At 65.0% G+C, this 56,351-nt stretch carries 51 protein-coding genes and 1 riboswitch (2 of these 52 cut by a window edge); of the genes, 14 read left to right on the top strand and 37 right to left on the bottom strand.

The window, feature by feature from the left end; translation table 11 throughout:
- Positions 1-374: the beginning of a TlyA family RNA methyltransferase gene (locus ACTG4K_RS04900; protein ID WP_439113068.1), read on the bottom strand. It extends 388 nt beyond the left edge of the window; the window shows 374 of its 762 coding nt (coding positions 1-374); the start codon lies at positions 372-374; its stop codon lies off the left edge, out of view.
- Positions 375-479: 105 nt separating this feature from the next.
- A complete protein-coding gene (ahcY, locus tag ACTG4K_RS04905; RefSeq protein ID WP_439113069.1) occupies positions 480-1,913 on the bottom strand; it encodes an adenosylhomocysteinase in 1,434 nt (477 codons plus the stop codon).
- Positions 1,914-1,987: 74 nt separating this feature from the next.
- A riboswitch (S-adenosyl-L-homocysteine riboswitch) is annotated at positions 1,988-2,075 on the bottom strand.
- A 54-nt stretch (positions 2,076-2,129) separates the two neighbouring features.
- Here ahcY and ACTG4K_RS04910 point away from each other — a divergent pair.
- A complete protein-coding gene (locus ACTG4K_RS04910; RefSeq protein ID WP_439113070.1) occupies positions 2,130-2,939 on the top strand; it encodes an HAD-IIB family hydrolase in 810 nt (269 codons plus the stop codon).
- Between the two features lie 86 nt (positions 2,940-3,025).
- Here the strand turns inward: ACTG4K_RS04910 and ACTG4K_RS04915 are convergent, their stop codons facing one another.
- Positions 3,026-4,123 carry a YeeE/YedE family protein gene (locus ACTG4K_RS04915; protein WP_439113071.1) on the bottom strand — a complete coding sequence of 366 codons (1,098 nt, stop codon included), beginning with the start codon at positions 4,121-4,123 and terminating at the stop codon, positions 3,026-3,028.
- Positions 4,124-4,268: 145 nt separating this feature from the next.
- On the opposite strand from ACTG4K_RS04915, the gene ACTG4K_RS04920 reads away from it, so the two are divergent.
- Complete coding sequence (locus tag ACTG4K_RS04920) at positions 4,269-4,655, top strand: hypothetical protein (RefSeq protein ID WP_439113072.1); 387 nt, start codon at positions 4,269-4,271, stop codon at positions 4,653-4,655.
- A gap of 406 nt (positions 4,656-5,061) precedes the next feature.
- On the opposite strand, the gene uvrA is transcribed toward ACTG4K_RS04920, so the two are convergent.
- Entirely contained in the window at positions 5,062-11,142 is a 6,081-nt protein-coding gene (gene uvrA, locus ACTG4K_RS04925; protein ID WP_439113073.1) for an excinuclease ABC subunit UvrA, read from the bottom strand.
- Positions 11,143-11,252: 110 nt separating this feature from the next.
- Between uvrA and ACTG4K_RS04930 the strand changes: the two genes are divergently transcribed.
- Positions 11,253-11,765, top strand: coding sequence for a hypothetical protein (locus ACTG4K_RS04930; RefSeq protein ID WP_439113074.1), 513 nt, complete (start codon positions 11,253-11,255; stop codon positions 11,763-11,765).
- A 102-nt stretch (positions 11,766-11,867) separates the two neighbouring features.
- Here ACTG4K_RS04930 and ACTG4K_RS04935 read toward each other — a convergent pair whose 3' ends face one another.
- The 3 genes from ACTG4K_RS04935 to ACTG4K_RS04945 form a co-directional block, all read right to left on the bottom strand.
- The gene (locus ACTG4K_RS04935; RefSeq protein WP_439113075.1) at positions 11,868-12,305 is read right to left on the bottom strand and encodes a universal stress protein; all 438 of its coding nucleotides are present in this window, start codon (positions 12,303-12,305) and stop codon (positions 11,868-11,870) included.
- A 135-nt stretch (positions 12,306-12,440) separates the two neighbouring features.
- Positions 12,441-15,251: a formate dehydrogenase subunit alpha gene (gene fdhF, locus ACTG4K_RS04940; protein WP_439113076.1), complete on the bottom strand. Its 2,811-nt coding sequence runs from the start codon at positions 15,249-15,251 to the stop codon at positions 12,441-12,443.
- Entirely contained in the window at positions 15,248-17,029 is a 1,782-nt protein-coding gene (locus ACTG4K_RS04945; protein ID WP_439113077.1) for an NADH-ubiquinone oxidoreductase-F iron-sulfur binding region domain-containing protein, read from the bottom strand. Before ACTG4K_RS04945 ends, fdhF begins: the two co-directional genes overlap by 4 nt.
- 75 nt (positions 17,030-17,104) lie before the next feature.
- Between ACTG4K_RS04945 and ACTG4K_RS04950 the strand changes: the two genes are divergently transcribed.
- The 5 genes from ACTG4K_RS04950 (at position 17,105) to thpD (ending at position 21,964) form a co-directional block, all read left to right on the top strand.
- Positions 17,105-18,184 carry a substrate-binding domain-containing protein gene (locus ACTG4K_RS04950; protein WP_439113078.1) on the top strand — a complete coding sequence of 360 codons (1,080 nt, stop codon included), beginning with the start codon at positions 17,105-17,107 and terminating at the stop codon, positions 18,182-18,184.
- Positions 18,185-18,649: 465 nt separating this feature from the next.
- Positions 18,650-19,186, top strand: a complete 537-nt coding sequence (ectA, locus tag ACTG4K_RS04955) for a diaminobutyrate acetyltransferase (RefSeq protein WP_439113079.1) — start codon at positions 18,650-18,652, stop codon at positions 19,184-19,186.
- Between the two features lie 93 nt (positions 19,187-19,279).
- Positions 19,280-20,545, top strand: a complete 1,266-nt coding sequence (gene ectB, locus ACTG4K_RS04960) for a diaminobutyrate--2-oxoglutarate transaminase (RefSeq protein ID WP_439113080.1) — start codon at positions 19,280-19,282, stop codon at positions 20,543-20,545.
- A 59-nt stretch (positions 20,546-20,604) separates the two neighbouring features.
- A complete protein-coding gene (locus ACTG4K_RS04965) occupies positions 20,605-20,994 on the top strand; it encodes an ectoine synthase (protein WP_439113081.1) in 390 nt (129 codons plus the stop codon).
- Positions 20,995-21,016: 22 nt separating this feature from the next.
- Positions 21,017-21,964 carry an ectoine hydroxylase gene (gene thpD, locus ACTG4K_RS04970; protein ID WP_439113144.1) on the top strand — a complete coding sequence of 316 codons (948 nt, stop codon included), beginning with the start codon at positions 21,017-21,019 and terminating at the stop codon, positions 21,962-21,964.
- Positions 21,965-22,002: 38 nt separating this feature from the next.
- On the opposite strand, the gene ACTG4K_RS04975 is transcribed toward thpD, so the two are convergent.
- From ACTG4K_RS04975 to ACTG4K_RS05040, 14 genes are all read right to left on the bottom strand, one after another.
- Positions 22,003-22,674 (bottom strand): 2-hydroxychromene-2-carboxylate isomerase, encoded by a 672-nt coding sequence (locus tag ACTG4K_RS04975; protein ID WP_439113145.1) that lies wholly within the window; start codon positions 22,672-22,674, stop codon positions 22,003-22,005.
- Between the two features lie 28 nt (positions 22,675-22,702).
- Positions 22,703-22,918: a DUF1289 domain-containing protein gene (locus ACTG4K_RS04980; protein ID WP_439113082.1), complete on the bottom strand. Its 216-nt coding sequence runs from the start codon at positions 22,916-22,918 to the stop codon at positions 22,703-22,705.
- Positions 22,915-23,463, bottom strand: coding sequence for a YbaK/EbsC family protein (locus ACTG4K_RS04985; protein WP_439113083.1), 549 nt, complete (start codon positions 23,461-23,463; stop codon positions 22,915-22,917). The genes ACTG4K_RS04980 and ACTG4K_RS04985 overlap by 4 nt, the downstream gene beginning before the upstream one ends.
- Positions 23,464-23,508: 45 nt before the next feature.
- Complete coding sequence (locus ACTG4K_RS04990; protein ID WP_439113084.1) at positions 23,509-24,156, bottom strand: LysE family transporter; 648 nt, start codon at positions 24,154-24,156, stop codon at positions 23,509-23,511.
- 5 nt (positions 24,157-24,161) lie between these two features.
- Positions 24,162-25,073 carry a hydroxymethylglutaryl-CoA lyase gene (locus tag ACTG4K_RS04995; protein ID WP_439113085.1) on the bottom strand — a complete coding sequence of 304 codons (912 nt, stop codon included), beginning with the start codon at positions 25,071-25,073 and terminating at the stop codon, positions 24,162-24,164.
- Positions 25,074-25,189: 116 nt separating this feature from the next.
- The gene (locus ACTG4K_RS05000) at positions 25,190-26,110 is read right to left on the bottom strand and encodes a 2-hydroxyacid dehydrogenase (RefSeq protein ID WP_439113086.1); all 921 of its coding nucleotides are present in this window, start codon (positions 26,108-26,110) and stop codon (positions 25,190-25,192) included.
- 39 nt (positions 26,111-26,149) lie between these two features.
- Positions 26,150-28,156 (bottom strand): acetyl/propionyl/methylcrotonyl-CoA carboxylase subunit alpha, encoded by a 2,007-nt coding sequence (locus ACTG4K_RS05005; protein WP_439113087.1) that lies wholly within the window; start codon positions 28,154-28,156, stop codon positions 26,150-26,152.
- Positions 28,157-28,164: 8 nt separating this feature from the next.
- Positions 28,165-28,878, bottom strand: a complete 714-nt coding sequence (locus ACTG4K_RS05010) for a DUF4126 domain-containing protein (protein ID WP_439113088.1) — start codon at positions 28,876-28,878, stop codon at positions 28,165-28,167.
- A gap of 22 nt (positions 28,879-28,900) precedes the next feature.
- Positions 28,901-29,689, bottom strand: coding sequence for an enoyl-CoA hydratase/isomerase family protein (locus ACTG4K_RS05015; RefSeq protein WP_439113089.1), 789 nt, complete (start codon positions 29,687-29,689; stop codon positions 28,901-28,903).
- Positions 29,686-30,231: a DinB family protein gene (locus ACTG4K_RS05020; protein ID WP_439113090.1), complete on the bottom strand. Its 546-nt coding sequence runs from the start codon at positions 30,229-30,231 to the stop codon at positions 29,686-29,688. The genes ACTG4K_RS05015 and ACTG4K_RS05020 overlap by 4 nt, the downstream gene beginning before the upstream one ends.
- Positions 30,219-30,620 (bottom strand): type II toxin-antitoxin system VapC family toxin, encoded by a 402-nt coding sequence (gene vapC, locus ACTG4K_RS05025; protein WP_439113091.1) that lies wholly within the window; start codon positions 30,618-30,620, stop codon positions 30,219-30,221. The genes ACTG4K_RS05020 and vapC overlap by 13 nt, the downstream gene beginning before the upstream one ends.
- The gene (locus tag ACTG4K_RS05030) at positions 30,617-30,898 is read right to left on the bottom strand and encodes a type II toxin-antitoxin system VapB family antitoxin (RefSeq protein WP_439113092.1); all 282 of its coding nucleotides are present in this window, start codon (positions 30,896-30,898) and stop codon (positions 30,617-30,619) included. Before ACTG4K_RS05030 ends, vapC begins: the two co-directional genes overlap by 4 nt.
- Positions 30,899-30,941: 43 nt before the next feature.
- Complete coding sequence (locus tag ACTG4K_RS05035) at positions 30,942-32,564, bottom strand: carboxyl transferase domain-containing protein (RefSeq protein ID WP_439113093.1); 1,623 nt, start codon at positions 32,562-32,564, stop codon at positions 30,942-30,944.
- A 14-nt stretch (positions 32,565-32,578) separates the two neighbouring features.
- Positions 32,579-34,306 carry an AMP-binding protein gene (locus ACTG4K_RS05040; RefSeq protein ID WP_439113094.1) on the bottom strand — a complete coding sequence of 576 codons (1,728 nt, stop codon included), beginning with the start codon at positions 34,304-34,306 and terminating at the stop codon, positions 32,579-32,581.
- A 128-nt stretch (positions 34,307-34,434) separates the two neighbouring features.
- On the opposite strand from ACTG4K_RS05040, the gene ACTG4K_RS05045 reads away from it, so the two are divergent.
- From ACTG4K_RS05045 to ACTG4K_RS05060, 4 genes are all read left to right on the top strand, one after another.
- A complete protein-coding gene (locus ACTG4K_RS05045; protein ID WP_439113095.1) occupies positions 34,435-35,568 on the top strand; it encodes an AraC family transcriptional regulator in 1,134 nt (377 codons plus the stop codon).
- 367 nt (positions 35,569-35,935) lie between these two features.
- Positions 35,936-36,988 (top strand): TRAP transporter substrate-binding protein, encoded by a 1,053-nt coding sequence (locus ACTG4K_RS05050; protein ID WP_439113096.1) that lies wholly within the window; start codon positions 35,936-35,938, stop codon positions 36,986-36,988.
- A 55-nt stretch (positions 36,989-37,043) separates the two neighbouring features.
- Complete coding sequence (locus tag ACTG4K_RS05055) at positions 37,044-37,601, top strand: TRAP transporter small permease subunit (RefSeq protein ID WP_439113097.1); 558 nt, start codon at positions 37,044-37,046, stop codon at positions 37,599-37,601.
- 14 nt (positions 37,602-37,615) lie between these two features.
- The gene (locus tag ACTG4K_RS05060; RefSeq protein WP_439113098.1) at positions 37,616-38,986 is read left to right on the top strand and encodes a TRAP transporter large permease; all 1,371 of its coding nucleotides are present in this window, start codon (positions 37,616-37,618) and stop codon (positions 38,984-38,986) included.
- Between the two features lie 67 nt (positions 38,987-39,053).
- Here the strand turns inward: ACTG4K_RS05060 and ACTG4K_RS05065 are convergent, their stop codons facing one another.
- From ACTG4K_RS05065 to ACTG4K_RS05115, 11 genes are all read right to left on the bottom strand, one after another.
- Positions 39,054-39,713 carry an HAD family hydrolase gene (locus tag ACTG4K_RS05065; protein ID WP_439113099.1) on the bottom strand — a complete coding sequence of 220 codons (660 nt, stop codon included), beginning with the start codon at positions 39,711-39,713 and terminating at the stop codon, positions 39,054-39,056.
- Positions 39,710-40,102, bottom strand: coding sequence for a YchJ family protein (locus ACTG4K_RS05070; RefSeq protein ID WP_439113100.1), 393 nt, complete (start codon positions 40,100-40,102; stop codon positions 39,710-39,712). The genes ACTG4K_RS05065 and ACTG4K_RS05070 overlap by 4 nt, the downstream gene beginning before the upstream one ends.
- Entirely contained in the window at positions 40,099-40,530 is a 432-nt protein-coding gene (locus ACTG4K_RS05075) for a rhodanese-like domain-containing protein (RefSeq protein ID WP_439113101.1), read from the bottom strand. The genes ACTG4K_RS05070 and ACTG4K_RS05075 overlap by 4 nt, the downstream gene beginning before the upstream one ends.
- Positions 40,531-40,679: 149 nt before the next feature.
- Positions 40,680-42,140 (bottom strand): TrkH family potassium uptake protein, encoded by a 1,461-nt coding sequence (locus ACTG4K_RS05080; protein WP_439113102.1) that lies wholly within the window; start codon positions 42,138-42,140, stop codon positions 40,680-40,682.
- Between the two features lie 8 nt (positions 42,141-42,148).
- Positions 42,149-43,621, bottom strand: a complete 1,473-nt coding sequence (locus tag ACTG4K_RS05085; protein WP_439113103.1) for a TrkH family potassium uptake protein — start codon at positions 43,619-43,621, stop codon at positions 42,149-42,151.
- Between the two features lie 5 nt (positions 43,622-43,626).
- Positions 43,627-45,018 carry a Trk system potassium transporter TrkA gene (gene trkA / locus ACTG4K_RS05090; protein WP_439113104.1) on the bottom strand — a complete coding sequence of 464 codons (1,392 nt, stop codon included), beginning with the start codon at positions 45,016-45,018 and terminating at the stop codon, positions 43,627-43,629.
- A 149-nt stretch (positions 45,019-45,167) separates the two neighbouring features.
- The gene (locus tag ACTG4K_RS05095; protein ID WP_439113105.1) at positions 45,168-46,295 is read right to left on the bottom strand and encodes an acyl-CoA dehydrogenase family protein; all 1,128 of its coding nucleotides are present in this window, start codon (positions 46,293-46,295) and stop codon (positions 45,168-45,170) included.
- A 10-nt stretch (positions 46,296-46,305) separates the two neighbouring features.
- Positions 46,306-47,496 (bottom strand): acetyl-CoA C-acyltransferase, encoded by a 1,191-nt coding sequence (locus ACTG4K_RS05100; protein ID WP_439113106.1) that lies wholly within the window; start codon positions 47,494-47,496, stop codon positions 46,306-46,308.
- Positions 47,497-47,586: 90 nt separating this feature from the next.
- On the bottom strand, positions 47,587-48,255 hold the full coding sequence (gene can, locus ACTG4K_RS05105; RefSeq protein ID WP_439113107.1) for a carbonate dehydratase: 669 nt from the start codon (positions 48,253-48,255) through the stop codon (positions 47,587-47,589).
- Between the two features lie 62 nt (positions 48,256-48,317).
- Entirely contained in the window at positions 48,318-49,499 is a 1,182-nt protein-coding gene (locus tag ACTG4K_RS05110; protein WP_439113108.1) for an isovaleryl-CoA dehydrogenase, read from the bottom strand.
- Positions 49,500-49,560: 61 nt separating this feature from the next.
- A complete protein-coding gene (locus ACTG4K_RS05115) occupies positions 49,561-50,025 on the bottom strand; it encodes a PaaI family thioesterase (protein ID WP_439113109.1) in 465 nt (154 codons plus the stop codon).
- Between the two features lie 175 nt (positions 50,026-50,200).
- On the opposite strand from ACTG4K_RS05115, the gene ACTG4K_RS05120 reads away from it, so the two are divergent.
- The gene (locus ACTG4K_RS05120; RefSeq protein ID WP_439113110.1) at positions 50,201-50,806 is read left to right on the top strand and encodes an IMPACT family protein; all 606 of its coding nucleotides are present in this window, start codon (positions 50,201-50,203) and stop codon (positions 50,804-50,806) included.
- An 18-nt stretch (positions 50,807-50,824) separates the two neighbouring features.
- Here ACTG4K_RS05120 and ACTG4K_RS05125 read toward each other — a convergent pair whose 3' ends face one another.
- Positions 50,825-51,235 carry a MerR family transcriptional regulator gene (locus tag ACTG4K_RS05125; RefSeq protein WP_439113111.1) on the bottom strand — a complete coding sequence of 137 codons (411 nt, stop codon included), beginning with the start codon at positions 51,233-51,235 and terminating at the stop codon, positions 50,825-50,827.
- 130 nt (positions 51,236-51,365) lie between these two features.
- On the opposite strand from ACTG4K_RS05125, the gene ACTG4K_RS05130 reads away from it, so the two are divergent.
- Entirely contained in the window at positions 51,366-52,457 is a 1,092-nt protein-coding gene (locus tag ACTG4K_RS05130; RefSeq protein WP_439113112.1) for an MBL fold metallo-hydrolase, read from the top strand.
- A gap of 57 nt (positions 52,458-52,514) precedes the next feature.
- Here ACTG4K_RS05130 and ACTG4K_RS05135 read toward each other — a convergent pair whose 3' ends face one another.
- The 4 genes in view from ACTG4K_RS05135 to glyS are tightly spaced (at most 40 nt apart) and all read right to left on the bottom strand, a layout consistent with a single transcriptional unit that may run on beyond the window.
- Positions 52,515-53,441 (bottom strand): M48 family metallopeptidase, encoded by a 927-nt coding sequence (locus ACTG4K_RS05135; RefSeq protein WP_439113113.1) that lies wholly within the window; start codon positions 53,439-53,441, stop codon positions 52,515-52,517.
- 23 nt (positions 53,442-53,464) lie between these two features.
- On the bottom strand, positions 53,465-54,226 hold the full coding sequence (locus ACTG4K_RS05140; RefSeq protein WP_439113146.1) for a lysophospholipid acyltransferase family protein: 762 nt from the start codon (positions 54,224-54,226) through the stop codon (positions 53,465-53,467).
- Between the two features lie 32 nt (positions 54,227-54,258).
- The gene (gene gmhB / locus ACTG4K_RS05145; protein ID WP_439113114.1) at positions 54,259-54,843 is read right to left on the bottom strand and encodes a D-glycero-beta-D-manno-heptose 1,7-bisphosphate 7-phosphatase; all 585 of its coding nucleotides are present in this window, start codon (positions 54,841-54,843) and stop codon (positions 54,259-54,261) included.
- A gap of 40 nt (positions 54,844-54,883) precedes the next feature.
- Positions 54,884-56,351: the 3' portion of a glycine--tRNA ligase subunit beta gene (gene glyS, locus ACTG4K_RS05150; RefSeq protein ID WP_439113115.1), read on the bottom strand. Its footprint extends 677 nt past the window's final position; only the last 1,468 of its 2,145 coding nucleotides appear in the window; its start codon lies off the right edge, out of view; the stop codon is at positions 54,884-54,886.

Consider the following 56,351-nt stretch of genomic DNA (forward strand, 5'->3'; position numbering starts at 1 on the left):
TCGGCACGCAGCCGGGGGTGCAACTGGCCTTGGCCCACGTCCACACCCACCACCTGGGCGGCACCGCGGTGCAGCAAGCAGTCGGTGAAGCCGCCGCTGCTCTGGCCCACGTCCAGGCAGCGCATGCCCGTCACCGGCAGAGCCACCCGGCTCAGGGCGCCGTCCAGCTTCAGGCCGCCGCGTGAAACAAAGCGCGACTCGGCGCCGTCCAGCAACTCAAGCTCCACCGTCTCGCGCAACTCGTCGCCATTTTTAGCGACCACTTTCCAGTCGCCGCCCGACACGCGCCAACGCACGCCCGAAGCGATGAGCCGCTGGGACTGAGAACGTGACGCGGCCAGGCCGCGTTCCACGAGAAGCTGGTCAGCACGCATGAAGAACCGCAATCAAAACGAAACCCATGCCAGTCCGGCACGAAAAAGAGCGGCCCGCAGGCCGCTCACACCCAGGGCGCCGCAGGCGGCACACAGGTGAAACCATCAGTACCTGTAGGTGTTGGCCTTGTAAGGGCCTTGCTTGGGAACGCCGATGTAAGCGGCTTGCTCGTCGCTCAGCTCGGTCAGCTGGGCACCCACCTTCTTCAGGTGCAGGCGCGCCACTTTTTCGTCCAGGTGCTTGGGCAGCGTGTAGACCTTGCCCACGTCGTAACCGTCGGCATGGCAGAACAGTTCAATCTGCGCAATGGTCTGGTTGGCAAAGCTCGACGACATGACAAAGCTGGGGTGGCCGGTGGCGCAACCCAGGTTCACCAGGCGGCCTTTGGCCAACAAGATGATTTTCTTGCCGTCCGGGAACACCACATGGTCCACCTGCGGCTTGATCTCGTCCCAGGTCAGCTTTTCCAGCGAAGCCACGTCGATTTCGTTGTCAAAGTGGCCGATGTTGCAGACGATCGCCTGGTCTTTCATGGCCGCCATGTGCTCGTAGCGGATCACGTTCTTGTTGCCGGTGGCGGACACAAAAATGTCGCACTTGTCGGCGGCGTATTCCATGGTCACGACCTTGTAGCCTTCCATCGCGGCCTGCAGGGCGTTGATGGGGTCGATCTCGGTCACCCACACTTGGGCGCTCAGGGCGCGCAGGGCCTGGGCCGAGCCTTTGCCCACGTCGCCATAACCCGCCACCACGGCCACTTTGCCGGCGATCATCACGTCGGTCGCGCGCTTGATGGAGTCCACCAGCGATTCGCGGCAACCGTACAGGTTGTCGAACTTGCTCTTGGTGACCGAGTCGTTCACGTTGATGGCGCGGAACATGAGCGAGCCCTTGGCCGACATCTCGTTCAGGCGCAGCACGCCGGTGGTGGTTTCTTCGGTCACGCCAATGATCTGGGCGCTCTTGCGGCTGTACCAGGTGGCGTCCTGGGCCAGCTTCGCCTTGATGGCTGCGTACAGGCAGGTCTCTTCTTCGCTGGTGGGGTTGTCCAGCAGCGAGGCGTCTTTTTCAGCGCGCTTGCCCAGGTGCATGAGCAAGGTGGCGTCGCCGCCGTCGTCCAGGATCATGTTGGGGCCTTCGCCTTCGGTGCCGGCGGCGCCAAAGTCAAAGATGCGGTGGGTGTAGTCCCAGTAATCGGCCAGGGTTTCGCCCTTGATGGCGAACACCGGCGTGCCGGCGGCAGCAATGGCGGCAGCGGCGTGGTCTTGCGTCGAGAAGATGTTGCAGGAAGCCCAACGCACTTGTGCGCCCAGGGCTTGCAAGGTCTCGATCAGCACCGCCGTTTGAATGGTCATGTGCAGCGAGCCGGTGATGCGGGCGCCCTTCAGGGGCTGCTTGGCCGCGAACTCTTCGCGGATGGCCATCAGGCCCGGCATTTCGGTCTCGGCGATCTTGATTTCTTTGCGGCCCCAGTCGGCCAGGCCGATGTCGGCAATGACGCAGTCGGCGTTGACGGTGGAAGGTATGCGTGCGTTCATGGTTCGCTCCAAGGATGGTTGAATGAACCACCTCTGGTGCGGCAAACGGGCAAAAAAAAGCCCATCGCACCACAGGTGGATGAGCGTCGTTGCAGATGTTTCCGAGCCTCACGCCCCGCGCTGGCCGGTGGCCAGGGGTGCGCTGCAACGCTCCTCGGATCACTTCATTCTAGCGCAGTCCGGCTTTTTGCGTGTGTGAGAAACTGGCGCGCTTTCATGCCCCAGTTTGCCCATTCACCCCTTTCCAGCTGGCCTCTGGAGGCCCGCGCGCTCATTCAAGGCGTGCTGACCGACATTGACGACACCCTGACCACCGAAGGCGCCATCACGTCCGACGCGCTGGATGCCTTGCACCGTCTGCGGGCTGCTGGCCTGCCGGTGTTTGCCATCACCGGGCGCCCGGCGGGCTGGAGCGAGGCATTTGCCCTGGCCTGGCCGGTAAGCGCCATCGTGGCCGAAAACGGGGCGGTGGCCTTGTGGCGCGGCCCTGGTGGGGCGTTGTGCCGAGACTACCTGCAAGACGCGCCCACCCGCCAAAGCCACTTCAAGCGGTTGCAAGCCGTGGCTGCTCAAATCCAGGCCGAACTGCCCCAAGCCCGTCTGGCGCAAGACAGTGCGGGGCGGGAAACCGACATCGCCATTGACCACAGCGAGCACCACCACCTGCCCGAAGCCGACGTCCAGCGGGTGGTGCGCCTGATGCAAGCCCAGGGCCTCAACGCCACGGTGAGTTCCATCCACATCAACGGCTGGATCGGAGAGCACGACAAGCTGGCAGGCGCACGCTGGATCGTGCGCACGCAGCTGGGCCGCGAGCTGGACCACGAAACGGAGCGCTGGGTGTATGTGGGCGACTCCACCAACGATGCGCGCATGTTTGGCCACTTTCCGCACAGCGTGGGCGTGGCCAATGTGGCGCGGTTCTGGTACCAGCTTTCACACCGCCCCCGCTATGTGACGCAAGGCGAACGCGGCGCCGGGTTCACCGAAGTGGCGAACGCGGTGCTTGCCGCCCTAGAACGCTGAGCCGTGCCGTGAGCCTGCCAGCCTTGGCGTACCGAAACCGAAACCGAAACCGAAACCGAAACTGAGAGGAGCGAAGCAGACTCGGCTCAAGGGGCGGGACTGGCCACCGCCGCACCGCTGTGCGTCTCGGCTTGGTGCCTGGGGCGGTCCAGCACCCGGTCGGCCAGGCCACCGCCCACCCACATGCCCAGCAAGGTCAGCCAGGCCGTCACGGCAAAAATGGCGCCGCCGGTCATGCCGGCGCCCACGGCACAGCCCCCGGCCAGCATGGAACCAAAGCCCATGAGCACCGCGCCGATGATGTAACGCGGCATGGTGTAGCCCCCGCCAAAGCCTTCCAGCTTCAAGTCGCCACCCACCATCGCGCCCACCAGCGAGCCCAGAAACACGCCCGGCATGAGCCCCAGGCCAAAGGTCCATGGTTCGCCGGGTTCGCTCAGCACCCGCATCAGCCATTCGGCCGAAGGGCCGCTGAAGGTGAGACCTTGAATTTGCACCGGTTCAAAGGAGTTCGCCATCACCTGATAGGTGCCGGCCCAAGCCAGGGCCACCATGAGCCCGGTGCCAATGCCGCCGGCCCACTTCCAGAAGCCCCAACCGCTGTGGTGCGCAAAAAACAGCGCCGTGATCAGCCACACCGCCGCAAACACCAGCCCGTCCCAAGGGCCAGCGCCCACCAGTGACAACACGCTGCGCGCCGGGCCGCCGTCCACCACCCACCAGCTGGCCATGGCCTCGCGCAGCGGTGCCAACACGCCGCCCAGCGAAGCCTGGGCCACCACGGCAAAGATCAGCCCGGACAGCAAGGCGCGCAAGTTGCCATTGGCCGACAGCACCAGCAAGCGGCTGGCGCATCCGCGCGTCATGACCATGCCCACGCCAAAAATCAGGCCGCCCAGCAAGGCGCCCGACAAACTGCCCCGCGCCGACAGCTGGCGTGCCGTGCTCACGTCCAACCCGCCCGACACCACCAGCAGCTGCACACCCACCACCGCCGTGGCAAAGGCCAGCAACCACACCGCCAGCTTGTCGCCAAACTTGCCGTGCCAGAACTCAATGACCGCCGCGCGCAGGCAAAAGCGCGAGCGCTGGGCAAAAAAGCCGAAGCCCAGCCCCACCAGCAAGCCGCAAAGCGCCAACACCGCGGGTTCGCCCCGGCTTTCAATCCAGCCTGTCCAGTCCATTGCAGCTCCAATTATTTGTATATGCGTATTGGCGAATATTACGCCGAGGCCTGCGCGCCAGGTTGATCTTCAGCAAACTCCGTGCAACGTTTTCAACGGGTTAAGCTCAAACCTCGGTATTTTCTGAACCCGAAAGGACCCTTCAATGGCCATTCCCTGGCTGCTGGCCCTCAAAGTCATCCCCTGGGGCGACGTGATTGAACACGCGCCCAAGGTGCTCAACGCAGCGCGCAAGCTGATGGACCGTCAGCGCACCGAACCCGCGCCCGCGGTGACCACAACCGCCACCGCCGATCTGGTGGGCGACGCCCAACCCAGCCTGGGCGAGCTGAAAAACCGGCTGATTGCCGCCCAGGTGCAGCTGGACCGGCACGCCGAGATGCAAGCACAGCTCACCCAGACGCTGACCGAACTCGCCGAACAAAACGCGCGGCTGGTCAGCGCGGTGGAACTCCTGCGGGTGCGTACCCGCATGCTGCTGTGGGGTGCTGCGGCGCTGGTGTTGGCGGTGGTGTGGCTGGCTTTGCGCTGAACGACGCCAGCCGTTTTCAAACCACCCTCAACCACCCTCCCCGCGCTGCACGCTCAGCGAAGCGTCGCAGCCCACACCCGCCGCAATCCAGCGGCGGCCCAGACGGCGCAGCAGCGGCGCAGCCCAGCGCCAGCGCGTGCCCAAAACACCCTCGGCATCGCTGATCGCCCCGCAGCGATAGAGGCGTTGAGCAGCATCCCAACGCAGCGCATCACATGCCCCCACCCGCTTGCGTGAAATGAGTTGCCCCAACGGACAAGGCTCGGCCAGGCAACACAAGCCACAGCCGTTGCATGGCAAGCCCAACGCCGGTTTGGACGGGGCCGCGGGGTGGATGTGGATGACTTGATGGGATTCCAAGGACGACCTCACGACGGCTTCGACAAGCTCAGCCCGCTCCCCCGCATCAGGCCCTGGCCAACACCGGCCCCAGCACCTTGCCGGTGTGTGTGCCCAGCTGCACCACATCCTCCGGAGGTGCCGCCGCCACGATGAGACCGCCACCGCCGCCGCCCTCCGGCCCCAGGTCGATGATCCAGTCGGCTTCGGCCATCACGTCCAGATCGTGTTCGATCACGACCACGCTGTGCCCGCCGTCCACCAGGCGGTGCAGCACGCGAATCAGCTTTTCCACATCGGCCATGTGCAGCCCCACCGTGGGTTCGTCCAACACATAGAGCGTGTGCGGCGCCTTCTGGCCACGCCGGCCCACGTCGTCGCGCACCTTGCTGAGTTCGCTCACCAGCTTGATGCGCTGGGCCTCGCCGCCGCTGAGCGTGGGGCTGGGCTGGCCGAGCGTGAGGTAGCCCAGGCCCACGTCTTTCAGCAGCTGCAGCGGGTGGCTGATGTTGGGCATGGCGGCGAAGAATTCCACCGCTTCGTCCACTTCCATCTGCAGCACGTCGCCGATGCTTTTGCCTTTCCAGCTGACGGCAAGGGTCTCGGGGTTGAAGCGCGCACCGTGGCACACCTCGCAGGGCACTTTCACGTCGGGCAGAAAGCTCATTTCGATGGTGCGCATACCTTGGCCTTCGCAGCCCGGGCAGCGGCCTTCGCCGGTGTTGAAGCTGAAGCGGCCCGGCCCGTAGCCGCGCGCTTTGGCTTCCAGCGTGTCGGCAAACAGCTTGCGCACCGTGTCCCAGAAGCCGATGTAAGTGGCGGGGCAGCTGCGCGGGGTTTTGCCAATGGGGGTCTGGTCGACTTCGAGCACGCGGTCGACCACTTCGGCGCCCAGCAGTTTGTCGCAGCCGACCCAGGTGGGGCGTTCGCCTTTTTCGTCCCAGGCGGTGCGGCCTGCAAAGGTGCTGCGTTGGCTGACGGCGGCGGCCACGTTGGTGAGCAGCACGTCGCGGGCAAAGGTGGACTTGCCGGAACCGCTGACGCCGGTGATGACCACCAGGCGCTGCAGCGGGACGGTGGCGGTGAGGTTCTGCAGGTTGTGCAGGCGGGCGCCGCGGACTTCGAGCCAGTGGTTATCGAGCTGGATGGGCGCGAGAGGTGTGGGCGTTGACACCGCTGAAATGGGGTCAGAGCCCGATTTCGTTCGGCGCTTAGCACTCCGCTCAGGCGGCTGTCCTGCATCGGGATCTGACCCCTTTTCAGCTGTCGCCACCTCTCCAGCCGCAGTCGACACAAGCCGCCTGGGTTGCAGCGGATGCTTCATGGCGTGCAGCAGGTAGCGGCCGGTCACCGACTCGGCGCTGGCCGAGAGATCGGCCACCGTGCCCTGCGCCACCACGCGACCACCACGTTTGCCGGCGCTGGGGCCGATGTCGATGATGTGGTCGGCGCGGCGGATGGTGTCTTCGTCGTGCTCCACCACCACCAGCGTGTTGCCCATGTCGCCGAGCTTGTGCAGGGCGTTGAGAAGGATGGCGTTGTCGCGCGCGTGCAGCCCAATGGTGGGCTCGTCCAGCACGTAACACACGCCCTGCAGGTTGCTGCCCAGCTGCGCCGCCAGGCGAATGCGCTGCGCTTCGCCGCCGCTCAGTGTGGGGGCGCCACGGTCGAGCGTGAGGTAGTTCAGGCCCACTTCTTCCAGGAAGGCGAGGCGGCTCTCAATTTCGGGCAACAGGTCGCGGGCAATGTCGGCCTCGCGGGGGCTGAGTACGGCCTCTTTCAGCAAACCCTGCACCCAGCTGCGGACCTCGTTCACCGACAAACGCGCCACGTCGGTGATGCCCAGACCGGCCTGACCCGTCTTCGCCTGTGCGCCAAACTTCACCGCCCTCGCCTGCGCATTCAGCCGCGTGCCTTCGCAAGCCGGGCAAGGCCGGTCCACCAGATCTTCCACCTCGGGCTCGGCAAAGCTCTGCTCGCGGCCGCGCTCCTTGTCGTCGCGCACCGAGTCGTCCAACGCCTTGCGCTGCTCGCGCGAGAGCGCCAGACCGGTGCCCACGCAGTCAGGGCACCAGCCGTGTTTGCTGTTGTACGAAAACAGGCGCGGGTCCAGCTCGGGGTAGCTGGTGGCGCAGACCGGGCAGGCGCGGGTGGTGGAAAACACTTCCAGCTTGCCCAGCCCCACGGTGGAGGTGCCGTCGGCCAGCGCCTGGGACAGGCCGTCCAGCGGGTGCAACACATGTACCTGCCCTTTACCGATTTCCAGCGCCTTGGTCAGCTGCGTGCGCAGCCAGGCTTCGTCAGCGGGGTTCACCACGCCGTCGGCCACGGGCAGTTCAATGGTGTGTTCTTTGAAACGATCGATGCGCGGAAAACCGGTGGTGGGTAAAAATTCGCCGTCCACCCGCAGGTGGGTGTGGCCGCGCGGGCGCGCCCAGTCGGCCAGCTCGGTGTAGACACCCTTGCGGTTCACGACCAGCGGCGCGAGCAGGCCAATGTGCTGGCCCTTGTAGCGCTGAAGAATGGCGGCAGCGATGCTGTCGGGGCTCTGCGGCATCACGGCTGCGCCATCGTGTACGCAGTGCTGCGTGCCCAGCTTCACATAGAGCAGGCGCAGAAAGTGCCACACCTCGGTGGTGGTGCCCACCGTGCTTTTGCGACCGCCGCGGCTGAGCCTCTGCTCAATCGCCACCGTGGGCGGAATGCCGTAGACCGCGTCCACCTCGGGCCTCCCGGCCGGTTGCACGATGCTGCGCGCGTAGGCGTTGAGCGATTCGAGGTAACGCCGCTGGCCTTCGTTGAACAAAATGTCAAACGCCAGCGTGGACTTGCCCGAGCCGCTCACGCCCGAGATCACGTTGAACTGGCCGCGAGGGATGTCCACGCTCAGGTTTTTGAGGTTGTGCTCCTTGGCGTTGACGATGCGGATGGCATTGCTGTGACCTTCCTGGCGCGCCGCCGCCGCATGCTGGCGCTGGGGCTGCTGCAGGTAGTCCGTCAACCGGCCTTCGTGCACCGCGTGCACTTCGCCCATGGACGCCGCGTAATCGCGCAGCGCCTTGGCGGTGTGACTGGTGGGGTGCAGCCGCACCTCTTCCGGCGTGCCTTCGGTCACGATCAGGCCACCGGCCACGCCACCTTCGGGACCGAGGTCAACCAGCCAGTCGGCGGCGCGAATCACGTCCAGGTTGTGCTCGATCACGATCAGCGAATGACCCGCGTCGAGCAGCTTGCGCAGGCTGCGCATGAGTTTGGCGATGTCGTCAAAGTGCAGGCCGGTGGTGGGCTCGTCGAACAGAAACAGCGTGCCTTTGCGCGACAACGGCTGGCGGCTGGCGCTGGCCGTTTTCGCGGCTTCAGCCAGAAAGCCTGCGAGCTTCAAGCGCTGCGCTTCGCCGCCCGACAGCGTGGGCACCGGCTGGCCCAGTTTCACGTATTCCAGACCCACGTCCACGATGGGCTGCAGCGCGCGAATAACGTCGCGGTCGGCCGCAAACAGCGCAGCGGCTTCGCTCACTGTGAGGTCCAGCACGTCGGCCACGTTGAGCAAACGCCCGCCGCGCTCGATGCGCACTTCGAGAATTTCGGGCCGGTAGCGTTTGCCATCGCAGTCGGGGCAACGCAAATACACGTCGCTCAAAAACTGCATTTCCACATGCTCGAAACCCGAACCGCCGCAGGTAGGGCAGCGCCCATCGCCACTGTTGAAGCTGAACTTGCTCGCCGTGTAGCTGCGCTGGCGCGACAGCGGTGCGTCTGCAAACAGGGCGCGCACGGCGTCCCACGCGCCCACGTAGCTCACCGGGTTGGAACGCGCGGTCTTGCCAATCGGCGACTGGTCCACGAACACCACTTCACTCAGGTGGTCGGCCCCCAGCAGGCGGTCGTGTGCGCCCGGTGCGTCGGTGGACTTGCCGAAGTGGCGCAGCAGGGCGGGTGCAAGCACGTCCTGGATCAGGCTCGACTTGCCCGAGCCCGAGACACCGGTGACCACCACCAGGCGCTGCAACGGGAACTCCACACTCACGTTTTGCAGGTTGTGCTCGCGTGCGCCTTCCAAAATCAGGCGGTGCGTGCTGTCGGTCACCATGCGCTTGAAACCCATGCCCACGGTCTTGCGCGCGCCCAGATAAGCGCCGGTCAGTGTGTCGGCGCTGCGAATGGCTTCGGGCGTGCCGTCGAACACGATTCTGCCGCCCCGCTCGCCCGGGCCGGGGCCCATGTCGATCAGCCGGTCGGCGGCGAGCATGACGGCTGGGTCGTGCTCCACCACCACCAGCGTGTTGCCCGCATCGCGCAGGCGCAGCATGGCCTCGTTGATGCGCGCCATGTCGCGCGGGTGCAGGCCGATGCTGGGTTCGTCCAACACAAACAGCGTGTTCACCAGCGAGGTGCCGAGCGCCGTGGTGAGGTTGATGCGCTGCACCTCGCCGCCGCTGAGCGTGCGGCTCTGGCGGTCCAGCGTGAGGTAGCCAATGCCCACCTCACACAGGTAACGGATGCGGGTGTTGATTTCTTCAAACAGCAGACGCACCGCCTGCGCCTGGCCGGCACCGGCCAGGTCGGAACCCGCCGGGACCAGCGTCTTGTCCAGCGCGGCAAAGAACACCCGCAGTTTGTCCAGCGGCAGCAGCATCAGGTCGTGCAGGCACAGGCCGGGCAAGGCTTCCAGCTGCGCGCGCGACCACTTCACACCCTTGGGCAAATAGCGTTTTTCGGGCGGCAGCACCGCGTCGGCCTGGGCTTTGGTGCCGATGCGCCACAACAGGCTGTCGGTTTTCAGGCGCGCGCCGCCGCAGCTGGGGCATTCGGTGTAACTGCGGTACTTGGACAAGAGCACCCGGATGTGCATCTTGTACGCCTTGCTCTCCAGGTATTCAAAGAAACGGTCCACACCAAACCAGTGCTGGCTCCATTTGCCGTTCCAGTTGGGCGAGCCCGTTTTCACCCAATGCTGCTGCTCGGGCGTGAGCTTGTTCCAGGGCGTGTCGCGCGGTATGCCCGCCGCCTCGGCGTGGCGCATCAGGTCGTCTTGCGCCTCTTTCCAGGCTGGCGTTTGAAACACCTTGATGGCACCACCACGCAACGTGAGCTTGTCGTTCGGAATAACCAGGCCGTAGTCCACCCCGATGACGCGCCCAAACCCCCGGCAGGCGTCACAGGCGCCCACGGCGGAGTTGAACGAAAACATCGACGGCGCGGGGTCGGTGTAGCGGATGTCGCTTTCCGGGCAGTGCAGGCCGGTTGAGAACCGCCAGATCTGTTCAGCGCCCTCTTCGGGCAAGACATAAACCATCAACTTGCCACTGCCGCGCTTGAGGCCAGCCTCTATCGCTTCCAACACCCGGGCCTGCTCGGCGGTGCCCATGCGGAAACGGTCGGCCACCACGTCAAGCACTTTGAGCGACTCACTGGCAGCGGGCCCTTTGGGCGCCTTGGCTTTGGTGGTCTTGGCAGCCTTTGCATCGGGCGCGGGTGCCGCGCGCTGCACGGTGCGCTCGGCCTGTACCCGCGTGTAACCGCTGGCCGAGAGCCATTGCTCGATCTCTTCCGGCGTGGTGCTGGCGGGCAATTCCACCGGAAACGTCACCACCAGCCTCGGGTCATTGAGCGCTAAACAGCGCTTCTGCAACTCCGCATAGATCGACTCCGGCGAATCGTGTCGCACCGGCAGCGCGGTCTCGCGGTCGAACAGATCAGCCCCGCGCGCAAACAAGAGCTTGAGGTGGTCGTTCAGCTCGGTCATCGTGCCCACGGTGGAGCGCGAGCTGCGCACCGGGTTGGTCTGGTCGATGGCGATGGCGGGCGGCACGCCGTCCACCCGGTCCACGGCCGGCTTGTCCATGCGGTCGAGGAACTGGCGCGCGTAGGCGCTGAAGGTTTCCACGTAGCGGCGCTGGCCTTCGGCAAACAGCGTGTCAAATACCAGGCTGGACTTGCCCGAACCGCTCGGCCCCGTCACCACCGTGAGCTCGCCCGTGCGGATGTCGAGGTCGATGTTCTTCAGGTTGTGCTGGCGCGCACCGCGGATGCGAATCAACCCGGTGCCGCCTTCGGCAGATCGGTTGCCATTGGTGTTGCCAAGCGCAACAGACGAAGACGGGGTGGCAGCGACTTCAGGGTCGGCGGGCGGGAAAGCGTCGGACATGCAGCGGCTCCAGTGGGGGAGCCAAACATTCTACGGAGGCGCAGCCAACCCGGCGCTTTGGTGCGTCATATCCCCAATGCAAAGGCTTCACTCGGGCGGGCCTGGCACCGGTGAAGCAAGAAAAGCTTGCGCGCGACAAACCCGACTTTTCTGCGCTCACGGGCCGGGTCTTTCAGGCCGACGCGGTGAAAGCGGTGCGTGCTGCGGGCGCACCGGTGGTCACGCTGTCCAACAACGCGTCCGACGGTTTCATCCAACCGCTGGGCGATCACGCGCGCGGCGTGATCGTGACCCAAGTGTTGCCCAACGAACGCTCCGTGGCGTTTCCATTGATCAAGGAAGCACAGGATCTGGCCAAAGCGAAGGGGCTCGACGGTGTGTTGCCCGCCATGATGGAAGGCTTTGACGCCGCCAAGGTGCTCCGCCAAGGTGCTGTTAGAAGGTCTGCGGCGCGCGGGGCCCAACCCGACCCCGGCGGCACTGCGCGACGCGCTGGAAAGCATGCGCAACTTCAACATTGGGGGCCTGTCGATCAGCGACAGCCCCACCAACCACACCGGTCTGGATTTCGCCGACCGGTCTATCGTTGGCGCCTCGGGGCGGTTTCGGCGCTGAAGAGATAGCCCCACGCTCCACCGCTGCGCGGATCGCCGCCCCCCCGAGGGGGCTGGGCCTGCCTTGGGGCGGCCCGGCGGCTGGCCCCTGTGCTGCGCAGGCTCAGCCGCTCAGGACTTGACGATCAGCACCGGCACTTTGGCATGCGTGAGCACCTTTTGCGCCACGCTGCCCAAGATGAGCGCCTTGATGCCCTGGCGGCCGTGGGAGCCCATGACCACCAGATCGCAGCCCTCAGCGTCGGCGGTTTCCAGAATGCCTTCGTAGACCACATTGCGTTCAATGGTGTCGCCGGCAAAGGTCACGCCTTCGGCGGCACACACTTTGCCCACCGCGTCGAGCGCCTGGCTGGCAGCGGCCTTGGCTTCCGTCAGGTAGGCCTGCAAACCCACAGCCGACGCATCGCCAATGCCGATGTAGGGAAACGGATCGATCACGTACACACCAATCATCTGGGCGCCCTGGCTTTTGGCCAGTTGGGCGGCGGTGTTGGCCGCGATGGCCGCTTGCGAGGAGCCGTCGGTGGGCACGAGAATTTTTTTGAACATGGCGAGTCTCCGGGTGGGTGAAGGCATGACAGGTAACCGAGCGGGGTTGAACACCCGGCCACCACGAAAAGCTATCTTACCGGCCCATGGCGGCGCAGCGCTTGAGACGTATCAAGAAACGGGCTGCCGGGTAGCTCAGGCGCTGGCCGCACACACGTTGACCGCGCAGTATTTCAGTTCCGCGATCTTGCCCACCGGGTCGAGCGCCGGGTTGGTGAGCAGGTTGGCGGCGGCTTCGGCGTAGGCAAACGGGATGAACACGGTGTCGCGTGGCATGCCCTGGTCCAGCCGCACCGCCAGCACCACGCTGCCGCGGCGCGATTGCACCAGGGCGTTGTCTCCTGCGGCCAGGCCGTTGCGGGCGGCGGTGTCGGGGTGCAGGCTCACCACCGGGCCTGGTTCCACCGCGTCCAGCACCTGGCTGCGCCGCGTCATGCTGCCGGTGTGCCAGTGCTCCAGTTGGCGTCCGGTGATGAGCACCAGCGGGTAGTCGGCGTCGGGCGTCTCGGCCGGTGGCGTGAGCGCGGCGGGCACCAGCCGGGCCTTGCCGGTGGGCGTGGGAAAGTGGTCGGTGAACACCACCGGCTGGCCGGGGTCGGCCTCGTTGTTGACGGGATAGGTGACGGCGCCCTCGCGCTGCAAGCGCGCCCACGACAAGCCGCTGATGCTGGGCATCAGCGCGCGCATTTCTTCAAATACGGCGCCAATGCCTTCGCTGGCTTGCGCGCTGGCGGTGCCGTCGGGCGCCACACCGTAGGCCCAGGCCAGGCCGAGGCGGCGCGCCAGTTGTTCGGTGATCCAGGCGTCGGCCCGCGCCTCGCCGGGCGCCGCCACGGCCTTGCGGCCCAGTTGCACACAGCGATCGGTATTGGTGACGCTGCCGGTTTTCTCAGGCCAGGCGGTGGCGGGCAGCACCACGTCGGCCAGGCTGGCCGTTTCGGTCAGAAAAATGTCTTGCACCACCAGGTGCTGCAGCCGGGCCAGCGCTTCGCGGGCATGGGTGGCGTCGGGGTCGCTCATGGCGGGGTTTTCGCCCTGAACGAGTATGGCGCGGATCTGTCCGTCAAACGCAGCGTTGACGATTTCCACCACCGTCAGGCCGGGCTCGCTGCCCAGCGTGCCGGGCGGCACACCCCAGAGCTGCTCGGCTTGGGCGCGCACCGCGGGTTCGCTCACGCGCTGGTAGTCGGGCAGCACCATGGGGATCAGGCCGGCGTCGCTCGCGCCCTGCACGTTGTTTTGCCCGCGCAAGGGGTGCAAGCCGGTGCCGGGGCGGCCAATCTGGCCGGTAATGAGCGACAGGGCGATGAGGCAACGCGCGTTGTCCGTGCCGTGGGTGTGCTGGCTCACCCCCATGCCCCACAGGATCATGCTGTTGCCCGCCGTGGCGTAGGCGCGGGCCACCTCGCGCAGGGTGGCGGCGTCGATGCCGCACACCGGCGCCATGGCTTCGGGCGAAAAGTCGGCCACATGGGCCTTGAGCTGCGCAAAGTCCAGCGTGTGCTGCTCGATGTAAGCGGTGTTGGCCAGCCCTTCAAAAATGATGGTGTGCAGCAGCGCGTTGAGCAAGGCCACGTCGGTGCCGGGCTGAAAGCCCAGGTGTTTCCAGGCGTGGCGGGCGAGCTCGGTGCGACGCGGGTCGGCCATCACCAGACGGGTGCCGCGTTTCACCGCGTTCTTGATCCAGGTGGCGCCCACTGGGTGGTTTTGCGCCGGGTTGGCGCCGATGATGAGCACGAAGTCGGCGTATTGCACATCGCGCAGCGGGTTGGTGACAACGGCCGAGCCCAGGCCTTCCATGAGCGCGGCCACGCTGGAAGCGTGGCACAGCCGGGTGCAGTGGTCCACGTTGTGCGTGCCAAACGCGGTGCGGATGAGCTTCTGAAACAGGTAGGCTTCTTCGTTGGTGCCCTTGGCCGAGCCGAAGCCGGCCACCGGCCCCAGGCGCCCACGCTCAGAGGTGCTGGCCATGGCGCGCTGAAAGCCGGCGACGGCAGCGTCCAGGGCTTCGTCCCAGGTGGCTTCGCGAAACAGCTCGCTCCAGTGGCGGTGCATCACGTTGGTGGGATCTTTGGGCGCATCGACACGGCGCACCAGCGGCTTCGTCAAGCGTTCGGGGCTGTGGGCGTAGTCGAAACCAAAGCGGCCTTTCACGCACAAACGCTCTTCGTTGGCCGGGCCGCCTGCGCCCTCGACGTGTGCAATTTTTCCGTCGCTGACGTGGTAGGTGAGCTGGCAGCCCACACCGCAGAACGGGCACACCGAGTCCACCTGCTGCTGCGAGGCATGGGCGTAGGCGCCGTTGGCCGGTGCAATGGCGCCGGTAGGGCAGGCCTGCACGCATTCGCCGCAGGCCACACAGGTGCTGGCGCCCATGGGGTCGTTCTGGTCAAACACGATCTGCGCATGGCCACCGCGAAACGCCAGGCCCAGCACGTCGTTGCCCTGCGTCTCGCGGCAAGCGCGGATGCAGCGGGTGCACTGAATGCAGGCATCCAGGTTGACGGCCATGGCAGGGTGGCTGGTGTCTGGCAACACCGGCGCCCGCGCTGGAAAACGCCCCGGCGCAGCGCCCGCCACCTGCGCCCAGTGGGCCAGTTCACTGTCGTGTTTCAGCGCCTGGGTGTCGGGCGCATCGGACAGCAACAGCTCCAGCACGGTTTTTTGCGCGGCGCTGGCGCGCGGGCTGTCGGTGGTCACCGCCATGCCCGGCTGCGGTGCACGGCAGCACGATGGCGCCAACACGCGTTCGCCCGCCACCTCGACCACGCAGGCGCGGCAATTGCCGGGGCTGCGCAGGCCATCGGTGTGGCACAGGTGGGGAATGGCCACGCCCACGCGCTGCGCCACTTTCAAAATGCTTTCGCCTGGCGCGGCTTCCACCGGCTGGCCGTTGAGCGTGAAGGCCACGGGGGCCTGATCCTGGGGCAGGTCTGCGGCGTTCATGCGGTCACCTTGGTGGCTGTGGAATCTGTGGCAACAGCGGTGGCGCTTGTGCAGGTCACCTCGTGCGCAAAGTAGCGCAACACCGAGTCCATCGGATTGGGTGCGGCCTGGCCCAGTCCGCAGATGGAGGCATCGCGCATGACCTGCGAGAGCTCGCCGAGCAGCGGCGCGTCCCACACCGGGGATTGCATCAGCTGCACGGCCTTGGTGGTGCCGGCGCGGCACGGCGTGCATTGGCCGCACGACTCGTGTTCAAAAAACCGCATCAGATTGAGCGCGGCGCTGCGTGCGCTGTCGTGCTGGCCCATCACCACCACCGCCATGGAACCCAGAAACGCGCCGTGCTCGGCCAGGGTGTCAAAGTCCAGTGGCACGTCGGCCAGCGCCGCTGGCAAGATGCCGCCCGAGGCGCCACCGGGCAGGTAGGCGTAGAGCGTGTGGCCTTCGGCCATGCCGCCCGCGTATTGGTCCACCAACTCGCGCAGCGTGATGCCCGCCGGTGCCAGGTAAACGCCCGGCTGGCGCACCCGGCCCGACACCGAGAAACGCCGCAAGCCGCTGCGCCCGCGCAGGCCGTGTGCCGCCAGCCAGGCGCCGCCTTTGCCCAGAATGTCGGGCAGCCACCACAGCGTTTCCAGGTTGTGCGCCAGCGTGGGCCGGCCAAACACGCCGTGGGTGGCCACGATGGGCGGGCGCAGGCGCGGCAGGCCGCGCTTGCCTTCCACCGACTCGATAAGGGCCGACTCCTCACCGCAGATGTAGGCACCCGCGCCGCGCCGCAGCTCGATCTGCGGCGGGGTGTAGCCGGGGTATTGCAGCGCCAGGCCCTGCAGCCGGGCGTGCAAACTGGTGAGCTCGCGTTCCAGCAGGCCGCGTGCGTCGTGGTATTCGTCGCGCAAATACAGCCAGATGCGCTCAGCACCCACCACCTGCGCGGCAATCAGCATGCCTTCCAACACCTGGGGCGCGCCACCCTGCGGGCTGGTGAGCACATGGCCGTCTTTGAAGGTGCCCACCTCGCCCTCGTCGATGTTGACCACCATGTAACGCGGCCCGGGCTGGGCGCGCACGGTTTCCCATTTGCGCCAGGCCGGAAAGCCCGCGCCACCCAGGCCGCGCAGGTTCGAGGTTTTCAGTTCGGCCAGCACCTGTTCCGGGCTCAGTTCGCCAGACAGCAGGCGCTGCAATTGCGGCAATTCGGACTGCACCGGTTCGGGCAGCTGGCGCGGCACCGTTTCCCCGCGCGCCAGCAAGTCGTTGACCGCGTCCACGCTGGCGTGTGGCAGCTGGCGCTGACCCACGCAGGCCGCCGGCGCGCTGTGGCACTGGCCAATGCACGGCGCCGCCTGCACCCGCACAGCCCGGTTGCCCGATAGCTCCGCCTGCAGATCACGCAACAAGCCGTCGCCACCGGCCATCGCACACGACAGACTGGTGCAGACCCGCACCACCGTTTCAGGCACGGGCGCATCGTCGCTCACCACCTCGAAGTGGTGGTAAAAGCTGGCCACCTCAAACACCTCCACCTGGCTCAAGCGCAAGCGCTCGGCCAGCGCGACCAGCTGGCCGTGGCGCAGCGCGCCTTCGGCATCTTGCAGGCGGTGCAGGTGCTCAATCAGCAGGTCGGCTCGTGGCGCCAGCCCTTCGCACAGCGCGGCCACACGCTCGCGCGCGGCGGGCGCCACCTGCCGGCCCTTGGGCGTGTAGCGCGGGCGGGCACGGACGGTCTCGGCCGGGCGAATGGGAATGACCAACGGGGTTCGGGTGGTGCTTGACATCGTTTCAGCGTAGCACCGGGGCGCCGTTCAAATATGTTCATAATTTCATAAAGTCAAACCGGAACGCCCCACACCATGCTGCGCATCACCTTGCAACCCCAATGGCACATCGGCCGCGACGGTGACGAGGGCGCCGCGGCTCTGGACGCCAACGCCCTGCTGCAGCTGCTGGCGGCGGTGCAGTCGTCGGGCAGCATCGCGCAGGCAGGGCGCGAAGTGGGTTTGTCTTACCGGCACGCCTGGGGGCTGCTGCAACAGGCCGAGGCGCTGCTGGGCGAACCGCTGCTGACGCGGGGGCGGGGCCGCGGCTCGGCGCTCACGCCGCTGGCGCAGCAGCTCATCTGGGCCGACACCCGCATTGGCGCGCGGCTGCAGCCGCTGCTGGCGTCGCTGGCGTCTGAACTGGAAGGCGAGCTGGGCCGTGTGCAGCGCCGCGAGCAGGCGGTGCCGCGCCTGCATGCCAGCCACGGCTTTGCTGTGGCCGCGCTGCACGAGCAGCTGACCGCGCGCCAGGTGGCCGTGGAACTGCGCTACCGCAACAGCCTGGAGGCGGTGGCGGCGCTGGCGCAAGGCGACTGCGACCTGGCGGGTTTTCATGTGCCGCTGGGTGAGTTTCAGCCCGCAGCGGCACAGCGCTACCAGGTGCTGCTGCAGCCCGGTGCGCACCGCCTGGTGCACTTGGCCGTGCGCACCCAGGGCCTGTTTGTGGCGCCCGGCAACCCGCTGGGTATTCGCGGGCTGGACGACCTGAAGCGGCGCGAGCTGCGCTTTGTGAACCGGCCCGAAGGCTCGGGCACGCGGGTGCTGACCGAGCTGCTGCTGCAGCGCCACGGCATCGCGCCGCGCCGGGTGAGCGGCTTTGAGAACACCGAACTCACGCACGCGGCCGTAGCGGCTTTCGTGGCCAGTGGCATGGCCGACGTGGGCATTGGCGTGCAAACCGCAGCGCACCGCTTTGGGCTGCATTTCATACCGCTGCTGAAGGAACGCTACTTTTTTGCCGTGCCCACAGAAGCCCTCGCACGTGCCGACATGCGGCCGGTTCTGGCGGTGCTGCAGTCGCCCGCGTTTCGGGCGCGGGTGTCGGCGCTGAAGGGCTATGAAGCGGCGGGCACGGGGCAGGTGCTGACGCTGGCCGACGCGTTCGGGAGCTAAAACAGGCGTCCATCGAAAGCCGTCAACCGGCTGAAAAAGCGATCAAAAAAAAACATCGCCATGCGCCTGAAGACCCACATTTTCGGCCGAAAAAATCGACTTGGAACAGCCCTTTTCTTCATGTATCCGATGGCAAAAGTTCAACGCCCGAAGGCGGTGAATTGCGGCAGCACACCGCCCGAAAAAACCCAAAGGGTTGCGCTGACCCGCTCAGAGGGGTAGACTAAAAAAAGCAAAGGGGCACCGCCCTTTCATGCAAACAGTGCGCTTGCTTTGCCTTTCAGGCAGCCCCAGCATCCACTGATCTCGTTCAACGGCCATTGGGTCGCTTGAGTTTTTTTGTAGGTCCCTGCACCAGGGGCCGACCGGCCAGAAACACCGCTTCGCAGCGTTGGATCGAACCGGCTCGCCAGAAGCCTCGCCTTGCGTTCTCGCAACGGGACTTCACCACAAACAACCCACGGCATGACCCATACCGACAGGACCACCCACACCTCCCCATCCCCTTTTGTTTTTCGTGCTGCAGGCCCCAGCGATGGCGCTGCCGTCTGGCGCTTGGTGCAAGCAACCGGCGCGCTCGAACCCAACACCCCGTATTGCTACCTGCTGCTGGTCACAGACTTCGGTGACACCTGCCTGGTCGCGGAACAAGACGGTGAGGTGGTGGGCGTGGTGCTCGGCTACCACCCGCCGCGCGAGCCGGAGACGGCGTTTGTCTGGCAGATCGGCGTGATGCCGGCCCTGCGCGGACGTGGCTTGGGCCTGCGCATGCTGCAGGCATGGATGGCGTTGCCAGCCAACGCCCACTGCGAATGGGTCACCGCCACGGTGGCCGAAGACAACCCGGCCTCTCGGGCCTTGTTTGGCCGGCTGGCCGCCACACACCAGACCCGGTGCGAGGTGCTGCCGCACTTTCTCGCTGACCAGTTTCCGCACGAGCATCCCGCTGAACCGCTGTACCGGATCGGCCCGCTTGCGCGTGGCGTGCCCGCGCACGCCTGACCCCGCGCACTGCGACGGCCTGCAATGGGCCGGTGTTGCACACATCCCGTCCTGGGGCGCAGTGCATTTGGCATTTTTTGAAAGGATCCCGCCATGAATATTTTTGAACAACACGAGTCCGAGGTGCGTGGCTATTGCCGCAGCTTTCCTGCCGTGTTTGCATCAGCCAAGGGCGCATGGATGACCGACAACAAAGGCCGCCGCTACCTGGACTTTTTCAGTGGCGCTGGCGTGCTGAACTACGGCCACAACCCCGACAAGATCAAGCAAGCCTTGCTCGCTTACCTGGTGCGAGACGGCATCACCCACACGCTGGACATGTACAGCGAAGCCAAGGAAGCGTTTATTCAACGCTTTCACGACGTGATCCTGCAGCCACGCGGGCTGTCCTACAAATTTCAGTTCCCCGGCCCGACTGGCACCAATGCGGTGGAAGCTGCGCTCAAACTGGCACGCAAAGCGACCGGGCGTGAACAGGTGGTGGGCTTCACCAACGCCTTTCATGGCATGACGCTGGGGGCGCTGGCCGTGACCGGCAACGGCTTCAAGCGCGCCGGCGCAGGGGTGAGCCTGAACCACGCCACGTCGATGCCATTTGATGGCTACATGGGCACCGACACCGACACGCTGGATTACTTCGAGTCAATGATCATCGACGGTGGCAGCGGCATGGAGTTGCCTGCGGCCGTGATTCTGGAAACGGTGCAGGCGGAGGGTGGCGTGAACGTGGCCAGCGTCGAATGGATTCGGCGTTTGCGCGAGATCACGGCACGCCACGGCATTGTGCTGATCGTGGACGACATCCAGGTGGGCTGCGGGCGCACCGGCCACTTCTTCAGCTTTGAAGAGGCCGGCATCGTGCCCGACATGGTGACGCTGTCGAAGTCGCTCTCGGGCTATGGCCTGCCGCTGGCGCTGGTGCTGATCAAACCGGAGCTGGACCAATGGGCTCCGGGCGAGCACAACGGCACCTTCCGAGGCCACTGCCCGGCGTTTGTCACCGGTACCGCCGCCCTGAGTTTTTGGACCAACACCTTGCTGCAGGACGCCGTGGGCCAGAAAAGTGCCCTGGCATTTGATCGCCTGCACCAGATGCTGAAACGCCAGGGGGTGGAGGCACCCGTGCGTGGCCGCGGACTGATTCAGGGCGTCGAGTTCGCAGAACCGGGCCTGGCCACACGCATTTCGCAAGCCTGCTTCGAACGCGGGCTGATCATTGAAACCGCCGGCATCGACGACCAGGTGCTCAAGCTATTGCCCAGCCTGACCATCAAGGAAGGCGAATTGCTGCATGGACTCGACACCATCGAAACCAGCCTGCAGGCCGTTCTGCGCCAGGACATGCGCAAAGCCGCCTGAACGCTGAACCCGCACCCGCACCCGCACCCGCACACAAACCAAACAAAGGACACAAGCACATGATCGTCAAACACCTCGAAGACATTCTGAACACCAGCGCCGACGTGGACGCCGAAGGCTGGACCAGCCGCCGCCTGATTTACAAAGACGCAGGCATGGGCTACTCGGTCAACGACACGATCATCAAGCCCGGTGCCGTGCTGGAAATGGAATACAAAAACCATTTCGAGACCGTGTATTGCATTGAAGGTGCCGGCGAGATCACCGATCTGGCCACCGGCCAAACGCACGACATCCGGGTCGGCACGCTCTACGCCCTGAACCACCACGACCGGCACATCCTGCGGGCCAACAAGGGCACCCACATGCGCATGGTCTGCGTGTTCAACCCGCCACTGACCGGGCGCGAAGTGCACGACGCCACCGGTGCCTACGCACTGGCCGACTGACAGGAGGACATCCATGACCAGCATGACCGGCATGGGTGTGGCCGCCACACCCACACTCGACCGACCCCGCAGCGACGACCGCTACCCCTCGCGCTTCGAGCCGCGAGCCCGCATCACAGACCGCCTTGATCCGGTGGTCTACGGCTCGCCCGACGACGGACCGCTGAGCGCAAGCCAGCTGCATTTTTACCTCGACAACGGCTACCTGAACTTCGAGGACCTGCTGGGTCCCGAGGAAGTCCAGGCCTGTCTGGACGAGCTGCAACGGCTGCGCAGCGACGAAGCCATCAAGACCGCCGACCAGGCGGTGATCGAACCCGGCAGCCGCGAGCTGCGTTCGATCTTTGAAGTGCACCGCAGCAGCGAGGTGTTGCGCCATCTGGCCAACCACCCGAAGCTGGTCGCCATCGCTCGCCAGTTGCTCGGCAGCGAGGTCTACATCCACCAGTCGCGCGTGAACTACAAGGGCGGCTTCCGAGGCAAGGAGTTCTACTGGCACTCCGACTTCGAGACCTGGCATGTGGAAGACGGCATGCCCGCCATGCGTGCGGTGAGCTGCTCGATCGCCCTGACGCCCAACACGCCCTACAACGGCCCCCTGATGTTGGTGCCAGGCTCTCACCAGCGCTATGTCTCGTGCGTGGGTGCAACGCCTGCGGAACACTACAAACACTCCTTGAAGCAGCAAGACGTGGGTGTTCCCGATGACGACAGCCTCACCCAGCTGGTGCAGGAATTCGGCATCACCGCACCCACGGGCCTGGCGGGCGCCGTCACGTTCTTTGACTGCAACGTGATGCACGGCTCCAACTCGAACATCACGCCACTGCCGCGCAGCAACGTGTTCATGGTCTTCAACAGTGTGCACAACACGCCTGTGGCGCCCTTTTGTGGCCTCGCGCCCCGGCCCAACTTCATTGCCGAGCGGCTGGACTTCAGGCCTGTGGGTGCTGTGATGGACGCAACCTGACCCCGTCACGCCCCCAGTTGAAGCACGGGCTGAATCAGTCAGCGGCGCGCCACACCCACGGGCAGGCGCGCCGCCGCCTCCCAGGCGCCCGATTCAAACCAGGCATCGCCATCAAGGTAGGCGCGCAGCATGGGCAACGCATCAAGGCCCCAGAACACATGACCGTCCAGCACCAGGGCGGGCACACCAAACAGGCCCAAGGCCAGGGCCTCGTCGGTGTTGGTGCGCAGGCGCTGCTTCACCACCTCGCCGTCGGGCGGGTTCCAGAGCTTGTTCCGCTGGGCCATGTGGTCTTGCAGCAGCGTCTGCAAGGCGCCCAACCGAGCCGCGTCGGTGGCGTTGTGGCCACCGCGCCAGGCGTGGTGAAACAGCTGGCTGGTGACATAGCGGTTGGTCTCGCCGGGCGCGTCGTCCGTGGCGGTGGCCAGCCCCAGGCGCAGCAGCGCCAGCGGGTTGAACGGGTGGGCTGCGGGCAACTCAAGCGGCACACCGTGGTGCTGCGCGAGCCAGCTCACCTGACGGTAAGTCCAGTCGCGCTTGGCGGGTATTTCGGCCGGGCCCAGCTGGCCATTGGCTTTGAGCAGCGCCGCAAACAGCACCGGTTTGTAGCGCACACACACACTGTGCCCCATGAGCGCTTCGGGCAATCGCTCAAACGCCAGGTAGGCGTAAGGCGAAATCGGGTCGTAATAAAACGCGATGTCGTGCAGGGTGTCGTTGCTCATGGGCTGGCCTTCGTCAGGCGGATTGACGCGCTTCGATACGTTCCCACACCACCAGCTTGTCGGCATCGCTCAACTGGCCCCAGGCCGCGATTTCCTGCAGCGTGCGATAACAGCCTTTGCAACTGCCGTCGCGCTCGTTCAGCTCGCAAATGGACACACAAGGCGACGGCACGCCAGGGCCGGAGTGGTGCTCGCGCGCATCGCGCAGGTTGATGAGTGGGGTGGTCATGGTGGGGTGGGCTCGGCGGGGGGTGCTGCGGTCACGTCGTGCACGGGCGCACCGGTCAGGGTTTGCAGATCGCTCGGACTCAGGCGAAACACCCCATGCGGGTGGCCGGCAGCGGCCCAGATTTCACCAAACCGAAACAGCTGCGCATCGATCAGCGTCACGGGTGGCGTGGCATGCGCCAGTGGCGACACGCCACCGATGGAAAACCCCGTTTTGGTCTTCACAAAGTCGGCATCTGCACGGCCCAGCTTGCCGCCTTCGGCACACACAATGGCCTGCACCTTTTTCTCGTCCACTCGCAGGTCGCCCGAGGTAATGACGAGCACGGCCGCAACGTCGCCCGAGGGGTGGTTTTTGCGCCTGAAGATGATGCTTTTGGCGATCTGGCCCAACGACACGCCAAGCGCGTCGGCCGCCTGCTGCGCGGTGCGCGCGGCGTCGCTCAGCATCACGGGGGTGTGCGGGTGGCCGAGCGCGGCCAGTTCGGCGGTGACGCGCTGCACACCAGCGGACCGCTCGGGGGTATTCAAGCTTGCTTCACTCATGGGCGGCAATGGTAGCGGGGCGCCCTTGCCCCGGGTGGTGTAGGGTCAGGCACCCGCGCGCTTCACCATGATCAGGCTGGCGCCCATGGCCATCAGCACGCCGCCAAACACGCGATTTTGCGCACGCCGGGCTTTGGCGGTGGCCAGCCAGCGCTGCGCGCGTGAGGCAAGGAAAGCGTAGCCGTGCATCACCACCAGATCGACCCCGATTGAGGTGACCAACAGAATCAGCAACTGCAACCAGAGCGGGCGGTGGGGGTCGATGAACTGCGGCAACACCGCCACCATGAACACGATGCCTTTCGGGTTGGTCACATTGGTCATGAAACCGGTCAGCACCCGCTCACGCACCGTGGGTAACCCCGGGTGCTTCACCAGCGCGTTGCCAGCTGCGGGCGCCTGCGCGTCAACCGGCGAGCGCCACTGCTTCAGGCCGAGCCAGATAAGGTAAGCGGCGCCCAACACCTTGACCACCGTGAACGCGGTGGCCGACGCCAGCAAGAGCGCCCCCACACCCACGCCGGCAATCAACAAAATGACCGCCAGCCCCAGCTGCAGCCCTGCAATGGTGGCGCTGGCCTGGCGCACACCATAGGCCAGACCGTGGCTCATGGACAGCACCGCGCCCGAGCCGGGCGATATGGCGATGACCCAGGAAGCGGCAAAAAAAGCAAGCCAGACGTTGAGTTCCATCGCACTCAACCCTGGCGCTTGGCCATCAAGGCCCGCGCCACGCGCGAGCCGCTGGGGCGGCTCAGAAATTGGCTGATGAACTGACCGGCGTCCACCAGCGCGTCCAGATCGATGCCGGTTTCAATGCCCATGCCGTGCAGCAGGTACACCACGTCTTCGGTGGCCACGTTGCCCGTGGCGCCCTTGGCGTAGGGGCAACCGCCCAACCCGGCCACGGACGACTGGAAGTTCCACACGCCCAGTTCCAGCGCGGCCAGCGTGTTGGACAGCGCCTGGCCGTAGGTGTCGTGGAAATGGCCGCTGATGTGGTCGATGTCGAAATGCCGGCGCGTGGCCTCAATGGCTGCTTGCACGCGCCTGGGCGTTCCCACACCAATGGTGTCGGCCACGTCCACCCGCTGTACGCCGATGCCCTTCATGAGCCCGGCCAGGTAAGCCACGCGCTCGGGCGCAATGTCGCCCTCATAAGGGCAACCCACGGTGCAGCTCATGGCGCCGCGCACCGCAATACCGGCCGCGAGCGCCGCCGCCACCACCGGCGCGAAACGCTCGATGCTCTCGGCGATGGAGCAGTTGATGTTCTTCTGGCTGAAGGCCTCGCTGGCGGCGCCAAACACCACGATCTCGTCGGGCTTGTCTTGCTGAGCAGATTCGAAACCCTTGAGGTTGGGCGTGAGCACCGAGTAGCGCACACCGCTCTGGCGCGCGATGCCCGCCATCACCTCGTGGTTGTCGGCCATCTGCGGCACCCACTTGGGGCTGACGTAGCTGGTCACTTCGATTTCCTTCAGACCGGCGGCCTGCAGGCGGTGCACCAGCTCGATCTTGACGGCGGCGGGCACCGGCTGCTTTTCGTTCTGCAAACCGTCGCGTGGTCCGACGTCGATGAGCCGGACTTGGGAAGGGATGGCGTTCATGGAGAAGTCCTGTTCAATAGCGTGGACCACCGCAGAGCGGGCTTTGCCAGGCTGCAGGTGTGCCCTTTAAGGGGGATGCGGCAACGCACAGCGCGCCAGCAACGGGGGTGTTCATGTCAATAGCCCCGGATCGGGTCCACGACACCCGCAACCGGCTGGCCCGCATCCATCGCGCGGATCTTGCCTGCGATCTGCGCGATGCTCTCATCGCGCAGCGTGCGCGCCGAGGTGTGCGGCGTGACGGTGATCTTCGGATGGGTCCAGAACGGATGTTCTGCGGGCAGCGGCTCGGTGCGGAACACGTCCAGCGTGGCGCCGGCCAGGTGGCCGCTCTCCAGCAGGGCGAGCAGGTCGGACTCGACCAGGTGCGCGCCGCGTGCCACGTTGATCAGGTAGCCGCCGGGTTTGAGTTTGCCGAGCGTGTCGCGGTTCAGAATGTCTTTGGTATCGGCCGTCAGCGGCAGCAGGTTGACCAACACCCGGCTGGACGACAGGAAGGTCTCAAAGCCCACCTCGCCGCTGTAGGTCATCACGCCTTCAATGGCCTTGGGGGTGCGGCTCCAGCCGTGCACCGGAAAGTCAAACACCCGCAGCGACTTGGCCACCCGCTCTCCGAGCACGCCCAGCCCCATCACGCCGACCGCGAAGTCCTTGCGGTCGCGGGGCTTGCGGTACGACCATTGGCCTGCCTTCACATCGGCTTCGTAGCCATCGAACTCGCGGAAATGGCGAATGACGGCGTGGCACACGTATTCGGCCATTTGCACCGACATACCCGCATCGTCCAGCCGCACCACTTTCACGCCGGGCGGCAGCCGCAGCTTGAGCAGCGCGTCCACCCCTGCGCCGATGTTGAACAGGCCCTTGAGCGCCTGCTGCTCGTCCAGAAACTGTTGGGGCGGCGCCCAGACCACCGCGTGGTCGGCCTGCGGCGCGCCAGGTTGCCACACGCTCACAGAAGCCTCGGGACATGCGGCGCGAAGGCCGGAAAGCCAAGGCTCGGCCTTGGTGTCGGTGCAGCAAAAAGTGATGTTCATGCGGCGAGCTTAACGGCGGTACGTGACACGGCTTGGGCATCAAGCCGTCTGAATCTTCAGCAGCTCGCTGCCCTCAGCCACCTGGTCGCCAGGCACATACAGCAGCTCGGCCACGGTGCCATCGGCCGGCGCGGCAATGGTGTGCTCCATCTTCATGGCTTCCATCACCGCGAGCGGCTGGCCCTTCTTCACCGCGTCACCGGCTTTCACTGAGAACGACACCACCTTGCCCGGCATGGGCGCGGTGAGGCGCCCGCCTTCGGCCGCCACCTCGCCCGCATGGGCCAGGGCATCGAGCTCGGTGATCTGGGCCGCGCCGAGGTCGCAGAACAGGTGCACGGTTTCACCGAGCTGCCAGGTCTGTACGGTCTGGCGCTGACCGTTGAATTGCAGGTCGATCAGGATGCCGCTTTCGGCGGGCAGCGGCTTGAATTCGAGCACCGCGCTGGTCTCGCCCAGGGTGAGCTTGAGGGCACCGTCGTGCATGTAGGTCAGCGTGGCCATCAGCGGTTCGCCTTGGTATTCAAAGTCGAAACGGCGCTGCGCCAGGCCAAACGGGCGCCATCCGTCGGTGCGCGAAAACGGGTCCTTGCCCTCCCCGGCCTTCTCATGCACCAAGGTCTGGGCCACAGCGGCGGCCACAGCCAGGTTCAGCCCCACCTTGTCCTGGTGGAACAGCACGTCTGCTTCGCGCGGAATCAGCGCGGTGTCCAGATTGGCCTGGGCGAACGAGGGGCTGGCAACCACATGGCGCAGGAACTGCACGTTGGTGGACAGGCCGACGATGCGGGTTTGTGCCAACGCGGCGTCCATCTTGGCCAGCGCCTCGGCGCGGGTGCGGCCGTGCACGATGAGCTTGGCGACCATGGAATCGTAGAACGGACTGATGGCATCGCCCTCGCGCACGCCGTCGTCGACGCGCACCGCCCCTCTTTCAAAACTGGTGCAGGCGGGCTTGCGGTACACGTCGAGCCGGCCGGTGGCGGGCAGGAACTGGTTGTCCGGCGTCTCAGCGCAGATGCGGGCTTCGATGGCGTGACCGTCAATGTGCAACTGCTCCTGCGTCAGCGGCAGCGGCTCGCCGCTCGCCACACGCAGCTGCCATTCCACCAGGTCCAGTCCGGTGATGGCCTCGGTTACCGGGTGCTCCACCTGCAGGCGGGTGTTCATCTCCATGAAGTAGAAGCGCATGCCACCCTCGGGCGGCTGCTCGACGATGAATTCCACCGTGCCTGCACCCACGTAGTTCACAGCGCGCGCCGCTGCCACCGCGGCCAGGCCCATTTGCTGGCGCAGCTCGGGCGTCATGCCCGGTGCGGGCGCTTCTTCCAGCACCTTCTGGTGGCGCCGCTGCACCGAGCAGTCGCGCTCGAACAGGTACACGCAGTTGCCGTGGGTGTCACCGAACACCTGGATCTCGATGTGTCGCGGGCGCTGCGCGTATTTCTCCACCAGCACGGCGTCGCTGCCAAAGCTGTTGATGGCCTCGCGCTTGCACGACGCGAGCGCTGCCGCAAAGTCTTCAGACTTCTCGACCGCGCGCATGCCCTTGCCACCGCCGCCGGCGCTGGCCTTGATCAGCACCGGGTAACCGATACGGTCGGCCTCGTGTTGCAGCATGTGCGGGTCCTGGTCGGCGCCGTGGTAACCCGGCACCAGCGGCACGCCGGCGCTTTCCATTAGGCGCTTGGACTCGGCCTTCAGGCCCATGGCCAGGATGGCGCTGGCGGGCGGGCCGATGAACACCAGACCGGCTTCAGCGCAGGCGTTGGCGAAGGCTTCGTTTTCGCTCAGAAAGCCGTAGCCGGGGTGGATGGCCTGCGCGCCGGTGGCCTTGGCGGCGTCGAGGATGCGCTGCCATTGCAGGTAGCTGTCTTTGGGCGCGCTGCCCCCGATGTGCACCGCCTCGTCGCAGGCCGCCACGTGTTTGGCGCTGGCATCGGCGTCGGAATACACGGCCACGGTGCGCACGCCCATGCGGCGGGCGGTGGCGGCGACGCGGCAGGCGATCTCGCCTCGATTGGCAATCAGGATTTTGGTGAACATGCAGTTTCCTAGGCAGAAGCAGGTGAAAAGAAAGATCGCGCCCGGCGGAACACCGCGCGCAAGAACTTGAACAACATCCAGGTGACGATCCACATCAGCACCACGGCGATGGCCAGCGACACGCCGAACGCCAGCGGGTGGTTGGTGGCCAGCCAGACTGCACCCACCACCAAGCCGTCTTCGACCAGGCTCATGGCGATGTTGGAGAACGGCTCGGGCGAGGTGTTGATGGCGGCGCGTGTGGTGGTTTTGGCGGCCTGGCTGCTGGCGGCCAGCGTGCCGCCAAGCAGTGCGCCCACCAGCGCCATGGTGGCGCTGTCGGCGCCCAGCGCACCGGCGGCCAGCGCCGCACCAGCGGGGATGCGGATCACGCTGTTGACCATGTCCCACAGCGAGTCCAGGCCCGGGATCTTGTCGGCAAAAAACTCCACAAACAGCAGGGCACCGCTGGTGGCCAGCAGCGCCGGATGCTGCAGCACCTGCAGGCCTTCGGGCAAGGGCATCCAGCCCAGCGCACCCGATGCACCCACCAGGAACACCACCGCGTAAAGCCGGAAACCGCTGACCCAGCCCAGTGCAGCGGCCAGCGCGAGCAGGCTGGGCATGTCGAGCCCGCTGGCGGCTTGTGCAGCGCCCGCGCCCACGGCATCGGCCACACCCGCACCGGCGGGCAAGCCCACGCTGTGCAGCCATGCGACCAGAGAGGACCAGAGGGCGTCCATGTGCCTAGGTTCCCCGTGCCGCTCAGCTGGCGAGCCAGCCGGGTTTGCGTTTTTGCAGGAAGGACTGCACGCCTTCGCGGCCTTCGTTGCTGGCGCGGATGTCGGCAATGCCGTCCACCGTGGCGGCAATCAGGGCCTCGTCGATGCTGCGCTCGGCCACGTCCTGCACCAGCTTCTTGCAGGCGCGCACAGCGGCCGGGCTGGCGCTGCACAAGGCTTGGGCCAGCTCGTCCGTTTTCGTCGACAGCGCCTCAGCGCTGTCCACCAGTTCGTGCACAAAGCCAATGCGGTGCGCCTCTTGCGCGCTGAAACGCTCGGCCGTGAGGAAGTAGCGGTGCGCGGCACGAGCGCCCATGGCGCGGATCACGTAGGGGCTGATGGTGGCCGGGATCAACCCGAGCTTCACCTCGCTCAGGCAGTAGGTGGCGCTGTCCACGCTCACGGCCATGTCGCACGCGGCCACCAGGCCCATGCCACCGGCAAACACGTCGCCCTGCACAGCGGCGATGGTGGGCTTAGGGCATGCGTAGATGGCTTGGAGCATCGCAGCGAGCTGACCGGCGTCGGCGATGTTCTCATCGCGGGTGTAGTCGGCCATGCGTCGCATCCAGTTCAGGTCGGCACCCGCGCAAAAGGCCGGGCCCACCGCCGCCAGCACCACGGCGCGCACATCGTCCCGCGCGCCCACGGTTTCAAACGCGGCCTTGAGCTGCTGAATGACTTCGTCGTTGAAGGCGTTGCGCACCTCGGGGCGGCTGAGCGTGATGCGGGCGATGCGGTCTTGCACCGAAACGTTCAGGGCTTGGCTCATGGTTTTTGGCTTTCAGCGGCGTCCAGTTGCAGGTGGTAAACCCAGTCCAGCTCGGGCGCGGGCTGGCCCAGCGCGGTGAGTGCGGCGGTGATCTGGCCGCGGTGGTGGGTGGCGTGGTTGAACACATGCGCCAGCGTGGCGGCGAACGGCAGCGACTGCGGGACGCCTTTCATGGTCTTGTAGTCCAGCTGGCCGTCGAAGCGCTCGGCCGGCCAGGTGGCTATGAGGTGCTCCCAGTTGGCCGCACCGCCCTTGAGCGCCTGGCCCAGGCGTTCGCGGTCGGGCTCCACCTCGGTGTCCAGCCCCAGCAGCGGCGAGGCCCCCTTGGAGAAGCGCGCGTACCAGAGCAGGTGCTCACCCACCAGCAGGTGGTTGAGCGTGCCGTGAATGCTCTTGAAGAACAGGCCCACGTCTTTGCGGTAGTCGGTGTCGGACAGCCGCGAGACTGCGTCCAGCAGGCGGTGAGTGGCCCAGACGTGGTAACGCGCTTGGGCCGTGAAGTGGCGGTGAAACGCGCTTGGCGAAGGGGTCAGTGCGGCCATGTGTCCAGCCCTCCCAGGGTTTTGAGCGATTCGAAATCCGCGTCGCGGTGCAGCAGCGTGTGGCCGTGGGTCATGCAATAGCTCGCCAGCAGCACGTCGACGGGGCTGCGCACGGTGCGGCCCTGTTCTCGCAGTTGGCGATAGAGCGTGGCGGCCTGCAATGCGTTGTCTAATCCGCCGATCTCCACCACGGTGGTGCCGAGCAACAGGGCTTTTGCCTGCTGCTGGACTTTGGGCGCTGTGAAACCGCGCAACACCTCGAACACCACCAGATCGGCGACACCCACTTCCTCTTCCACCTGGTCCAGCAGCTCGTCCAGGCGCTCGGTATGCAGGTTTTTCAAGCCTCTGAAATAGTCGATCCAGACACTGGAATCCACCAAAATCATCGCTGTTGGCCTCGCTTGTAGGGCGCAGCAGGCTCTTGAACGGTGGCTGGCTCGTCGGCCAGCACGACTTCCTGGGCCATTTCAGCCCGGCGCGCGGCCCAAGCCTCGTCCGAATCGTCCCAGAACAAGGTGCCGCGGGCGGCGCGCAGGTCCGCGTAAGCCTTTCGCCGCTTGAGCAGGCGCAAGCCCTCCTCGACCGCTTCCTTCTTGGTCTTGAAGTCGCCGCTGGCCATCACGTCGGCCATGAGCTTGTCGTCGATCACGATGTTGGTCCGCATGCCAATCCTCTTGAATGTGTATGAACTCAACAAATCATACACATCACATACGGAAAAGTCCAAACTTGGTCTCGGGGATCGGCGCATTGAGAGACGCGCTCAGCCCCAGCGCCAACACACGCCGCGTATCGGCCGGGTCGATCACGCCGTCGTCCCACAGGCGCGCGGTGGCGAAATACGGGTGGCCCTGCACCTCGTACTGCTCCTTGATGGGCGCCTTGAACGCGGCTTCTTCTTCGGCGCTCCAGCTGCCGCCCTTGCCCTCAATGCCGTCGCGCTTCACGGTAGCAAGCACGCTCGCGGCCTGCTCGCCACCCATCACAGAAATGCGCGCGTTCGGCCACATCCACAGGAAGCGCGGGCTGTAGGCGCGGCCGCACATGCCGTAGTTGCCGGCGCCGAAACTGCCGCCGATGATGATGGTGAACTTGGGCACCGCGGCCGTGGCCACGGCGGTCACCATCTTGGCGCCGTTGCGGGCGATGCCTTCGTTTTCGTATTTGCGCCCGACCATGAAGCCGGTGATGTTCTGCAGGAACACCAGCGGCGTCTTGCGCTGGCAGCACAGTTCGATGAAGTGCGCGCCCTTGAGCGCCGACTCGCTGAACAAAATGCCGTTGTTGGCGATGATGCCGACCGGCATGCCTTCGATGCGCGCAAAGCCGCAGACCAGCGTGGTGCCGAAGCGCGACTTGAACTCGTCGAACTCGGAGCCGTCGACGATGCGGGCGATGATTTCGCGCACATCAAACGGCTTGCGCGTGTCGGTCGGGATCACGCCGTACAGCTCTTCGGCCGGGTACAGCGGCGCCACCGGGTCGATGGTGGTGATGGGTGGGACCTTGCGGACGTTGAGGTTCTTCACCGCCTGGCGCGCCAGCGCGATGGCGTGCAGGTCGTTCTGCGCCAGGTGGTCGGCCACGCCCGAGAGGCGCGTGTGCACGTCACCGCCGCCCAGGTCTTCGGCGCTCACCACCTCGCCCGTGGCGGCCTTCACCAGCGGCGGGCCGCCCAGGAAGATGGTGCCCTGGTTTTTGACGATGATGGTCTCGTCGCTCATGGCCGGCACATAGGCGCCGCCAGCCGTGCACGAGCCCATGACCACCGCGATCTGCGCGATGCCCTGCGCGCTCATGTTGGCCTGGTTGAAGAAGATGCGGCCGAAGTGGTCGCGGTCGGGGAACACCTCGTCCTGGTTCGGCAGGTTGGCACCGCCCGAGTCCACCAGGTAGATGCAGGGCAGGCAGTTTTGCTGCGCCACTTCTTGCGCGCGCAGGTGCTTCTTCACGGTCAGCGGGTAGTAGGTGCCGCCCTTCACGGTGGCGTCGTTGCAGATGATCAGGCAGTCCACCCCGCTCACACGACCAATGCCCGTGATGACGCCGGCGCAGGGCGCGCTGTCGCTGCCGTCGCGGTCGGGGTACATGCCCATCGCGGCCATCGGGCTGAGTTCAAGAAACGGTGTGCCCGGATCCAGCAGCATCTGCACCCGGTCGCGCGGCAGCAGCTTGCCGCGCGCCACATGCTTGGCACGGGCGGCCTCGCCACCGCCGAAGGTGGCCTTGTCGATCTGGGCTTTCAAGTCGTCCACCACCGCGCGCATGGCGGCGGCGTTGGCCTGGAAGTCGGCGGAGCGGGCGTTGAGTTTGGTGTCGAGTGCGGGCATGTGGTTCTCTTGGTTCAGGCTGTCTTCAGGTCGACCAGCCCCAGCTGGTCTTTCATGGCGTCGCGGATCTTGAATTTCTGGATTTTGCCGGTCACGGTCATCGGGAAGCCGTCGACAAAACGGATGTAGCGCGGCACTTTGTAGTGTGCGATCTGCCCCTTGCAGAAGGCGCGCACAGCATCTTCGTCCAGCGTCTGGCCGGGCTTGACGATGATCCAGGCGCACAGCTCTTCGCCGTACTTCGCATCGGGCACACCGACCACCTGCACATCTTGAATGGCGGGGTGGCGGTACAGAAATTCTTCGATTTCGCGCGGGTACACGTTCTCGCCACCCCGGATCACCAAGTCCTTGATGCGGCCGACGATGTTCACATAGCCCTCGGCGTCCATGGTGGCGAGGTCGCCGGTGTGCATCCAGCCCTCGGCGTCGATGGCCTCGGCTGTCTTGGCTGGGTCGTCCCAGTAGCCGTGCATCACCGAATAGCCGCGCGTGCACAGCTCGCCGGACTGGCCTGGCGCCACCACCTCGCCGGTGTCGGGGTTGACGATCTTCACCTCCAGGTGCGGCTGCACCGTGCCGACCGTGGATACGCGCTTGTCCAGCGGCGTGTCGGTGCTGCTCTGGCAGCTCACCGGGCTGGTTTCGGTCATGCCGTAGGCGATGGTGATCTCAGACAGGTGCATGTCGCTCACCACGCGCTGCATCACCGCCGTGGGGCAGGGCGAGCCAGCCATGATGCCGGTGCGCAGGGTAGACAGGTCGAATTCCTGGAAGCGCGGGTGGTCCAGCTCGGCGATGAACATGGTGGGCACGCCGTGCAGGCCCGTGCAGCGTTCGTCCTGCACCGTCTGCAATACGGTCAGTGGGTCGAAGCCGTCGTTGGGATAGACCACGGTGGCGCCGTGCGTGAAGCAGGCCAGGTTGCCCAGCACCATGCCAAAGCAGTGGTACAGCGGCACCGGAATGCACAACCGGTCGGCCGGCGTGAGCTTCATGCACTCGCCGATGAAGAAGCCGTTGTTCAGGATGTTGCGGTGCGTCAACGTGGCGCCCTTGGGGAAGCCGGTGGTGCCGCTGGTGAACTGGATGTTGATGGGGTCGGTGGCCTTGAGCGTGGCCCCCACCTGCGCCACGCGCGGGTCGGTGGCGTCGCCCTGGGCGAGCAATGCAGAAAAGCGCATCAGCCCCGGCTCTTCGGCGCCCACGCCGGATTCGTCGATCCAGACCACGGTTTTCAGATGTGGCAGTTGCTGCGCTTGCAGCGCGCCAGCCGCGCAGTGCGCCCACTCGGGCGCCAGTTCGCGCAGCATGCCCAGGTAGTCGCTGGTCTTGAACTGCGCCATCGACACCAGCAGTTTGCAACCCACCTTGTTGAGCGCGTACTCCACTTCAGACGTGCGGTAGGCCGGGTTGATGTTCACCAGCACCAGGCCCACCTGCGCGGTGGCCAGCTGCATCAGCACCCACTCGGCGTTGTTGTGCGACCAGATGCCCACCCGGTCGCCCGGCTGCAAGCCCTGGCGCAGCAAGGCGCTGGCCAGGCGGTGCGCGTCTTGCTGCAGAGCGCGGTAGCTGTAGCGCCGCCCCTGATGCGCGCTGACCAGCGCGTCGTGCTCGGGCTGGCGCGCCACCATAGCGTCAAAAAACGCGCCAATGGTCTGCTCGATCAGCGGCACGTCGGTCGCGCCCTGCGCCTGGCTGCGCACCAGCGGTGCAGCGGCAGAACGGGTCTCGATCATGGGTGTGTCTCCTCTGGGGCTGTGCCCCGGTTCACGCCGGGCACAAAGCGCAAGCATAGAAGCTTGGCCCGCCACCGCGTTGCCAGAATGGTTGCAAATCGTGCCACGTTGCAGGCACACTGACACCCATGGCAAACCCGAACCATCTGGCCCCATCTGGCGCAGCGCCCCCCGCCGACACGCGTCCCGCCAAGGCCGCCACACCCGTATCTTTCGTGCAAGCCATCGCCGCGGCCTATGCACAACAGGGCAAAAGCCCGGCTCAGGCCCTGGCTCATGCGCAGATTGCGCCAGCGCTGCTGATCGACGCGGGCTCGCGCATCACCGCCGCGCAAATGGAGGCCGTGTCGGGTGCGGCCATGCGTGAACTGAACGACGAGGCCCTGGGTTGGTTTGCCCGACCGCTGCCCTGGGGAAGCTACGGCCTGCTGGCCCGCGCCTCGCTATCGGCACCCACGCTGGGCGTGGCGCTCAAGCGCTGGTGCCGCCACCACAGCCTGCTCGCAGACGACATCACACTGGCGGTCACCACGGCCGGCCCGGTGGCGAGCATCGCCATCACCGAGCACCGCACGGCGGGCCCCATTGCCGCAGGCGGTGCCCTGCGCGAGTTTTGCCTGGTTTCCATGCTGCGCAACATCCATGGCCTGGCCTGCTGGTTCATCGACTCGCGCCTGCCGCTGCTGGGCGCCCAGTTTCCTTTTGGCCCACCCGCCCACGCCGAGGCCTATGGCGTGCTGTTCGACGGACCGACCGACTTCGACGCAGGCCCGGCCACCATCCGCTTTGACGCGCGCTACCTGGCTCTGCCGCTCAAGCGCGACGAAGCCGCCATGAACCAGATGCTGCAACGCGCCCTGCCCCTGACCGTGCGCGCCTACCGACGCGACCGGTTGCTGGTGCCACGGGTGCGTCAGGTGCTGATGAGCCAGCCCCTGGACGCCCACAACGCCAACGATCTGGCAGCGCGGCTGGGCCTGTCGGCCCGCACACTGCACCGCCAGCTGAAAGAAGAAGGCGCCTCGCTGCAGGCACTGAAGGACGAGGTGCGCAAACAACGCGCAATGGCCCTGCTGCAACGCACACAGCGGCCCATCAAACAGGTGGCGCAGGCCACCGGCTTTCAAAACGAGAAGAGCTTCATGCGCGCCTTCAAGGCCTGGACCGGCCTCACGCCGGCCGAGTGTCGCCAGCACGACTCGAATGCAGCCTTTGAAGATGAAACTTCTTCAAACGCTCCACAAAAATCATTCACACCCTGAACCGGTATCCGCAGGCCGCAGCCGCCTGCAAAAAGTGCCATTTTTCACTCTGCAAACGGGGCGAAAAATGCCCAAAAATCAGCCCCGAAAACTGGGCAAAAACGGCCTGCACGCGCAATCACATTGGACGCGGAAAACCGCCAAAAACCAGCGCCTAGGGTAAATCCTTAGCCTCTCCATGCTCAAAACACCGGGCCAAGCGGTTCTACTAACCGGCCTCAAGTGCGTTTGCTCGGGGCCACGCCGTTTCTGCGGCACCTGGCCCGTAACAGGGCTTGAGCCCATGCGATAGCCAGGCTTCTAGCGCTCGAAAAGAGTGCTCGGAGCCTGCTCTTGTGTCCATCAAAAACTTCTGGAGACCTCCACCATGAAACACAACTTGAAAGCCCTGGCACTCGCTGCCTCCATGGTCGCCATGACCCTGCCCGCCACCGCACAGGAAACCGTGCGCTGGGGCATTCCCATGTCCTTCGGCTCCAACCTGACCGCGCTGGGCGACACCATGCCCTGGGTCTCGGAGCAATTGAAGAAAGTGTCTGGCGGCTCGGTCAACCTGCAGGTGTTCGAGCCCGGCAAACTGGTTCCTGCGCTGGGTATTTTTGACGCTGTGTCCTCCGGCAAGGTGGAGGCCGGATACAGCTTCATGGGCTACGAGTTGGGCAAGGTGCCTGTTTCGGCCATCTTCGGTGCCCTGCCCTTCGGCATGGAAACGCCCCAGTTTTCCGCCTGGATGTACTTCGGCGGCGGCGATGCACTGCTGAAGGAAGCCTTCAAGCCACACAACGTGTACCCCATCTTTTGCGGCTCCATCAGCCCCGAGGCGGCCGGCTGGTTCCGCAAGGAAATCAAGACGCCCGCCGACCTGGTTGGCCTGAAGTTCCGCGCCGCTGCGCTGGGTGGCAAGATCTACCAGAAGCTGGGCGCCTCGGTGACCATGTTGCCCGGTGGCGAGCTGTTCCAGGCGCTGGAAAAAGGCGTGCTGGACGGCACCGAGTTCTCGCTGCCCACCGTGGACGACCAGCTGGGCTTTGCCAAAGTGGCCAAGAACTACTACCTGCCAGGCTGGCACCAGCCGTCCACCAACCAGTTCCTGTACGTGAACATCGCGGCATGGAACAAGCTCAAGCCGCAGACCCAAGCCCAGATCGAAACCACCTGCACCGCGGGTGTGACCATCGCCATGTCCAAGGCCGAAGCCTTGCAGGGCGACGTGCTGGTCAAGTTTGAGAAGGAAGGCGTGAAGCTTCGCCAGTTCAACAAGACCATGCTGGACGCCTTCGCCAAGGCTTCCAAAGAAGTTATTGCCGAAGAGTCCGCCAAGGACCCGATGTTTAAAAAGGTGTATGACAGCATGTCGGCCTTCCAGAACAAGAACCGCGCCTGGCACGACCTGGGCTACCTGCCCCGCGACTACAAGTAAGGCGTTGATGAGACCGGCAGCGTTGATCGCTTAGAAGGATATTGGAATGAAGAACATGACGCACAACGCTGCCCCGCTGGAAGCAGGGCCTTCGGGCCTTGCCCTACCCACCACCGCGTTTTCACGGGCTGCCGACCGGGTCGTGACCTGGTTCGGCGAGCTTGCCTCGGCCTTGTGGCTGATTTTGGTGCTGGTGATCGTGATCCAGGTGATCGCCCGCTATGTCTTTGGCGCCGGCTCCATCATGATGGAAGAGCTGCAATGGCACCTCTACGCCATCGGATTCATGCTGGGCATTTCGTTCACCGAGGTGAAAGAGCGCAACGTGCGCATTGACGTGCTGGCCGAGCGCTTCACACAGCGCACCCGCCAGTGGATCGAACTCTTTGGTCTGGCCGGCCTGCTGGTTTTTTGTGGGGTGGTGGTCTGGTACGCCATTCCTTTTTTCTGGTCTTCTTACCAACTCAATGAAGTGTCTGCTGCGGCCGGTGGACTGCCCTACCGCTGGTTCATCAAGTCCTTCCTCGTGACCGCATTCGTGTTGCTCGCCCTGGCCGCCATCAGCCGGCTGACCCGGGTCTGGGCCGCGCTCTTCACCACCCACAACAAATAAGCAAGGGAAGACACGTGTTGCCTTTTTACGAGTTCCTCGCCATCGGCCTGATGGTGACCTTCATTCTGGCGCTGTTCACCGGCTACCCGGTGGCTTGGCTGCTGGGCATTCTGTCACTGGGTTTTGCCGCGCTGGGCATCTTTTTGGGTGACAGCTTCGGGTTTGACACCTTCCTCATGACGAGCTGGGCCAAATTCTCGGGGGTGGTCGACCGGTTCGACGCCATCATGTCGAACTGGGTGCTGGTCTCACTGCCCATGTTCGTTTACATGGGCCTCATGCTCGACCGCTCGGGCGTGGCCGACACCATGATGCGCAACTTCGTCAAGGTGTTTGGCGGCATCAAAGGCGGCCTGGGCCTGACGGTGATCGTCATCGGCATCTTGCTGGCGGCTTCCACCGGCATCGTGGGTGCGTCGGTCGTGCTGTTGGCCGTGCTGTCCATGCCCATCATGCTGCAAAACAACTACAACAAGGCGCTGGCCTCGGGTGTGGTGGCGGCTTCGGGCACGCTGGGCATTCTCATTCCGCCGTCCATCATGCTGGTGCTCATGGCAGATCAGGTGTCGGTCTCGGTGGGCGACCTGTTCATGGGCGCACTCATTCCCGGCGTGGCGCTGGGCCTGCTGTACATGGTGTTTGTGGTCGTCGTCGGCTTCGTGCGCCCCGACCTGGTACCCCCGCGCCCGGCCGACGCCGAAAAGCTGACCGCCCGCCAAGTGGGCATTGCCTTCCTGTCCACCCTGCCCACCTTTGGTCTGATTTTGGTGGTGCTGGGCTCCATCTTCTTCGGCGTGGCCACGCCCACCGAAGCCTCGGGCCTGGGCGCGTTCGGCGCCATCTTGCTGGCTGCGGCCAACCGCAAGCTGAGCTGGTCGGTGATTCGCCAGGTGGGCATTGAAACCACGCTGACCACCTGCTTCATCTTCGCCATCTTCATTGGCGCCACGGTGTTTGCCTATGTGTTGCGCCTGATCGGCGGCGACGAGTTGATTGCCGAGTTCTTCAAAGGCTTGGGTCTGGGCCCCACCGGGCTGGTGCTGGTGGTGCTGCTGGTGGTGTTCATCGCCGGCTTCTTCCTCGACTGGTTCGAGATCGTGCTGATCATCCTGCCGCTGCTGGCCCCGGTGATCAAGCTCGCCGGGCTGGACATGACCTGGTTCCTGATCCTGGTGGCACTCATGCTGCAAACCTCGTTCCTCACACCACCGGTGGGCTTCTCACTCTTCTACCTCAAAGGGGCGGTGCCCAAGGGCGTGACCATCCGCGACATCTACATTGGCGTGATTCCCTTCGTGCTGCTACAGATGGCGATGGTGGCGCTGTGCTTCATGTACCCTCAGGTCATTTTGTGGCTGCCCCAGCAGATGTACGGCGGCGGTTGATGGCCCGCTGAAACCCATAAAAAAAGGGCCCTCGGGCCCTTTTTTTATGGTGCGTTGCGCTGCAGCATCAGCCTGGCAGGCAGCGCGCCAGTTCATCCATGTGGTTAAAAACCCGCGCCACCGGCAAACCTTCAAAAGCACGGCCATGGCCTTCGGGGCAATAGCCCCACACGGTGGCGCCAGCGTCCAGCCCGGCGCGTGCGCCGGTGGCCGTGTCTTCAATCACCAGGCAGCGCACCGGGTCGGCCCCCAGGTGGGCGGCTGCGGCCAGGTACACGTCGGGCGCGGGTTTGGAACGCGGCATGTCGTGGCCGCTGAAAATGCGGTCTTCGAAATACGGCGCCATGCCGGCCATCTCAAGCTGCATCACCACCTTGGGCCGGTCGGCGCCCGAAGCACAGGCAATGCGGCCCGCCGTGTGGGTGTGTGCGGCCACCACGGCTTGCAGCGCGCCGTCCATGGCCTTGAGCTCAGCACGCAGGCGCTGGTCGCGCCGGGCGTAAAAGGCGCGCATCCAGTCTTCTGTGAGCGGCTGGCCGGTCTCGGCCTCGATGAGCGAGCGTTCGTCGCGCACGGCCTTGCCGATGAAAATCTGCATGCACTCGGCCTGGCTCAAAGCCCAGCCGGCCTCATTGAGCATCTGACGCAACACACCGTTGGTGATGGGTTCGCTGTCCACCAGTACGCCATCGCAGTCAAACAACACGGCCTCAAACACATCACTCACTTCAGGTCTCCGTCCACATAAAACCACCGCCCGCCTTCGCGCCCAAAACGGCTGGCCTCAACCAGGCGCTGGCCGCGCCCGCCCACCCGCGAGCGGGCCACAAACGCCACTTCTGCATGGTTGGCGTCGATCACCCGGTGATTTTTCACCTCAAGCCCCAGCCATTTCACGCGGGGGTCCAGCGACAGATCGGCCGGCCGGGTACTGGCATGCCAGCTCGCAGCCAGGTAGTCCACGCGGCCCAGCACAAAGGCGCTGTAGCGCGAGCGCATGAGGTGTTCAGCGTCGGGGGCGGGGGTGTCGTGATCCAAAAAGCGACCGCAGCAGGCCGTGAAAGCACAGGCTTTTCCGCGTATATCCACCCGCCCGCAAGGGCATGCCAGCGTCACGTCCGAGCTGCCTTGCTGCGCGCCTTGTGGGCTTCCAGCGTTTCGGTGGGGGCGCTCTGCTTCAGCCATTCAGCAAATCCGCCGTCGATGTGGGCCACGTTGGTCATGCCCATGTCTTTCAGCGCCTTGGTGGCCAGCGCGCTGCGCCAGCCAGCGCCGCAAAACAGCACAAACTCTTTGCTCTCGTCGCCAAACGCAGGCTTGTAATAAGGCGATTCGGGGTCGACCCAAAACTCCAGCATGCCGCGCGGTGCATGCAACGCACCCGGCACCGTGCCCTCACGTTCCAGTTCGCGCGGGTCGCGGATATCCACCACTTGCAAGCTCGGATCAACGCCCAGCCGCTCGCACACCTGCGCCACGGTGTAAGTGGTGATCTGCGCGTTGGCTACATCCACCAGCGCCCGGAATCCCTTGGTGATCGGCATAAAAGTCTCCTGCAAAAATCAAACAAAACGAACCAGCAGCCGGCGAAAGTGCCCAACCCCAGGATGCCGCGCAACCGGCTTCGCCGGGGCGCAGGCATCGCCCCCTTGAGGGGGTGACGCGCCCTTAGGCGCGGCGCGGGGGTGGTCCTCTACTTCCTCCAGAAATGCGCCGTGAACAACACCAGCACGGTCAGCAACTCCAGGCGACCGAGCAACATGGCAAACGTCAAGACCCAGATTTGAAACGGGTGCAGGCCGCCGAAATTGCCCGCTGGACCAACCTGGCCCAGGCCCGGGCCGATGTTGTTCACCGTGGCCACCACAGCTGAAAATGAGGTCACGATGTCCAGCCCGGTGAACAGCAACACCATGGTCAGCCCCATGATGGTGGCGCCGTAAATGAGCATGAAGCCGAGCACTGCGGTCATGACCGACATGGGAATGACACCGCCGCCCAGCGTGACCGGGTTGACCACGCGCGGGTGGATGATGCGCACCAGCTCGCGCCGCGCCTGCTTGATGAGCAGGATCATGCGCACCATTTTGATACCGCCACCGGTGGAGCCGGCGCAAGACACAAAGGACCCCAGAAACAGCAGCAACACGGGTGCAAAAACGGGCCACAACGAATAGTCGGTGGCCGAATACCCCGTGGTGGTGGCCAGCGACAGCACATGAAAAGCGCTGGCGCGCAAAGCCTCGGGAATGTTGTCGTAGACGTTGTGCCCCGCCAGCAGCACCGCGACCACCGCGATGGCGCTCAGCAGCACGGCAAAGTAGGTCCTGATCTCGCGGTCGCTGGTCAGCGGTCTGAGCGAACGGTTGCGCAAGACGATGAAGTACCGCATGAAGCTGATGCCGGCCAGCGCCATGAACACCACAGCCACCCATTCGACAGCGGGGGAATTGAAGTAGCCCAGGCTGGCGTCGTGCGACGAAAAACCACCGAGGCCCATGGTGGTGCACATGTGCATAAAGGCATCTGCCCAGTCCATACCGGCCCAGCGGTAGGCCAGGAAGCAAGCGCCAGAAAACAGGAAATACACGCCCCAGAGCCCGCGCGCCGTCTCGGCGATGCGGGGGGTGAACTTGGTGTCTTTCATGGGCCCCGGCGTTTCGGCCTTGTAGAGCTGCAACCCGCCAAGCCCGAGCAATGGCAACACCGCCACCACCAGCAGCATGATGCCCAGGCCGCCGATGAGTTGCAAGAAACAGCGCCAAACGTTGGCCGAAACGGGCAGGTCGTCCAGCCCCGACAGGGCCGTAGCCCCAGTGGCTGTGAGCGCACTCATGGCCTCGAAATAGGCCTTGGTCCAGGTGATGTCGGGCACGGTGAACATCAGCGGCAGGGCAGCATAGGCCGGCAGCACCAGCCACACCAGGTTGACGAGCATGAAGCCATCTTTGGGCATGAGTTCGCGCCGGTGCCGCTGGGTTGCCCACCAGAGCAGCAGGCCGCTAACCGCCGTCAGGCCGAAGCCCTTCGCCCACACCAAGGTGTGGTAGTCCGCATCCAGAAACCAGGCCCAGGCGAGTGGCACGAGAAAGGCGGCTGAAAACGCCACCAGGATGCGCGACAGAACCGAGAGAACGGGAAGCAGGGTGTACATGATGGAATTTACTTGCGCCAAAACCCTGGTGTGAACAACACCAGGAAAGACAGCATTTCCAGCCGCCCCAGCAGCATGGCCAGTGAACAGATCCAGGTTTGGAGGTCGCTCAAACCAGCAAAGTTGCCTGCGGGACCCACTTCGTTGAGCCCGGGGCCCATGTTGTTGACGCTCGCCACAATGGCGGTGAACGCGGTGTCAAAAGGCATATCGGTGAGCAGCAGCACCAGGGTCAGACCAATGATGGTGCCGCCGTACACGAGCATAAAACCCAGCACCGAGAAGATGGTGCTGTTTTCAACCGTGTGGCCATTCAACGTGACGGGGTGCACCGCACGGGGATGCACGATACGCCGCATTTCTCGCCGGGCTTGTTTGAACAAAATCACCATACGCGCCATTTTGATGCCTGCACCCGTGGAGCCGGCGCTGGTTGCGATGCCCGAGAGCATGATCATGTACAGCGGCGCAAATATGGGCCACAGGGTGTAGTCCACCGTGGAGTAGCCGGTGGTGGAGCCGATGGAAATGACATTGAACAAGGCCGTGCGCAGCGCCTCGCCAGGGTCGCTCAAGGTACCTTTGAACAACAACAGTCCGGCCACAAAGACACCCGAGCCCACCAGCAGCCCCATGGAGCCACGCCACTCGGCGTCGCGCCATATGCGCCCCGGATGGCGCTTGGTGATGGCCACGAAGTACAAGGCAAAGTTGCAGCTGGCGATGAGCATGAACACAATGGCGACCCATTCCAGCACGGGCGATTGAAAGTGTCCAAAGCTGCTGTCGTAAGACGACAGGCCGCCCAGGCTCAGGGTAGAAAACATGTGTATCCAGGCGTCCAGCGGCGACATGCCGGCCACCCAGTAAGCCAGCACGCAAGCCAGCGAAAGCAGGCAATACACGCTCCACAGGCCTTTGGCCGTTTCAGTGATCCGGGGCGTGAGCTTGGCGTCTTTCATGGGGCCGGTGGCCTCGGCCCGAAACAACTGGCTACCGCCCACGCCCAACATGGGCAAGATGGCCACCGCCAGCACCAGAATGCCCATGCCACCGAGCCACTGCAAAAAACAGCGCCACAAGTTGATGGAGCCCGGCAGGGCGTCCAGCCCAACCAGCACCGTAGCGCCTGTGGTGGTCAGCCCGGAGATGGCTTCGAAATAGGCATCGGTAAAGGACATCGGCGTGGCCATGCCCGAAAAGTACAACAGCAACGGCAGGCAGGCAAAGAGCGGCAGCAGCGTCCAGACCAAGCCCACCAACAAAATGCCATCGCGCGTTTGCAGCTCCAGTTTGTGCCCCACTTTCCAGACCGCTGAACGCATCAGGAGCCCGCAGGCAAACGTGACCAGCATAGCCAGCGGATAGGCGGCCTCGGCCCCATCGTGCGTCCAGACCGACACGCCCAGCGGCACCAACATCGTGAGCGCGAACACCATGACGATCACCCCAAGCACGGGGAAGATACGCAGAAAGGGCATGGCGTTCAGCCGAAGAACGTGGCGCTGACCTGGAACAGCTTTTCCACTTCGCGTACCAGGCGTTTGTTGGGAATGAAGATGATGATGTGGTCGTCGGTTTCGATCACCGTGTCGTGGTGCGGCATCAGCACCTCGGACTTGCGGCCCTCGCCACGCACGATCGCACCAATGCGCGTGCCCTTGGGCAGTTTGAGCTCTTCCACCCGGCGCCCCACGAGCTTGGATGTTTTCACATCACCCCGGGCCACACCCTCCAGCGCCTCGGCGGCACCCCGGCGCAGGCTGTGCACCGCCACCACGTCGCCCCGGCGCAGGTGGGTCAACAGCTCGCCGATCACCGTCTGGGCCGGCGAAATGGCGATGTCGATGGTGCTGCCCTGCATCATGTCGGCATAGGCGCGTCGGTTGATCAGCGCCATGACGCGGCCAGCGCCGAGCCGCTTGGCCAGCATGGACGACATGATGTTGTCCTCGTCGTCGCTGGTAAGCGCCAAAAACAGGTCCATCTCGCCCACGTTTTCTTCCAGCAGCAGGTCTTCGTCAGCCCCGTCACCGTGCAAGATCAGCATGCTCGACGGCAACTGGCTGGCCAGGTATTCGCAGCGCTTTTTGTCCTGCTCGATGAGCTTCACCTCGCACTGGCCCACCAGGCTGCGCGCCAGCCGCAGACCCACTTTGCCGCCGCCCGCAATCATCACGCGCTGCACCGGTTTGTCGATGTTGTGAATGGCGCCCAGCACGTAGCGGATCTTGCGGGTGTCGGCCAGCACAAACACTTCATCGCCCGCCAGAATGCGCGTGGTCTTCGTGGCTTCCATTTCGGTGTCAAGCCGGTACAGCGCCACCACCCGCATTTCGGCGTGGGGGAAGCGGTCGCGAAACTCGCCAATGGTGTGCCCCACCAAGGCGCCACCGTGGGCCGCGCGCATGGCGATCAGGCTGGCACGGCCATCGGCGAATTCCAGCACCTGCAAGGCTTCGGGGTAGCTGATGAGCTGGTGTATGTACCGTGTGACCGACTCTTCCGGGCAGATCACATGGTCCACCGCAAAGCCGTTTTTGCCCAGCAGGTCGTCACCTTCCAAAAACTCGGGCGAGCGCAGCCGAGCGATGGTGCTGGGCACGTTGAAAATATCGTGCGCCACCTTGCAGACCACCAGATTCGATTCGTCGGCGGCGGCGCAGGCAATCACCATGTCGGCGTCTTGCGCGCCCGCTTCGCGCAGCACCGAAGGCTGAATGCCATTGCCCACCACCCCCCGCAAGTCCAGCCGATCCTCCAGCAACCGCAACCGGACCGGATCGTGGTCAATCACGGTAATGTCGTTCTGCTCGGAAACCAAGCTCTCAGCGACGCTTTCGCCCACGCGGCCAGCGCCCAAAATGATGATGTTCATGGAGGGATTATCTCCCCGCGCGCGGGATGAAAACCCACCTCCGGAGCGCGCGTGCATTCAGCCAAGAGCACAGCGGAACCGGCTTCGCCGGGCCGCCAGTGCCGCCCCCTGGGGGGGGTGACGCCGTAGGCTGCGCGTGGGGGGGCTTTCTAGATCCCGCGCTGGATGATGATTTTCTGCACGTCGCTCGTGCCTTCGTAGATCTGGCAAACGCGCACGTCCCGGTAAATGCGCTCGACCGGGAAGTCGCTCACATAGCCGTAGCCGCCAAACACCTGGATCGCGTCGGAGCACACTTTTTCGGCCATTTCGCTGGCAAACAGCTTGGCCATGGCGGCTTCTTTGAGGCAGGGCAGGCCGGCGTCGCGCAGGGCTGCGGCGTGGTGCGTGAGGGCGCGGGCGGCTTCAATTTGTGTGGCCATGTCGGCCAGCCGGAAGCCCACCGCCTGGTGGTTGAAGATGGGCTGACCAAAGCTCTCGCGTTCCTTCGCATACTTCACGGCGCATTCAAACGCACTGCGTGCCATGCCAATGGCTTGCGAGGCGATGCCGATGCGTCCGCCTTCGAGCGCGCTCAGGGCAATTTTGTAACCTTCGCCTTCGTTGCCAATGAGGTTCTCGGCGGGAATGCGGCATTGGTCAAAATTGATCTGCGCGGTGTCGCTGCTGTGCTGGCCCAACTTGTCTTCAAGCCGCGCCACCACATAACCTGGCGCTGAAGTGGGCACGATGAAGGCGCTCATACCCTTCTTGCCCGCGCCCTTGTCGGTCACCGCGATCACGATGGCCACGTCGCCGTTTTTGCCGCTGGTGATGAACTGCTTGACGCCATTGATCACGTACTCATCGCCCTGCTTCACAGCAGTGGTCCGGAGCGCGGAAGCGTCCGAGCCCACGTGGGGCTCGGTCAGGCAAAAGGCGCCAAGCATCTGGCCAGCGGCCAGCGGGCGCAGCCATTGCTCTTGCTGCTGGGCATTGCCGTAGCGCATCAAAATGGCATTGACCGGGCAGTTGGTCACGCTGATCACGGTGCTGGTGCCACCGTCGCCAGCCGCAATTTCTTCCAGCACGATGGCCAGCGTGGTGTAGCTCAGCCCCGCGCCGCCCAGGGCCTCGGGCACGCAGATGCCGTAAGCGCCCAGCTCGGCCAGGCCCTTGTGCACATCTTTCGGGAAGTGGTGTTCCTTGTCCCACTTCGCCGCGTTGGGCCAGAGCTGTTCCTGGGCAAAAGCGCGCACGGCGTCGCGGATCATCACTTGGTCTTCGGTCAGCAACATGGCGTGTCTTTCAGCAGATTTCAATCGCCATGGCCGTGGCTTCACCGCCGCCAATGCACAGCGTCGCCACGCCCTTTTTCTTACCGTGCGCCTGCAAGGCGTGCAGCAGCGTGACCAGGATGCGTGCACCGCTGGCACCGATGGGGTGGCCCAGCGCGCATGCGCCGCCGTTGACGTTGACCTTCTCGTGCGCAATGCTCAGCTCGGTCATCAGCGCCATGGGCACCACGGCAAAGGCTTCGTTGATTTCCCACAGGTCCACATCGCCCACGGCCCAGCCGGTCTTGGCCAGCAGTTTTTGTGTGGCGCCTACCGGCGCGGTAGCGAACCAGTTGGGTTCTTGCGCGTGCGTGGCGTGGCCGACGATGGTGGCCAGCGGGGTGAGACCCTGCGCCTTGGCGGTCGAGGCGCGCATCAGCACCAGCGCAGCCGCGCCGTCGTTGATGGACGAGCTGCTGGCGGCGGTGATGGTGCCGTCTTTCTTGAATGCGGGTTTGAGCGATGTGACCTTGTCCAGCTTGACCTTGCCCGGGCCTTCGTCGGTGGACACCACGCGCTCGCCGCTGCGGTCTTTCACGGTGACGGGCGCGATCTCCTTGGCAAAGGCGCCGCTCTCGGTGGCGGCTTTGGCGCGGGTGACCGAGGCAATAGCGAAGGCATCTTGCTGCTCGCGGGTGAAGCTGTATTTGGCGGCGCAGTCTTCGCCGAAGGTGCCCATGCTGCGGCCGGCTTCGTAGGCGTCTTCCAGGCCATCGAGCATCATGTGGTCGTAGATCTTGTCGTGGCCCATGCGGTAGCCGCCACGGCCCTTGAGCATGAGGTAGGGTGCGTTGGTCATGCTCTCCATGCCGCCCGACACCATCACCGTGGCACTGCCGGCCAGCAGCATGTCGTGCGCCAACATGGTGGCTTTCATGCCCGAGCCGCACATTTTGGACAAAGTCACGGCGCCGGCCGACAGCGGCAGCCCGGCCTTGAGCGCAGCCTGGCGTGCGGGTGCCTGGCCCTGTCCGGCCATGAGGCAGTTGCCAAACAGCACTTCGTCGACCAGCGCCTTGTCCACGCCGCTGCGCTCGACGGCGGCCCGGATGGCCACGCCGCCGAGGTCGTGAGCGGACTGGGAGGCGAAGTCGCTTTGGAACGAGCCCATGGGGGTGCGCGCGGCGCCGACGATGACGATGGGGTCGAGGGATGTGGTCATGGGAATCTCCTGTGAAAAGTCAGTGCAGCGACCTTGCGGTCACCGCTGGGTTTCAGCGCGTGGGGCGCAGGTGTTCGGGCCAGGCAGTAGTCACAGCGATGCGTTGCGGCGCTTGGCCGTCACACCAGCCAGCGCGGCCTTGTAGATCGCGTCCAGCCCGCCGGGGCCGTCCACCGTCATCAACATGTCGCGCAGCAAACCGTCGCTCAGGGCATACACCCAGGCGTGCAGCGTGAGCGCTTGGCCGCGCGACCAGGCGTCCTGCACCACCGTGGTCTGGGCCACGTTCATCACCTGTTCAATGGCGTTCAGTTCGCACAAGACTTCGACCCGAAAGGCTTCAGGCGTGGCGGCAATGAGCGCGGCATGGCGGTCGCGCACGTCCTTGATGTGGCGCAGCCAGTTGTCGGCCAGCCCCACGCGGGTGTCGTTCAGCGCGGCTTTCACGCCACCGCAGCCGTAGTGGCCCACGACCATCAGGTGCTTCACCTGCAGCTGGTCCACCGCAAACTGGATGGTGGACAGGCAGTTGAGGTCGGTCGGCACCACCACGTTGGCCACGTTGCGGTGCACGAACACTTCGCCTGGCGCCAGGCCGGTGATCTGGTTGGCGGGCACGCGGCTGTCTGAGCACCCAATCCACATGTACTGCGGGCTCTGCTGGGCCAGCAGGTCGGTGAAAAACGTGGGCTTCTCGCGAACCATGGCCGCAGCCCATTCGCGGTTGTGGTCAAACAGGTCTTGCAGGGAGGCGCTCATGGAAAAATCAGGTGTGGTGGAACAGCGCAGCCATTGTCGGGCAAGGCTGTTTCAGCAGATGGTCAGCAGGTCTCGGCAAACAGCTCGCGGCCGATCAGCATGCGGCGGATTTCGCTGGTGCCCGCGCCAATCTCGTACAGCTTGGCGTCGCGCCACAGCCGGCCCAGCGGGTATTCGTTGATGTAGCCGTTGCCGCCAAAAATCTGCACGCCTTCGCCGGCCATCCAGGTGGCTTTTTCGGCCGTCCAGAGAATGACCGAGGCGCAGTCTTTGCGCACCTGGCGCACGTGTTCGGTGCCGAGCAGGTCGAGGTTTTTGGCCACGGTGTAGGCGAAACTGCGACCCGCTTGCAGCACGGTGTACATGTCGGCCACTTTGCCTTGAATGAGCTGGAACTCGCCAATGCTCTGGCCAAACTGCTTGCGATCGTGGATGTACGGAATCACGTTGTCCATCACCGACTGCATGATGCCCAGCGGCCCGCCCGTGAGCACGGCGCGCTCGTAGTCCAGCCCGCTCATCAGCACCTTGGCACCCATGTTCAGGCCGCCCAAAATGTTTTCGGTCGGCACCTCCACGTTGTTGAACACCAGCTCACCGGTGTGGCTGCCGCGCATGCCCAGCTTGTCGAGCTTCTGCGCAATGCTGAAGCCGGGCATGCCCTTTTCGATCAAGAAAGCCGTGACGCCGCGCGCGCCCATCTCGGGCTCGCTCTTGGCGTAAACCACCAGCGTGTCGGCATCCGGCCCGTTGGTGATCCACATCTTGTTGCCGTTGAGCAGGTAGTAGCCGCCCTTGTCTTCGGCTTTCAGCTTCATGCTGATCACGTCGGAGCCCGCACCCGGCTCGCTCATGGCCAACGCACCCACATGCTCACCGCTGATGAGTTTGGGCAGGTACTTGGCCTTTTGCTCAGGCGTGCCGTTGCGGTTGATCTGGTTCACGCACAGGTTGGAGTGCGCGCCGTAGGACAGGCCGACCGACGCACTGGCGCGGCTGATTTCTTCCATGGCAATCATGTGCGCCAGGTAGCCCATGCCAGCGCCGCCATCGGCTTCGGGCACCGTGATGCCGAGCACGCCCAGGTCGCCCATCTTGCGCCACAGGTCCATGGGGAACTGGTCGTCGCGGTCCACCTCGGCGGCGCGCGGCGCGATCTCGGCTTGCGCAAATTCACGCACCGCGTCGCGCAGGGCGTCGATGTCTTCACCGAGCTGGAAATTAAGGCCGGGCAGGTTGTTCATGGTGTGTCTCCTGAAGGTTTTGGGGTATGGGCGCCCCCTGAAAGAGCGCTCGCGAGAGAAATCAATACGTCTTGGGCACGGGCACCAGCGTTTGCTGCATCACCGCACAGTCTGTGCGCTTGCCGTCGGACGCCACATGCACCACGTCGGCCGTGGTGACGATGATGCGCTTGCCGCCCTTGAGCACGCGCCCGGTGGCCTGCAACTCACCGCCTTGAAACGCCGCAAGGAAGTTGATTTTGTATTCCACCGTGGTCACTTCCATGCCATCGGGTGCCACCGTCAAGCCAGCGTAACCGCCCGCAATGTCGGCCAGCGCGCCCATGGCACCGCCATGAAAACCGCCTTGCTGCTGCGTGACGCGCTCCGAATACGGCAATGCCAGCGTCACCATGCCAGGCGCCACGGCGAGCAGGCGCACACCCAGCTGCTGCATCATGCCCTGGCGCTCCAGGCTGGCTTGCACGCGCTGGCGCAAGTTGGCGGCTGCGGCATCGCCGGTGGTTTCGCTGGTGGTGTCTGCCATCTAAGACCTCGCTGGGGAGTCTGGTTGAAACGATCGATGCACAGCGGCACCGTCAAACATTAACTTGACGTTTACGTAAACGTCAATTATGCGCGAAGCATGGCCGACTCGGCAAGTCGGGGCAAACCTGAGGAACGCATTTCAGGGTCGGCGTGGCGACTATGCTCAGAGCCCCATGCCTTACACGTTGCAAGCCCCGGTTCAGAGCGAACTGGTGATCAAAAAAAGCCGTTTTCTGGGCTGCGTTGAGTCCGTGCCCGACCGCGCAGCGGCGCTGGCGCGGGTGGCTCAGCGGCGCACCGAGCACCCCGGCGCCACGCACGTGTGCTGGGCGCTCATGGCGGGCGGGCACTCCGCGGCCAACGACGACGGCGAACCGGGTGGCACCGCCGGGCGCCCCATGCTGGAGGTGCTGCGCCACCAAGACCTGGAAGGCGTACTGGCCACGGTGGTGCGCTATTACGGTGGCACGCCGCTGGGTGCGGGCGGTCTGGTGCGCGCTTACACCGACAGCGTGGCCCAAGCCCTGCTGAAGGCTGAAAAGACACCTGTGGTGCGCCACCAGATGCTGCACTGCGTGCTGCCCTACGCGTTGGAAGGCTGGCTGCGCCGCGAGCTGGACACACACAGCGCCAGCCTGGTGGACGTGACCCACGGTGAGGGCGTGAGCGCCACCCTGCGCGTACCTGAGGCGCAGGCCGCTGCCCTGGTGGGCCGCATCAACGACGCGGGGCAAGGCAAAGTGGTGTGGCTTGGCGGGCAGGACGACGTTGACGGTTGAACGCAGATCGCAGACAGGTCAACCGGCTTTGCCCGCCTTGTCCAGCTTGGCCAGCAAAGCTCGCGCCTCTTTCTCGTGCACTTTCACTTCGTCCAGGTTGGCCACAAGGTCGGCCATTTGCTCTTCCAGCTGGCGCCGGTGGTCGGCCAAAATCAGTAGAAACTTGCGCAACTGCGGCCCAGTGTCGCGCGGGCTGTCGTACATCTCGATGATTTCCTTGGCCTCGCTCAGCGACAGCCCCAGGCGCTTGGCGCGCAGGGTGAGCTTGAGCCGGGTGCGGTCGCGCGCGCTGTACACCCGGTTGCGCCCGCCCGGGCCTTCGCGTAGCGGCTGCAGCAGCCCCATGTCTTCATAAAAGCGGATGGCGCGTGTGGTCAGGTCAAACTCGCGCGCAAGGTCGCTGATGGTGAAGGTTTGTAGGGTCGCCATGGGGGCTGTTGGGGTCGATGGGTCGTGTCGGGCTGCAGACAGGGCGTTGGAGATGCGCTTCGTAGAATGGCCTGAATCTTGACGTTTACGTTAACGTCACTCCGATCCATCTTACCGGAATCGCCAACCCATGCAGCCAGACAAAGCGCAACTTGAAGCACGCCTGCAATACCCCCAAGGGCAGACGCTGCCCGAGCCCGGGCGCGCGCTCACGGTGGCGCCCGGCGTGAAGTGGGTGCGCATGGCGCTGCCGTTTGCGCTGGACCACATCAACCTCTGGCTGCTGCGCGACACCCACGAAGGCCGCGAGGGCTGGACCGCCGTGGACTGCTGCATCGCGCACGACGCCGCCAAAGCCCAATGGAACAGCGTTTTTGAACACGAGCTGGACGACTTGCCTGTTTTGCGGGTAGTGGTGACGCACATGCACCCCGACCACATCGGTCTGGCGCATTGGCTGTGCCAGCGCTGGAGCACGCCGCAGCACGACTGCCGCCTCTGGATCAGCGCCACCGACCACGCCATCGCGTGCACGGCAAGCCAGAGCACCACCGGTTTTGGCGGTGAAGCCGCAGCCGCGTTTTTTGCCTCACACGGCCTGACCGACGCCGACCAACTGGCCCAGATCCGGGGCCGGGCCAGCTACTACCCCAACCTCGTGCCGGCCGTGCCCCGCCAATACCGCCGCCTCATGGACGGCGGACAGCTGACCATCGGCGGGCGCACCTGGCACTGCATCAGCGGCTACGGACATGCGCCCGAACACATGGCCCTGCACTGCCCCGAGCTGGGCGTGCTCATCAGTGGCGACATGGTGCTACCGCGCATTTCCACCAACGTCAGCGTGTACGACCAGGAGCCCGAGGCCGACGCGTTGTCGCTGTTTCTCGACTCGCTGGACAAGTACCTGCCCCTGCCCGCCCACACGCTGGTGCTGCCGTCGCACGGCAAGCCGTTCACCGGTCTGCACGAACGCATCCAGCAACTGAAAGACCACCACGCCGAGCGGCTCGCCGAGGTATTGGCCGCCTGCCAGTCCCAGCCCTGCAGCGGCGCTGACATCTTGCCCGTGATGTTCAAACGCCCGCTCGACCTGCACCAAACCACCTTTGCCATGGGCGAGGCGGTGGCGCATTTGCACCGGCTGTGGCACGGGGGGCAGCTGGTGCGCCAGCTCGATGCGTCAGGCGTTTACCGCTTTGTGGCGCGCACAGCGCCGTAAACCACCGCTTTCGCTCTGAGTTTGTCCAGGCGCGGTTTGCCGTTGACTGGCGAGCCTTCACTCGCCCAACGGAACCGCAGCGCGCTTGAGCGCCTTGCGGCGCTCGATGTGGTCTGGCATCACGCCGGCGACCACGTCCCAGAACTGGGGGCTGTGGTCCATGTGGCGCAGGTGGCTGAGTTCGTGCACCACCACGTAGTCCACCATCTCCAGCTTGAGGTGGATGAGCCGCCAGTTGAGGCGGATGGTGCCGTCGGCGCTGGCGCTGCCCCAGCGGGTGCCGGCGCTGGACAGGCGCAATTTCTCGTAGCGCACGCCCAGCAGGGGCGCGAAGTGGTCAAGACGTTCGGTGAACAGGCGCTTGGCCTGGCGCATGAGCCAGGCTTGGGCGGCGTCGCGTATCTGCGCTTCACTGGCGCTGTGGGCCAGCCCCAGGCGCAGCGTGGCCATTGCAGCCCGTTGCTCGGCGCCGGCCGTTTCCAGCACCGCACCCACCTGGGTGAAGCCGTGCGCGGGGTCGAGCACCAGGCGCACGCGCTGCCCCAGAAAGTCCAGCTCGGCGCCATTGGCCCATACGGTACGGGCTTGCGCCAGCTCACCAGCGCGTTCGCGGGCGCGCTGCAGTTTCTCCAGCACCCAAGCTGCTTTTGTGTGCAGCAGCGCGTCCACCTCGCCCAGCGGCGTCCAGCGCGGCGCGCTCACGCTCAAGCCATCGGGCCCGACCGACAGGCCAATGGTGCGGCGCTTGCCGCGCTTGAATTCGTAGGCCACTTCGCAGCTGCCCAGCTTGAGCAGGCGGTTGGCCCTGGGGTGGTGCCAGGTGCCGGGCTGAAACACCTGGCTCAGGGGCTCTGCCGCTGGCGCAGCGGGGTCGGGCTTGGGGCGCACCACAGGCGGCGTGGCCGCCACGGCTTCGCGGGCGGGCGGGGGCAGCGGGTCGGTACCGCCCAAAAAATCCAGCGCGAGCTGCATCAGGCGCTGCATGGTTATGGAACCCCGTTCAACGCTCAGACCTTGGCGGGTTCGGCGCTTGCGGGCGGATATGCCGATGGGTCCAAGCGCCGCATCTCGGCCTCGATCCAGGCTTCTACTTCTGCCATCAGCTCGTCTGCCTGGCGTCCTACGCTGGGAATGGGCTTGCCAATGGAAAACTCGACCACACCCGGTTGCTTGATGAACGCTTTGCGTGGCCAGCATTTGGCAGACGTGACCGCAATCGGGATCACCGGCGCACCGGTGCGGATGGCCAGGCGTGTGCCGCCGGTTTTGTAGGTGCCTTGCTGGCCCCGGTCGATGCGCGTGCCTTCGGGAAACATGATGACCCAGGTGCCCTGGTCCAGCAGACGCTGCCCCTGCTGCACCACTTTGACGAAGGCGCGAGCGCCGTCGGCGCGGTCGATGTGGATCATGTCCATGCGGGCCATGGCCCAGCCAAAGAACGGCACGCGCAGCAGCTCTTTTTTGAACACGTAAGCCAGCGGGTGCGGCATGAGCGCAGGCATGCAAAAGGTTTCCCAGGTGGACTGGTGCTTGACCAGCAGCACGGCGGGCGCGGTGCTGCCCACGGGCAGGTTCTCGTAGCCGATCACGCGGTTGCGGATGCCGAGGATCACGGTGCCACCATCAACAGCCAGCTTGAGCCAGCGGGCGCACATCCAGTAGATCTGGTCGGGTTTGAGAAACGGCGCCACAGCCACCACCGCCAGCGCCCAAGGCACCACCGTGATGGCCATGAACAGCAGGTGCAAAACAGAACGCAGGAAATTCATCACGATCATGGGGTGGCCATCAGTACAAGGGGTCAATCCGTCGGCTGCGCGAGCAGCCAGTCGGCAAAAGCGGACAGATCGGCATGGACCTGGGTACCGGGCGGAAGGTCGGTGCTGAGCGTGGAACGGTCGGCATGGGCATCTAGTCCGTTGCGTGGGCGCAGCGCTTCAGACTGACCGGTAAGCAGCAAATGCGTGGGGCAGCCCGCTGCTGCTGCCGCCTGCACGTGGCGCACCGCGTTGCCCGCTGCGGGCACGCGCGCCAGGTCAACCCCGAAACGCTGACCGATCTGCACAAACAGCCCGGGCGCCGGTTTGCGGCAGGCGCAGGCGTCTTCGGGCGCGTGCGGACAGAAGAACACCGCATCCACCCGGGCGCCGGCTGCGGCCAGCTGGCGGTGCATTTTGGCGTGGATGGCGTTGAGCGACGCCATGTCAAACAGACCCCGGCCGATGCCGCTCTGGTTGGTGGCCAACACCACGCGCCAGCCGCCCTGGTTGAGCCGGGCCACCGCTTCCAAGGCGCCGGGCAGAGCCTCCCACTCGTCGGGCGAGGCCACGTAGTCGTCTCGGTTGCGGTTGAGCGTGCCGTCGCGGTCCAGGATGAGCAGTTTCATGCGGTGCTCTTTCCAAGATGCGTCACGGTACGCCAGCCGGTCAAGCCGCCAGGCGCGACAAGTCGGCCACGCGGTTCATGGCTTCGTGCAGGTTTTTCAGCAGCCCCAGCCGGTTGGCCTTGAGCGCCGGGTCTTCTGCGTTCACCATCACGCCGTCAAAGAAAGCGTCCACCGGTGCGCGCAGCGCTGCCAGCGTCATCAGCGAGGCGGTGTAGTCGCCGTTGGCAAACTCGGCGTCGGCGGCCGGCACCGTTTTTTTCATGGCGGCGAACAGTTCTTTTTCAGCGGCTTCAACCAGCCGGGCCTCTTGCACCGCAGCGCCTTCACCCTCGGACTTTTTCAAGATATTGCCAATGCGCTTGTTGGCGGCCGCCAGCGCTGCGGCAGCGGGCAATGCGGCGAAAGCACGCACGGCTTGCAAGCGCTTGGACACATCGCCCAGGCGCTGCGGACGCAAGGCCAGCACGGCGTCCACTTCCTGTGCGCTGTAGCCTTGCTCACGCAGGCTGCCAGCCAGGCGGTCGTAGAAAAATTCAGCCAGTGAAGCCGTGGCGTCGGTGATCTTGTCGCCAAAAGCTGGCACAGCGCTGGCTACCAGCGCGCCCAGGTTCAACGGCAAGTCTTTCTCGACCAGCATGCGGATCACGCCCAGCGCATGGCGGCGCAGCGCAAACGGGTCTTTGTCGCCAGTGGGCAGGTTGCCAATGCCAAACATGCCTACAAGGGTTTCCAGCTTGTCGGCCAGCGCCACCACCACGCCCGTCATGTTGCGCGGCAGTTCGTCGCCGGCAAAGCGCGGCTTGTAGTGGTCTTCGATCGCGAAGGCGATGTCTTCGCTCAGGCCATCATGGCGCGCGTAGTAGCCGCCCATGATGCCCTGCAGCTCGGGAAACTCGCCCACCATGTCGGTCAGCAGATCGGTCTTGGCGAGCATGGCTGCATTGCCGACGTTGCCATCGAAAACACCGTCGACACCTTGTGTCATGAGCTGACGCGCAATCTCCCGCGCAATCGCTTCCACACGCTGGCTGCGCTCGCCCTGCGTGCCCAGCTTGTTGTGATACACCACCTTGCCCAGCCCCTCCACGCGCGAAGCCAGCGTCTTCTTGCGGTCCTGGTCAAAGAAAAACTTGGCGTCGGCCAGGCGCGGGCGTACCACGCGCTCGTTGCCGCCGATCACGGCGCTGGCGTCTTCAGGGCTGATGTTGCTGACCACCAGAAACTGGTTGGTCAGCTTGCCTTGCGTGTCCACCAGCGGGAAGTACTTCTGGTTGGCCTTCATCGTCAAGATCAGGCACTCTTGCGGCACGTCCAGAAACTGCGCTTCAAATCCGCAGGTGAGCACATTGGGCCGCTCCACCAGAGCGGTCACTTCGTCCAGCAGGGCTTCGTCCATCAGCACTTCAAAGCCCGGTCCCAGGCGCTCGGCGGCTTGGGCCAGCTGCTGCACGATGGCAAAGCGGCGGTCGTTGAAACTGGCCAGCACCGAGCCGTCGCGCAACAGGGTT

This window comes from Hydrogenophaga sp., assembly GCF_965657535.1.
In the GTDB taxonomy this organism is placed as follows: Bacteria; Pseudomonadota; Gammaproteobacteria; order Burkholderiales; family Burkholderiaceae_C; genus Hydrogenophaga.

What these genes read in the sequence shown, in the direction of transcription:
- ACTG4K_RS05050 (WP_439113096.1), top strand. Translation starts at nt 35,936, where the DNA reads ATGAAACACAACTTGAAAGCCCTGGCACTCGCTGCCTCCATGGTCGCC.
- ACTG4K_RS04945 (WP_439113077.1), bottom strand. Translation starts at nt 17,029, where the DNA reads ATGTCAAGCACCACCCGAACCCCGTTGGTCATTCCCATTCGCCCGGCC.
- ACTG4K_RS04915 (WP_439113071.1), bottom strand. Translation starts at nt 4,123, where the DNA reads ATGGACTGGACAGGCTGGATTGAAAGCCGGGGCGAACCCGCGGTGTTG.
- ACTG4K_RS04950 (WP_439113078.1), top strand. Translation starts at nt 17,105, where the DNA reads ATGCTGCGCATCACCTTGCAACCCCAATGGCACATCGGCCGCGACGGT.
- trkA (WP_439113104.1), bottom strand. Translation starts at nt 45,018, where the DNA reads ATGAACATCATCATTTTGGGCGCTGGCCGCGTGGGCGAAAGCGTCGCT.
- ACTG4K_RS04920 (WP_439113072.1), top strand. Translation starts at nt 4,269, where the DNA reads ATGGCCATTCCCTGGCTGCTGGCCCTCAAAGTCATCCCCTGGGGCGAC.
- can (WP_439113107.1), bottom strand. Translation starts at nt 48,255, where the DNA reads ATGAGCGCCTCCCTGCAAGACCTGTTTGACCACAACCGCGAATGGGCT.
- ACTG4K_RS05140 (WP_439113146.1), bottom strand. Translation starts at nt 54,226, where the DNA reads ATGAATTTCCTGCGTTCTGTTTTGCACCTGCTGTTCATGGCCATCACG.
- ACTG4K_RS05080 (WP_439113102.1), bottom strand. Translation starts at nt 42,140, where the DNA reads ATGTACACCCTGCTTCCCGTTCTCTCGGTTCTGTCGCGCATCCTGGTG.
- ACTG4K_RS05110 (WP_439113108.1), bottom strand. Translation starts at nt 49,499, where the DNA reads ATGAACAACCTGCCCGGCCTTAATTTCCAGCTCGGTGAAGACATCGAC.
- vapC (WP_439113091.1), bottom strand. Translation starts at nt 30,620, where the DNA reads ATGATTTTGGTGGATTCCAGTGTCTGGATCGACTATTTCAGAGGCTTG.
- gmhB (WP_439113114.1), bottom strand. Translation starts at nt 54,843, where the DNA reads ATGAAACTGCTCATCCTGGACCGCGACGGCACGCTCAACCGCAACCGA.
- ectA (WP_439113079.1), top strand. Translation starts at nt 18,650, where the DNA reads ATGACCCATACCGACAGGACCACCCACACCTCCCCATCCCCTTTTGTT.
- ACTG4K_RS04910 (WP_439113070.1), top strand. Translation starts at nt 2,130, where the DNA reads ATGCCCCAGTTTGCCCATTCACCCCTTTCCAGCTGGCCTCTGGAGGCC.
- uvrA (WP_439113073.1), bottom strand. Translation starts at nt 11,142, where the DNA reads ATGTCCGACGCTTTCCCGCCCGCCGACCCTGAAGTCGCTGCCACCCCG.
- ACTG4K_RS05085 (WP_439113103.1), bottom strand. Translation starts at nt 43,621, where the DNA reads ATGCCCTTTCTGCGTATCTTCCCCGTGCTTGGGGTGATCGTCATGGTG.
- ACTG4K_RS05035 (WP_439113093.1), bottom strand. Translation starts at nt 32,564, where the DNA reads ATGCCCGCACTCGACACCAAACTCAACGCCCGCTCCGCCGACTTCCAG.
- ACTG4K_RS05125 (WP_439113111.1), bottom strand. Translation starts at nt 51,235, where the DNA reads ATGGCGACCCTACAAACCTTCACCATCAGCGACCTTGCGCGCGAGTTT.
- ACTG4K_RS05115 (WP_439113109.1), bottom strand. Translation starts at nt 50,025, where the DNA reads ATGGCAGACACCACCAGCGAAACCACCGGCGATGCCGCAGCCGCCAAC.
- ACTG4K_RS04995 (WP_439113085.1), bottom strand. Translation starts at nt 25,073, where the DNA reads ATGAACGCCATCCCTTCCCAAGTCCGGCTCATCGACGTCGGACCACGC.
- ACTG4K_RS05075 (WP_439113101.1), bottom strand. Translation starts at nt 40,530, where the DNA reads ATGCCGATCACCAAGGGATTCCGGGCGCTGGTGGATGTAGCCAACGCG.
- ACTG4K_RS04990 (WP_439113084.1), bottom strand. Translation starts at nt 24,156, where the DNA reads ATGGAACTCAACGTCTGGCTTGCTTTTTTTGCCGCTTCCTGGGTCATC.
- ACTG4K_RS05055 (WP_439113097.1), top strand. Translation starts at nt 37,044, where the DNA reads ATGACGCACAACGCTGCCCCGCTGGAAGCAGGGCCTTCGGGCCTTGCC.
- fdhF (WP_439113076.1), bottom strand. Translation starts at nt 15,251, where the DNA reads ATGAACGCCGCAGACCTGCCCCAGGATCAGGCCCCCGTGGCCTTCACG.
- ACTG4K_RS05100 (WP_439113106.1), bottom strand. Translation starts at nt 47,496, where the DNA reads ATGACCACATCCCTCGACCCCATCGTCATCGTCGGCGCCGCGCGCACC.
- ACTG4K_RS05130 (WP_439113112.1), top strand. Translation starts at nt 51,366, where the DNA reads ATGCAGCCAGACAAAGCGCAACTTGAAGCACGCCTGCAATACCCCCAA.
- ACTG4K_RS05135 (WP_439113113.1), bottom strand. Translation starts at nt 53,441, where the DNA reads ATGCAGCGCCTGATGCAGCTCGCGCTGGATTTTTTGGGCGGTACCGAC.
- ACTG4K_RS05020 (WP_439113090.1), bottom strand. Translation starts at nt 30,231, where the DNA reads ATGGCCGCACTGACCCCTTCGCCAAGCGCGTTTCACCGCCACTTCACG.
- ACTG4K_RS04985 (WP_439113083.1), bottom strand. Translation starts at nt 23,463, where the DNA reads ATGAGTGAAGCAAGCTTGAATACCCCCGAGCGGTCCGCTGGTGTGCAG.
- ACTG4K_RS04935 (WP_439113075.1), bottom strand. Translation starts at nt 12,305, where the DNA reads ATGTTCAAAAAAATTCTCGTGCCCACCGACGGCTCCTCGCAAGCGGCC.
- ACTG4K_RS05005 (WP_439113087.1), bottom strand. Translation starts at nt 28,156, where the DNA reads ATGTTCACCAAAATCCTGATTGCCAATCGAGGCGAGATCGCCTGCCGC.
- ACTG4K_RS05015 (WP_439113089.1), bottom strand. Translation starts at nt 29,689, where the DNA reads ATGAGCCAAGCCCTGAACGTTTCGGTGCAAGACCGCATCGCCCGCATC.
- ACTG4K_RS05000 (WP_439113086.1), bottom strand. Translation starts at nt 26,110, where the DNA reads ATGAACATCACTTTTTGCTGCACCGACACCAAGGCCGAGCCTTGGCTT.
- ACTG4K_RS05120 (WP_439113110.1), top strand. Translation starts at nt 50,201, where the DNA reads ATGCCTTACACGTTGCAAGCCCCGGTTCAGAGCGAACTGGTGATCAAA.
- ACTG4K_RS05095 (WP_439113105.1), bottom strand. Translation starts at nt 46,295, where the DNA reads ATGTTGCTGACCGAAGACCAAGTGATGATCCGCGACGCCGTGCGCGCT.
- thpD (WP_439113144.1), top strand. Translation starts at nt 21,017, where the DNA reads ATGACCGGCATGGGTGTGGCCGCCACACCCACACTCGACCGACCCCGC.
- ACTG4K_RS05040 (WP_439113094.1), bottom strand. Translation starts at nt 34,306, where the DNA reads ATGATCGAGACCCGTTCTGCCGCTGCACCGCTGGTGCGCAGCCAGGCG.
- ACTG4K_RS04980 (WP_439113082.1), bottom strand. Translation starts at nt 22,918, where the DNA reads ATGACCACCCCACTCATCAACCTGCGCGATGCGCGCGAGCACCACTCC.
- ACTG4K_RS05030 (WP_439113092.1), bottom strand. Translation starts at nt 30,898, where the DNA reads ATGCGGACCAACATCGTGATCGACGACAAGCTCATGGCCGACGTGATG.
- ACTG4K_RS05045 (WP_439113095.1), top strand. Translation starts at nt 34,435, where the DNA reads ATGGCAAACCCGAACCATCTGGCCCCATCTGGCGCAGCGCCCCCCGCC.
- ectB (WP_439113080.1), top strand. Translation starts at nt 19,280, where the DNA reads ATGAATATTTTTGAACAACACGAGTCCGAGGTGCGTGGCTATTGCCGC.
- ACTG4K_RS04965 (WP_439113081.1), top strand. Translation starts at nt 20,605, where the DNA reads ATGATCGTCAAACACCTCGAAGACATTCTGAACACCAGCGCCGACGTG.
- ACTG4K_RS05010 (WP_439113088.1), bottom strand. Translation starts at nt 28,878, where the DNA reads ATGGACGCCCTCTGGTCCTCTCTGGTCGCATGGCTGCACAGCGTGGGC.
- ahcY (WP_439113069.1), bottom strand. Translation starts at nt 1,913, where the DNA reads ATGAACGCACGCATACCTTCCACCGTCAACGCCGACTGCGTCATTGCC.